Annotated in this window: 52 protein-coding genes (2 of these 52 running past the window's edge); 35 read left to right on the top strand and 17 right to left on the bottom strand. The window is 52.0% G+C overall.

Annotated elements, in window-relative coordinates; translation table 11 throughout:
• The 8 genes from NF683_RS05615 to NF683_RS05580 all read right to left on the bottom strand — a co-directional run.
• Window positions 1-41, bottom strand: partial view of an aldehyde dehydrogenase gene (locus NF683_RS05615; RefSeq protein WP_089040400.1) — the 5' portion only. It extends 1,462 nt beyond the left edge of the window; only the first 41 of its 1,503 coding nucleotides appear in the window; the start codon lies at window positions 39-41; the stop codon falls past the left edge of the window.
• Window positions 42-50: 9 nt separating this feature from the next.
• A complete protein-coding gene (locus NF683_RS05610; RefSeq protein WP_089040401.1) occupies window positions 51-1,307 on the bottom strand; it encodes a Zn-dependent hydrolase in 1,257 nt (418 codons plus the stop codon).
• Window positions 1,307-3,031: a thiamine pyrophosphate-binding protein gene (locus NF683_RS05605; protein ID WP_089040402.1), complete on the bottom strand. Its 1,725-nt coding sequence runs from the start codon at window positions 3,029-3,031 to the stop codon at window positions 1,307-1,309. Before NF683_RS05605 ends, NF683_RS05610 begins: the two co-directional genes overlap by 1 nt.
• A 25-nt stretch (window positions 3,032-3,056) precedes the next feature.
• The gene (locus tag NF683_RS05600; RefSeq protein ID WP_089040403.1) at window positions 3,057-3,779 is read right to left on the bottom strand and encodes an HpcH/HpaI aldolase/citrate lyase family protein; all 723 of its coding nucleotides are present in this window, start codon (window positions 3,777-3,779) and stop codon (window positions 3,057-3,059) included.
• A 5-nt stretch (window positions 3,780-3,784) separates the two neighbouring features.
• Complete coding sequence (locus NF683_RS05595; protein WP_089040404.1) at window positions 3,785-5,068, bottom strand: TRAP transporter large permease; 1,284 nt, start codon at window positions 5,066-5,068, stop codon at window positions 3,785-3,787.
• Entirely contained in the window at window positions 5,065-5,538 is a 474-nt protein-coding gene (locus tag NF683_RS05590) for a TRAP transporter small permease (RefSeq protein ID WP_232471408.1), read from the bottom strand. Before NF683_RS05590 ends, NF683_RS05595 begins: the two co-directional genes overlap by 4 nt.
• 1 nt (window position 5,539) lies before the next feature.
• Window positions 5,540-6,517, bottom strand: a complete 978-nt coding sequence (locus NF683_RS05585; protein WP_253921508.1) for a TRAP transporter substrate-binding protein — start codon at window positions 6,515-6,517, stop codon at window positions 5,540-5,542.
• Between the two features lie 386 nt (window positions 6,518-6,903).
• Window positions 6,904-7,806, bottom strand: a complete 903-nt coding sequence (locus tag NF683_RS05580) for a LysR substrate-binding domain-containing protein (RefSeq protein WP_253921507.1) — start codon at window positions 7,804-7,806, stop codon at window positions 6,904-6,906.
• A gap of 111 nt (window positions 7,807-7,917) precedes the next feature.
• On the opposite strand from NF683_RS05580, the gene pxpA reads away from it, so the two are divergent.
• The 14 genes from pxpA to NF683_RS05510 all read left to right on the top strand — a co-directional run bounded on the left by pxpA (window position 7,918) and on the right by NF683_RS05510 (window position 24,710).
• Window positions 7,918-8,676 carry a 5-oxoprolinase subunit PxpA gene (gene pxpA, locus NF683_RS05575; protein WP_253921506.1) on the top strand — a complete coding sequence of 253 codons (759 nt, stop codon included), beginning with the start codon at window positions 7,918-7,920 and terminating at the stop codon, window positions 8,674-8,676.
• A 78-nt stretch (window positions 8,677-8,754) separates the two neighbouring features.
• Complete coding sequence (locus tag NF683_RS05570; protein ID WP_120386141.1) at window positions 8,755-9,003, top strand: acetyl-CoA carboxylase; 249 nt, start codon at window positions 8,755-8,757, stop codon at window positions 9,001-9,003.
• Entirely contained in the window at window positions 9,000-10,400 is a 1,401-nt protein-coding gene (locus tag NF683_RS05565; protein WP_253921505.1) for an acetyl-CoA carboxylase biotin carboxylase subunit, read from the top strand. The genes NF683_RS05570 and NF683_RS05565 overlap by 4 nt, the downstream gene beginning before the upstream one ends.
• Window positions 10,393-11,289 (top strand): 5-oxoprolinase subunit B family protein, encoded by an 897-nt coding sequence (locus NF683_RS05560; RefSeq protein WP_253921504.1) that lies wholly within the window; start codon window positions 10,393-10,395, stop codon window positions 11,287-11,289. Before NF683_RS05565 ends, NF683_RS05560 begins: the two co-directional genes overlap by 8 nt.
• The gene (locus NF683_RS05555; protein ID WP_095603541.1) at window positions 11,279-12,250 is read left to right on the top strand and encodes a 5-oxoprolinase subunit C family protein; all 972 of its coding nucleotides are present in this window, start codon (window positions 11,279-11,281) and stop codon (window positions 12,248-12,250) included. Before NF683_RS05560 ends, NF683_RS05555 begins: the two co-directional genes overlap by 11 nt.
• 245 nt (window positions 12,251-12,495) lie before the next feature.
• The gene (locus NF683_RS05550) at window positions 12,496-13,845 is read left to right on the top strand and encodes a purine-cytosine permease family protein (protein WP_253921503.1); all 1,350 of its coding nucleotides are present in this window, start codon (window positions 12,496-12,498) and stop codon (window positions 13,843-13,845) included.
• Between the two features lie 262 nt (window positions 13,846-14,107).
• Complete coding sequence (locus tag NF683_RS05545) at window positions 14,108-16,153, top strand: hydantoinase/oxoprolinase family protein (protein ID WP_253921502.1); 2,046 nt, start codon at window positions 14,108-14,110, stop codon at window positions 16,151-16,153.
• Window positions 16,150-18,123, top strand: coding sequence for a hydantoinase B/oxoprolinase family protein (locus NF683_RS05540; RefSeq protein ID WP_253921501.1), 1,974 nt, complete (start codon window positions 16,150-16,152; stop codon window positions 18,121-18,123). Before NF683_RS05545 ends, NF683_RS05540 begins: the two co-directional genes overlap by 4 nt.
• Before the next feature lie 107 nt (window positions 18,124-18,230).
• Window positions 18,231-19,199 carry an AraC family transcriptional regulator gene (locus NF683_RS05535; protein ID WP_253921500.1) on the top strand — a complete coding sequence of 323 codons (969 nt, stop codon included), beginning with the start codon at window positions 18,231-18,233 and terminating at the stop codon, window positions 19,197-19,199.
• Between the two features lie 65 nt (window positions 19,200-19,264).
• Complete coding sequence (locus NF683_RS05530; RefSeq protein WP_253921499.1) at window positions 19,265-19,549, top strand: cupin domain-containing protein; 285 nt, start codon at window positions 19,265-19,267, stop codon at window positions 19,547-19,549.
• Window positions 19,550-20,044: 495 nt separating this feature from the next.
• On the top strand, window positions 20,045-21,034 hold the full coding sequence (locus NF683_RS05525; RefSeq protein ID WP_253921498.1) for a Bug family tripartite tricarboxylate transporter substrate binding protein: 990 nt from the start codon (window positions 20,045-20,047) through the stop codon (window positions 21,032-21,034).
• A gap of 104 nt (window positions 21,035-21,138) precedes the next feature.
• Window positions 21,139-21,639, top strand: a complete 501-nt coding sequence (locus tag NF683_RS05520) for a tripartite tricarboxylate transporter TctB family protein (RefSeq protein WP_089040407.1) — start codon at window positions 21,139-21,141, stop codon at window positions 21,637-21,639.
• A 31-nt stretch (window positions 21,640-21,670) separates the two neighbouring features.
• Window positions 21,671-23,179, top strand: a complete 1,509-nt coding sequence (locus NF683_RS05515; protein ID WP_089040408.1) for a tripartite tricarboxylate transporter permease — start codon at window positions 21,671-21,673, stop codon at window positions 23,177-23,179.
• Window positions 23,180-23,303: 124 nt separating this feature from the next.
• The gene (locus tag NF683_RS05510; RefSeq protein ID WP_253921497.1) at window positions 23,304-24,710 is read left to right on the top strand and encodes a hypothetical protein; all 1,407 of its coding nucleotides are present in this window, start codon (window positions 23,304-23,306) and stop codon (window positions 24,708-24,710) included.
• Between the two features lie 9 nt (window positions 24,711-24,719).
• On the opposite strand, the gene NF683_RS05505 is transcribed toward NF683_RS05510, so the two are convergent.
• The 3 genes from NF683_RS05505 to NF683_RS05495 form a co-directional block, all read right to left on the bottom strand.
• Entirely contained in the window at window positions 24,720-25,433 is a 714-nt protein-coding gene (locus tag NF683_RS05505) for an SDR family NAD(P)-dependent oxidoreductase (protein WP_125752555.1), read from the bottom strand.
• A gap of 104 nt (window positions 25,434-25,537) precedes the next feature.
• Complete coding sequence (locus tag NF683_RS05500; RefSeq protein ID WP_089040410.1) at window positions 25,538-26,689, bottom strand: acyl-CoA dehydrogenase family protein; 1,152 nt, start codon at window positions 26,687-26,689, stop codon at window positions 25,538-25,540.
• Window positions 26,690-26,735: 46 nt separating this feature from the next.
• On the bottom strand, window positions 26,736-27,557 hold the full coding sequence (locus NF683_RS05495) for an IclR family transcriptional regulator (RefSeq protein ID WP_253921496.1): 822 nt from the start codon (window positions 27,555-27,557) through the stop codon (window positions 26,736-26,738).
• Window positions 27,558-27,836: 279 nt separating this feature from the next.
• Here NF683_RS05495 and NF683_RS05490 point away from each other — a divergent pair, with 279 nt between their 5' ends.
• The 9 genes from NF683_RS05490 to NF683_RS05450 all read left to right on the top strand — a co-directional run bounded on the left by NF683_RS05490 (window position 27,837) and on the right by NF683_RS05450 (window position 37,066).
• Window positions 27,837-28,628 carry an enoyl-CoA hydratase gene (locus NF683_RS05490; protein ID WP_089040411.1) on the top strand — a complete coding sequence of 264 codons (792 nt, stop codon included), beginning with the start codon at window positions 27,837-27,839 and terminating at the stop codon, window positions 28,626-28,628.
• Window positions 28,628-30,157 carry a 3-hydroxyacyl-CoA dehydrogenase gene (locus NF683_RS05485; RefSeq protein WP_253921495.1) on the top strand — a complete coding sequence of 510 codons (1,530 nt, stop codon included), beginning with the start codon at window positions 28,628-28,630 and terminating at the stop codon, window positions 30,155-30,157. Before NF683_RS05490 ends, NF683_RS05485 begins: the two co-directional genes overlap by 1 nt.
• Before the next feature lie 40 nt (window positions 30,158-30,197).
• A complete protein-coding gene (locus NF683_RS05480) occupies window positions 30,198-31,421 on the top strand; it encodes a CaiB/BaiF CoA transferase family protein (protein WP_253921494.1) in 1,224 nt (407 codons plus the stop codon).
• A gap of 119 nt (window positions 31,422-31,540) precedes the next feature.
• Window positions 31,541-32,272, top strand: a complete 732-nt coding sequence (nfsA, locus tag NF683_RS05475; protein ID WP_089040414.1) for an oxygen-insensitive NADPH nitroreductase — start codon at window positions 31,541-31,543, stop codon at window positions 32,270-32,272.
• A 385-nt stretch (window positions 32,273-32,657) separates the two neighbouring features.
• Window positions 32,658-33,101 carry a type II 3-dehydroquinate dehydratase gene (gene aroQ, locus NF683_RS05470; protein ID WP_089040415.1) on the top strand — a complete coding sequence of 148 codons (444 nt, stop codon included), beginning with the start codon at window positions 32,658-32,660 and terminating at the stop codon, window positions 33,099-33,101.
• A gap of 331 nt (window positions 33,102-33,432) precedes the next feature.
• On the top strand, window positions 33,433-34,251 hold the full coding sequence (locus tag NF683_RS05465; RefSeq protein ID WP_089040416.1) for a CoA transferase subunit A: 819 nt from the start codon (window positions 33,433-33,435) through the stop codon (window positions 34,249-34,251).
• Window positions 34,251-35,024, top strand: coding sequence for a CoA-transferase subunit beta (locus NF683_RS05460; RefSeq protein WP_089040417.1), 774 nt, complete (start codon window positions 34,251-34,253; stop codon window positions 35,022-35,024). Before NF683_RS05465 ends, NF683_RS05460 begins: the two co-directional genes overlap by 1 nt.
• A 10-nt stretch (window positions 35,025-35,034) precedes the next feature.
• On the top strand, window positions 35,035-36,237 hold the full coding sequence (gene pcaF / locus NF683_RS05455; protein WP_253921493.1) for a 3-oxoadipyl-CoA thiolase: 1,203 nt from the start codon (window positions 35,035-35,037) through the stop codon (window positions 36,235-36,237).
• A gap of 10 nt (window positions 36,238-36,247) precedes the next feature.
• Window positions 36,248-37,066: an alpha/beta fold hydrolase gene (locus NF683_RS05450; RefSeq protein ID WP_253921492.1), complete on the top strand. Its 819-nt coding sequence runs from the start codon at window positions 36,248-36,250 to the stop codon at window positions 37,064-37,066.
• 215 nt (window positions 37,067-37,281) lie between these two features.
• Here the strand turns inward: NF683_RS05450 and catC are convergent, their stop codons facing one another.
• The 3 genes from catC to NF683_RS05435 are packed head-to-tail and all read right to left on the bottom strand — an operon-like array spanning window position 37,282 to window position 39,289.
• Window positions 37,282-37,572: a muconolactone Delta-isomerase gene (gene catC, locus NF683_RS05445; RefSeq protein ID WP_089040420.1), complete on the bottom strand. Its 291-nt coding sequence runs from the start codon at window positions 37,570-37,572 to the stop codon at window positions 37,282-37,284.
• Window positions 37,573-37,611: 39 nt separating this feature from the next.
• A complete protein-coding gene (locus tag NF683_RS05440) occupies window positions 37,612-37,908 on the bottom strand; it encodes a YciI family protein (RefSeq protein WP_089040421.1) in 297 nt (98 codons plus the stop codon).
• Window positions 37,909-37,954: 46 nt separating this feature from the next.
• Window positions 37,955-39,289, bottom strand: a complete 1,335-nt coding sequence (locus tag NF683_RS05435) for a short-chain fatty acid transporter (protein ID WP_089040422.1) — start codon at window positions 39,287-39,289, stop codon at window positions 37,955-37,957.
• Between the two features lie 169 nt (window positions 39,290-39,458).
• Here NF683_RS05435 and NF683_RS05430 point away from each other — a divergent pair, with 169 nt between their 5' ends.
• The 6 genes from NF683_RS05430 to NF683_RS05405 all read left to right on the top strand — a co-directional run bounded on the left by NF683_RS05430 (window position 39,459) and on the right by NF683_RS05405 (window position 48,129).
• Window positions 39,459-40,364, top strand: a complete 906-nt coding sequence (locus NF683_RS05430) for a 3-hydroxyacyl-CoA dehydrogenase NAD-binding domain-containing protein (RefSeq protein WP_253921491.1) — start codon at window positions 39,459-39,461, stop codon at window positions 40,362-40,364.
• Window positions 40,361-41,389, top strand: a complete 1,029-nt coding sequence (locus tag NF683_RS05425) for a cyclase family protein (protein ID WP_253921490.1) — start codon at window positions 40,361-40,363, stop codon at window positions 41,387-41,389. The genes NF683_RS05430 and NF683_RS05425 overlap by 4 nt, the downstream gene beginning before the upstream one ends.
• A gap of 116 nt (window positions 41,390-41,505) precedes the next feature.
• Window positions 41,506-43,272 (top strand): sensor histidine kinase, encoded by a 1,767-nt coding sequence (locus NF683_RS05420; protein ID WP_253921489.1) that lies wholly within the window; start codon window positions 41,506-41,508, stop codon window positions 43,270-43,272.
• A complete protein-coding gene (locus NF683_RS05415; protein ID WP_253921488.1) occupies window positions 43,269-44,651 on the top strand; it encodes a sigma-54-dependent transcriptional regulator in 1,383 nt (460 codons plus the stop codon). Before NF683_RS05420 ends, NF683_RS05415 begins: the two co-directional genes overlap by 4 nt.
• A 239-nt stretch (window positions 44,652-44,890) precedes the next feature.
• Window positions 44,891-45,916 (top strand): TAXI family TRAP transporter solute-binding subunit, encoded by a 1,026-nt coding sequence (locus NF683_RS05410; protein ID WP_089040427.1) that lies wholly within the window; start codon window positions 44,891-44,893, stop codon window positions 45,914-45,916.
• 80 nt (window positions 45,917-45,996) lie between these two features.
• Entirely contained in the window at window positions 45,997-48,129 is a 2,133-nt protein-coding gene (locus NF683_RS05405) for a TRAP transporter permease (RefSeq protein WP_089040428.1), read from the top strand.
• A gap of 91 nt (window positions 48,130-48,220) precedes the next feature.
• Here the strand turns inward: NF683_RS05405 and NF683_RS05400 are convergent, their stop codons facing one another.
• Window positions 48,221-49,147 carry a YihY/virulence factor BrkB family protein gene (locus NF683_RS05400; RefSeq protein WP_089040429.1) on the bottom strand — a complete coding sequence of 309 codons (927 nt, stop codon included), beginning with the start codon at window positions 49,145-49,147 and terminating at the stop codon, window positions 48,221-48,223.
• Between the two features lie 249 nt (window positions 49,148-49,396).
• On the opposite strand from NF683_RS05400, the gene NF683_RS05395 reads away from it, so the two are divergent.
• Genes NF683_RS05395 through NF683_RS05385 form a run of 3 tightly spaced genes read left to right on the top strand, consistent with a single transcriptional unit; the run spans window position 49,397 to window position 52,931 of the window.
• Window positions 49,397-50,194 (top strand): IclR family transcriptional regulator, encoded by a 798-nt coding sequence (locus NF683_RS05395; protein ID WP_232471410.1) that lies wholly within the window; start codon window positions 49,397-49,399, stop codon window positions 50,192-50,194.
• A gap of 6 nt (window positions 50,195-50,200) precedes the next feature.
• Window positions 50,201-51,490, top strand: coding sequence for an NAD(P)/FAD-dependent oxidoreductase (locus NF683_RS05390; protein WP_089040431.1), 1,290 nt, complete (start codon window positions 50,201-50,203; stop codon window positions 51,488-51,490).
• A 34-nt stretch (window positions 51,491-51,524) separates the two neighbouring features.
• The gene (locus tag NF683_RS05385) at window positions 51,525-52,931 is read left to right on the top strand and encodes a Na+/H+ antiporter NhaC family protein (protein WP_089040432.1); all 1,407 of its coding nucleotides are present in this window, start codon (window positions 51,525-51,527) and stop codon (window positions 52,929-52,931) included.
• A gap of 56 nt (window positions 52,932-52,987) precedes the next feature.
• Here the strand turns inward: NF683_RS05385 and NF683_RS05380 are convergent, their stop codons facing one another.
• Together NF683_RS05380 and hppD are read right to left on the bottom strand one after the other, a co-directional pair.
• Window positions 52,988-53,353, bottom strand: coding sequence for a Rieske (2Fe-2S) protein (locus NF683_RS05380; protein ID WP_089040433.1), 366 nt, complete (start codon window positions 53,351-53,353; stop codon window positions 52,988-52,990).
• 46 nt (window positions 53,354-53,399) lie between these two features.
• On the bottom strand, window positions 53,400-54,506 hold the full coding sequence (gene hppD, locus NF683_RS05375) for a 4-hydroxyphenylpyruvate dioxygenase (RefSeq protein ID WP_089040434.1): 1,107 nt from the start codon (window positions 54,504-54,506) through the stop codon (window positions 53,400-53,402).
• Between the two features lie 129 nt (window positions 54,507-54,635).
• Here hppD and NF683_RS05370 point away from each other — a divergent pair, with 129 nt between their 5' ends.
• The 3 genes from NF683_RS05370 to NF683_RS05360 all read left to right on the top strand — a co-directional run.
• Window positions 54,636-55,112: an Lrp/AsnC family transcriptional regulator gene (locus NF683_RS05370; RefSeq protein ID WP_193068597.1), complete on the top strand. Its 477-nt coding sequence runs from the start codon at window positions 54,636-54,638 to the stop codon at window positions 55,110-55,112.
• Between the two features lie 72 nt (window positions 55,113-55,184).
• The gene (locus NF683_RS05365; protein ID WP_089040436.1) at window positions 55,185-56,747 is read left to right on the top strand and encodes a sigma-54-dependent transcriptional regulator; all 1,563 of its coding nucleotides are present in this window, start codon (window positions 55,185-55,187) and stop codon (window positions 56,745-56,747) included.
• A 392-nt stretch (window positions 56,748-57,139) separates the two neighbouring features.
• On the top strand, window positions 57,140-57,671 hold the 5' portion of the coding sequence (locus NF683_RS05360) for a sodium-dependent transporter (protein ID WP_089040437.1). The gene runs 929 nt beyond the window's last position; only the first 532 of its 1,461 coding nucleotides appear in the window; the start codon lies at window positions 57,140-57,142; the stop codon falls past the right edge of the window.

Below are 57,671 nucleotides of genomic sequence, written 5' to 3'. Positions count from 1 at the left end.
CTGGCTAGCGTTTGCCAGTAAGCTTTATCGTGCATTGTCATATCCTTATTTTAAGATGCTGCGATACCGGCCTTGCGCAGCATGGTGTGCAACAGCACGTTGGCGCCAGCCTCAAGATCCTCCGGTGTAGCATTTTCGCTTTCGTTGTGACTGATACCATCTTCGCAGGGAACGAAAATCATAGCCGTAGGTGCAACACGACTTACGAAGACAGCATCGTGACCGGCCCCAGTCTCGATATCGCGGTAGGGTATGCCAAGTCCATCGCTGCTAGCGCGAATGAGATCTACTAGGTCGCTGTTAAATGGTGTCGGTGGCACCCGCTGAACGTCCTGCAGTTCTACGGTTACTTTTCCAGGCTCATGATGCTTTGAGCAGATATCTCGGAGAGCATGCTCCATCTGTTCAAGCGTCTCGTTCTCCAAATGGCGAATATCAACGCTGAAGGTTACTCGCCCAGGAATGACATTGCGTGAGTTTGGATAAAGGTCGAACTCCCCACAGGTGACGCGACCATGCGGCTGATGCGGATCGGCTAGCGCTAGGATATCGCCGATGAGCTCGGCGGCCCGTTTTAGCGCATCACGACGATAGGGCATGGGTGTCGGCCCAGCATGGGCTTCTTGACCGGTGACCACGACATCGAACCAGCGCAAGCCTAGAGAGCCAGTTACCGCGCCGACAGCTATTCCTTCCGCTTCAAGTACTGGACCTTGCTCGATATGGGATTCGATATAGGCACCGAAGGTTTTGCTACCCATAGGAATGTCACCGCGGTAACCGATACGTTCCAACGAATCAGCTACAGTGTCTCCATTGCGATCTTTGGCAGCTAGCGCGGTCTCAAGCGGGATTACGCCAGCATGCACCCCAGATCCCATCATGACTGGAACGAAGCGGCAGCCCTCTTCGTTAGTCCATATCACTACCTCAAGTGGTGCTTCAGTAGTAATAGAGAGATCATTGAGAACTCGCATAACTTCCAGCCCGGCTAGTACACCGTAACAGCCATCGAAACGGCCACCGGTGGGCTGGGTGTCGAGGTGACTTCCGGTGGCCACCGGGGGTAGGTCATTACGGCTTCCAGCACGACGAGCGAAGATATTGCCCATTTGATCGACATCTATGGTCAAGCCAGCGTCTCGAAACCAGCTAGACACAAGCTCACGACCAAGTCGATCCTCTTCCGTCAACGCCAACCGGCAATTGCCACCCTTCGGTGTGGCACCAATGTCAGCAAGGTTCATTAATGAGTGCCATAGGCGCTGTCCATCAATGCGGAGTGTCGAGAAAGTAGACTCAGTCATCAGAGCTCTCCTGTGTCATTACTATATTTTTGGCCTTCAAGAGCTGCAGCACGGATTGCGCTTAGACGCTCTCCTGGTGCAATACCATCAGCGTCATAACGCAGCTCAATCAAAGCGGGCAAGTGTTCTTGCTCAGTAAAGGCTAGGGCACGATTAAAGGCAGCTTCGAACGAAGCGTCGTCCTCGACGATCTCTCCATGTCCGCCATAGGCCTTGATCAGGGCGTCAAACTTAGGGTTGGTGAATGTCAGCGCAATCTCTCGGCCAGGAAAGTCATTCTCCTGATGGGCGCGGATGGTGCCCCACATGCCATTGTTGAAGACGAGTATGACGATACCCAGTTGGTACTGCAGGGCCACGCCGAGCTCCTGCAAATTCATCTGGAAGCAACCGTCACCGGCAAAACAGATGGCCGGCCGTTGAGGGTGCTCGAGCTTACTGCTGATGGCTGCGGGAAGGCCGTAACCCATTGCACCAACCGTGGGAGCTAACGAGCTGCCAAGTCCACCAAACTGGATATAGCGATGAGCATAAAGTGCGTAGTTGCCAGCGCCGACAGTGATACAGCCTTTCCCGTTCAGTAGTCGATCTACCGTTCGGGTGACTTTATCTAGGCTAAGCCGTCCAGGCGCCTCTAAAGGTATAAGAGTATCAAGATAGGCTCGTCGAGCAGTGGCCGTCGCCTGTTTCCATGCGGGTGTTACCTCAGGAGCTAGTTCTCCTAGGCTTGTCGAAAAACCAACCACGTCGGCATTAATAGCGAGGTCAGGACGATAAACATGCCCCAGTTCTTCTGGGTCGGGATAGATATGGACTAATGTCTGGCTTGGCACGGGCGATTCGATCCAGCTGTAGCCCTCTGTCGTAGGTTCGCCTAATCGTGCCCCCAGCGTAATAATCAGATCGCAAGACTTGAGCTGCTCACGCAAAGCTTGATGCATGCCGCTACCAACGTGACCAACGAAATTCTCATGGTGTTGGTTAAAACACTCTAGGCGTCGCCAAGCAACGCCAACGGGAAGAGCGTAGCGCTCGGCAAACGCAGCAATATCCATTTGAGCCTGTTCGGTCCATCCGCTACCACCCAGTAATAGGAATGGCTTTTCGGCCCGCTCTAGATGCTGTTGCAACTCGCGCAATTGCTGTTGGCTAGGGTAACTGTGTAGGCGCTGCCGAGGCTCCACATCAGCAACGCAGGCCTCGCCCCACAACGTATCTTCTGGCAAGGCCAAAACTACTGGGCCAGGGCGGCCACTGGTCGCGACAGAGTAGGCTCTGGCGATGAACTCAGGTATCCGTGCAGTGTCGTCAATCTGAGCTACCCATTTGGCCATTGGTCCGAACATGCGGCGATAGTCGATCTCCTGAAAGGCCTCGCGTTCGATGAAATCGTTGCCGACTTGTCCGATGAAAAGGATCATCGGCGTCGAGTCTTGATAAGCCGTATGGACGGCAATTGATGCATTGGTGGCGCCAGGACCACGGGTGACAAAACAGATTCCAGGCTCGTTGGTTAGCTTGCCATAGGCCTCGGCCATGTAGCCAGCACCGCTCTCTTGGCGGCAGACAATAGGCTCGATAGCATCACGATGCTCATTAAGTGCATCAATACAGGGCAGATAGCTTTCGCCGGGGACCAGAAAAACGCGCCGAGCACCATGCTGGCGTAATTGTTGAATCAGGATTTGGCCCCCGTTGCGTGTCGGGGTGACGGCGTTGCTCATGGGCAAGATCTCTTTGAACGAATGGTTAGGTAGACGGGGCAGATAACAGCCGATGTAAGGGCTTAATCTGACGAGAATCGACAACACAACGAGCTCGAAAGCCGCACTGATAAGACCAAGACTGGTCTGCTTCGAACCCTTGTTTTTCTGGCCACGGGCCGTCAATTGCCAGCATGCCGGCATCATCGCAAGCCCTAAGAAACAACTGTCGGAAGGGGGCTAGCGAGGCGCTACGCTCTTCTGGAGACAGCTTTAGGTCACGTGCTAAATCACCAGTGCCGAGCAGAGCGGCTAAAACGCGGGGGCTAGAGTGTAATAATTCGCTGATCCGCTTGACCCCCAAGCGACTCTCTATAGTCGGTATAATGACGGTGGTTTCTGGTGCTATACCCCAGTGTTTTTCTTCGCGACTAAGTGCTGACGAAAGTGCCGTCAGTTGTGTTACTTCCTCGACTTTGGGCAGGAAGACCGCCTCAGGAGAGGCTCCCATTAGCAGTTTCAGCTCTTCTCGACCTCCCTTATCTAAGGCATTGATTCGGACCATGGGAGATACGCCTCTTTGCCTACAGCTTTTGGCCATGCTGGCGAACGCTTGGCAGGCAGTATGGCGTGATGCTGCCGGGGTGAACTCCTCTAGATCAATAACGATGGCATCGGCCCCAGAATCCAACGCGTCGGCCAAACAATCGGTGTCATGCCCTGGTACGAAAAGCCAGCTTCGACAGCCTGTTAGTTTGCTATGAAGCATGAAAGTCACTCCATTAGGTTGGGTAAGAACAGCACGATGTCAGGCACGAATGTGATGAGCATTAGGACCGCAAGCATGGACATCAGCATTAGCGAAAGTGGGCGTAACGTTTCCATAACGCTGATACCCGAAATACGGCAGGCCGCCATTAGATCTATACCCAGAGGGGGAGTATTGGCGCCGATAGCGAGGTTGACGGTGAGCAGCACGCCGAAATGCACTGGATCAATACCGTACTGGGAAAGCAGAGGCATAACGATTGGCGTGATGATGATAATAATGGCAATGCTCTCCATGAAGGTTCCGAGCACCAGTAGTACCGCCGTCAGTAAAAGCAAAACGCTGTGCGTGCTATCAGTCCAGTTGCCAATTGTTCCAGCGATGGCTTGTGGTACCTGCTCATAAGTCAGCCCCCAGGCGAAGAGACCAGCAGCGCCGATAATTACTAAGATGGCGGCGCTCGTTTCTGCTGTGGCGATGACGCAGTTGAGAATGTCTCGTAGTGAGAGGCATCGATAGAGCACCACACCAAGTACAAGGGCATAGAGAATGGCCGAGGCGGCTGCTTCGGTCGGTGTAAATACGCCGAAGCGAATTCCACCAATGATTAGTACCGGCACCATGAGTGCAGGCAGTGCATCGATGACCGCTCGGCGGCGTTCCGCGGGGTCGGAAGACTTGACCCCGGCCCAGCCATGTTTCCGCGAAATATAAAGTGCTACACCTATTAATGAGAGGGTCAACAACAGGCCAGGAATTACGCCCCCCACGAAGAGCTTACCCACCGATGTATTAGACGTGGTGCCATAGACAATCATGACGATACTAGGAGGGATCACTGTTCCGAAGGAGCTTGCACACCCAACGAGTGCGCTGCTAAAACCCTTGTGGTAGCCATTCTTATGCATTGCAGGTAACAGCATGCTGCCGATCGCAATCACATCTGCTACTCCCGATCCCGACAAGGCGCCAAATAACATACAGGCCATGACCGCTACGACGGCTAAACCACCCCGAATATCACCGACTAGGGACATGCAGAGATGTACGATACGTTTGGTGAGGCCGGCGCTGTTCATCAGTTGCGCCGCCAGTATGAAAAGGGGAATCGCTAATAGAGTGAAACTGTCCATCCCACCAACGAACTGTTGCGCGGAAACCATCATCGGGGCTGCGCCGAACACAAGCAGATAAACAAGAGCGGCGAGGATTAGGCTGAAGGCAATCGGAATATTAATTAAAATAGCGAGACCAAAAACACCCAGCAAAGTAAGTGCACCGGCGGTCATAGTGAATCTCCTGAAGACAACACGTGCTGCACTTGCATTAGTGCCATTCCTACGCAGCCCACTGGTACCGAGAGATAAATGATTCCAACAGGCATTTTTAACGCTGTTGTGGTCATGCTCATGGTTAGTAGTGTTAGATCCCAACCAGCCTTCGCCAGTACCAACAGCATTATCAGGAGCACAATGTCTGTGGCCTTTCCGATGATTCGGCGGGCGCCGATAGAGCGCACAATTAGCGGCAGTAGTCCGGCATTAAGGTGAGAACGTTGATAGGTACAGGTAACTGAGCCCAATAGGGCTGTCCAAATCAGCACTAGTCGCGGCAACTCTTCCGCCCAATTAGGCGTTTGTCCCACAACCCAGCGCATAAAGACCGTATAGATAACCAGGGCCGCCAACGCGGCGGCTCCACAGGCGGCTACGGCCAAGCTTAGATGGGATACACGCATTACAAGTTTGGAAAAGGTCATATCATTCAGCCGTTCGGTACTGTCTGACGGTCTCCATCAATTCCTCACCGAACACATCGGAATACTCGTTCCATACTCCTTGAATCCGCTCGTTGAAGGCCGCCGTGTCGACTTCATTTATCTGCATACCTTCTGCAGCCAGCATTTCGAGCATGTTTTTATCATCCTCTTGGGTCATAGCACGCTGCTTATCGCGCCACTCGTCTGCTAGCGATTGGATAACTGCCTGATCATCCGCATTGATCTTGTTCCAAGTAAGGTCAGCAATTGTTAAGCAAGCAGGAGCCCAAACATGGCCCGTTAAAGAGATGTAATCTTGAACTTCGTAAAAAGAAGAGGAGTGAATAATGGAAAGGGGGTTTTCCTGAGCGTCGAAGACGCCTTGCTGTAATGCCGAGTAGAGTTCACCAAAGGAAAGTGGGGCGGGGTTTGCACCGAGTGCTTCAAAAGTATTTAGACGCATCCTGTCAGGAGTGACCCTGATTTTTAGACCTTCTAGATCGTTCGGAGACTCAACTGGCCCGCGGTTGTTAGTAACGTGACGGAAACCATTCTCCCACCAACTGAGAATTTTAATATTCTTATTTTCCGCTAGTTCTTCGAGGATACTGCCTAGTTCACCATCATAAGCTGCGTAGGCTGCTTCTCGGTTCTCCCAAGAGTAAGGCAGCTCAACGATTCCAAACTTGGGTTCTAAGGATTGAAAGGATCCGCACCCAATAACTCCGGCATCCATACTGCCAATTTGCATGCCCTCTACCATTCGGGTTTCATTGCCAAGCTGGCCGCTAGGAAAAACCTGAAAATTTACACGCTGATCGGTAGCTTCTCGTACGTCATGAGCAAAACCTTCCGCAGAGACATGCCAGTTATGAGTTGGTGCCAAGACATGACCAAGCTTGATATCCAATGCTTGAACATTGCTGCAAAAAGCACTTATTCCGATAAGGCTGAAGAGCGCAAGAGGGGTTGGTTTCATTGTGATACCTGTTGTCATTAATTTTGGTGTTTTAAAATCAATCGCACAGGTAATAGACTCGTCGGATAAAAACGCTGTAGCAATTTTATAATTCTTATTTTTAATATTTACGTGTTTTATATGACGATTTTCATGATTTTTTATTGAGGGTGCTGGTTGGTGACAAAGGTGAGGGGTTTTTCTAATGTTTCATAGAGAGATAGTTTTTAGGGTTCTAGTATAAAAAATTATTTCTGGTTAATGGTTTTATTTAAATAATTGGTAGTTATTAAAATGCCTATTGATTTGCTTTGTATTTTTTGTGGCTTTTGATAGTGTACGTTTGAAAAAATATACTCTCGTACCTTATAGCAGTTAGTTGAGCCGTATAGGGGCTCTCAATACTTTTATATTGAAAACCCTTGGGCTAAGTCGCAAAAAGCTTTGGCAGCTGGGCTAAGTGGACGGTTACGAGGCCATGACAGACCAAGCTCCATAGGTGGAATGGGATTGCTTAACTCAATATGTTCGATGCGTTTACCATCCAGTGACCATGGGCGATAGACCATGTCCGAAAGAATGGTTACTCCGGTTCCATTAGCCACCATGCTGCGGACCGCCTCTACTGAAGAAGTGCGAAATAAAATATTGGGCGTGATGCCCTCGGGTTTCCAGTATTTCAGAGCTGTTTGATCGGCTTCGTCTACGGTCAGCATGATATAGGGGTAATGAGCAATGTCCTTTAGGGTGATGCTTTCTCGCTTTAGCAGCTCATGCTGTCCATTAACCCATAGTCGACGCCTAGATTGTGTGAGTGTCATTTTTTCCAACCATTGATGGTGCTCAATGTTTGAAGTCAGCACGATGGCCAGATCGAATTCGCCTGAGGCTAGGCCCTGTTCAATGTCAGGGCGAGACACTTCATGTAATTCAACTTTAACCCAGGGGTAGCGGCGCTGAAATTGCGCCAGCAATGGAGGCATAAAATAGCCAGCTACCGTATATGTCATAGCCAGTCTCAATGTGCCTTTCAGGGTCGGCCGAGTATCTGTTAGGCCTTCAAAAGCATCATCAAGTGCCTGAAATGCATAATTAACTCGCTGTAAAAAACGCGTGCCTTCTCTCGTTAATGTCATACCGCGACTAGTCCGTCTGAATAGCGCTACGCCTATTTGCTCTTCAATCTCTTTAACCCCTGTAGTGATCGAAGACTGAGACACATTCAGGTCAACTGCCGCCTGAGTCACACGCCCACTTTTTGCTACTGCCATGAAGTAACGTAGTTTTCGTAGTGACAGATCACGTGCCATAACGGGCCACCTTGAGCGTTCGTTTTTTTTGATATCACTCTACAAAAATTAATATTACCAATGTCTCTTCGTAACTGTCATTAATAAACGTAGTAACCAAGGAGAGACCCAATGACAAAAACGATTGATTTGAATGCTGATATGGGCGAAAGCTTTGGTGCTTGGTCGATTGGTGACGGTGTGGATGCCGACATCATGCCTTTGATCAGTTCTGCCAATATTGCTGCAGGATTTCATGCCGGTGACCCGACGACGATGCAGCATACTCTGCGTTTGGCATCGCAGTATGGCGTTGGTGTGGGGGTTCACCCGGGGTTTGATGACTTGGTAGGTTTTGGCCGTCGAGCAATTGCTGCACCTGCTGTAGAGCTGGTTAACGATGCCATATATCAGTTAGGCGCACTGCGTGAGCTAGCTTGCCTTGAAGGCATCAAGATGCACCATTTTAAATTGCATGGCGCCCTGTTCATGCATGCAGCTAAAGATGCCGATTTTGCAGAGCAGTTGTGTTCGGCCCTAGCCAAAGTAGCACCTGAACTGCCGATATATTGTTTGGCAGGCTCTGCTTTTGATAAGGCAGCCAAGGCACTTGGCTTACCCAGAGTTAATGAGTTCTACGCTGATCGTGATTATAACGATGAGGGCAGTATTGTTTTTGTCCGCAAGGTGCAACGCCTTGATCCAGAAAAAGTAGCGCAGAAAGTGTTGCGTGCCTGTGAGCAAGGCAGGGTGGAGTCTGTAAGCGGCAAGATAGTACCGGTTACTTTCCAATCCGTATGTATCCATAGCGATACTCCAGGTGCGCTAGCACTGGTTAAGGCCGTACGTAACACATTGGATAAAGCAGGTATCAAGGTTGCTGCTCCCTGAAGCTATGCGGTTTGTAGGTAATGCTTAGAGATGGCATTGCTGTAGATAGCAACAACTCTAATTTACAGGAGAAAGATAATGACAACACAACAGATCCAAGCTCCCTTTCCTGGTGTTTTTTACCGTAAATCTGCTCCAGATGACCCCGTTTATGTTGAAGAAGGCCAAATGGTTCAAGTTGGCGATGTGATAGGTTTAATTGAAGTAATGAAACAATTCGTTGAACTTAAGGCTGAAATATCCGGCACATTGGCAAGCTTTAGTGCCGAGAATGAAGCTGTTCTGGAAGCTGGTGACGTAATAGCCACGCTGGAGGTTAGAGAATGATACGCCGCCTCCTAATCGTTAATCGTGGTGAAATAGCTCTGAGAATCGTACGGGCAGCGCGGGAGCTCGGTCTAACTAGCATTGTTGCTCATAGCGAGGTGGATGCGGATACGTTAGCTGTCCAGCAGGCTGATGAAGCGATTTGCATAGGACCACCCCAGGCAGCGAAGAGCTATCTTAATATTCCTAATGTCATGGAAGCTGCTCGGAAATGCCAAGCGGATGCTATTCATCCTGGCTATGGCTTTCTTTCCGAAAGCGCCAGCTTCGCCCGTACAGTAAAAGAGTCAGGCCTGATTTTTATTGGTCCAGATGCCGATATTATCGCTCGTATGGGGGATAAGGCCGTGGCTCGCCAGACCGCGACTAAAGCAGGTGTGCCTGTGGTACCAGGCTCTCCACACGCTGTAGAAGGGCTTGAAGAAGCACTAGAAGTTGCCAAGACCGTAGGCTACCCGCTGTTGATAAAGGCCGCAGCTGGTGGGGGTGGTCGTGGTATTCGTGTAGCCGAAAATAGTGACATGCTGGCCAAACAGTTACCTCAAGCACAGGCCGAAGCCCAAGCGGCGTTTGGCGATGGGCGTGTTTATTTAGAGCGTTTTATTGAGCGCGCTAGGCATATAGAGGTACAGGTGCTGGGTGATGGTAAGCGTGCGGTGCATTTTTTTGAGCGTGAGTGCTCGCTTCAACGCCGTCGCCAGAAGGTGTTTGAAGAAGCTCCTTCACCAGCCATTGATGCAGAAACACGCCAGCGTCTGTGCGAGTCCGCTGTGGCGCTGGCTGAGCACGTTGGCTATCTAGGAGCAGGCACACTGGAGTATCTATTCGATGACAAGACCGGTGAGTTCTTCTTTATTGAAATGAATACACGGATTCAGGTTGAGCATCCAGTGACAGAAATGGTTACTGGCTTCGACCTAGTCAGGGCAATGATCAAATTAGCCGCAGGCCAGCCTCTCGAGATTGTTCAGAGTGACATCACTTTGAACGGCTGGGCAGTAGAGATGAGGATTAATGCCGAAGATCCTGATCGTGATTTTTTCCCTTCACTAGGCACGGTAGAAAAGCTTGTGTGGCCTACTGGGCCTGGCGTGCGCATCGATAGCGGTCTGTATGAAGGCTATAAGATGCCGCCTTTTTATGACTCGCTGGTCGCCAAACTGATCGTGTGGGATGAGAATCGTGAGCTTGCGTTAACCCGAGCTGGACGTGCGCTGGATGAGTTTCAGTTGCAAGGCTTTACAACTACCGCTGGTCTACACCGTCGCCTGATTGAAGACTCTGCTGTTAAGGCGGGCGCATATGATACTGCATTTCTAGAACACTGGCTTACTGAGCCCACTTCGAGTGTTATCAATTCAAACAAAGCCAATTCAAAGGAGGTCATCAATGAGTAATGAGATGACTGCCACAACCCGCTATAGCCAGGCGGGCGACGAATTTTTGTTCGTTGAGTTAAGTGAAGAAATGACTTTGGAGGCGTTCTTCCGTTCCATTTCGATTACCCAGCGTCTCCGTGATATTGCTCTGGCTGGAATTATTGAAATTTGTCCCGCTAACGCATCCTATCAGGTGCGCTATAACCCAGATGAAATATCCGCCAATGAGCTTCAGCATAGATTGGTAGCTTTAGAGCAAGAGGTGGCCAGCCAGGAGTCGCGTACCCTGGAAACCCGTGTGATTGAAGTGCCTGTACTTTATAACGATCCTTGGACCCATGAAACTTTGTTGCGTTTTCGTGAGCACCATCAAGACCCGTCTGCTACCGATCTGGAATACGCAGCGCGTATTAATGGATACGACACGGTAGATGCACTTATTGACGCGCATAGTGCAACGCCCTGGTTTGTTTCCATGGTGGGCTTTGTCGCGGGATTACCGTTCATGTATCAAATGGTGCCACGTGAGCGTCAGATTCAAGTGCCGAAATATCTACGTCCTCGAACAGATACACCGAAACAAACAGTAGGTATTGGTGGTTGTTTTAGCGTGATTTATTCCGTACGTGGGGCGGGTGGCTATCAGATGTTTGGTGTAACACCGATGCCTATTTATGACCCTACGGGCGAGCAACCGCATATCGATGGCTCTATGATTTACTTCCGCCCTGGCGACATCGTTAAGCATCGTGCCGTTAACCGAGATGAATATGACGCTCTGTTGATAGCTGCTGAAAAAAGAGAGTTCAAACCAAGAATTTCTCCGTTCACCTTTGATCTGGACGCCTTTAATCAAGATCCGGATGGCTATGCACGTCATGTTAAGGAGGTATTGTATGAGCATTGAAGTCATCAAGCCGGGCCTAGCATCGTCGATTCAAGATAAAGGCAGGGAGGGTTATTATCACCTGGGAATTCCTCCTTCTGGCGGTATGGATCAGCGGTCATTAATAGCGGCAAACCTTTTGCTGGGAAATCATGAAGGCGCTGCTGTCATTGAATGCGCGCTAATGGGGCCAGAGTTGCGTTTTGACGAGACACGCAAAGTGGCAGCCTGTGGTGCTGAGATGATTCCTCGCGTTAATGGGGAGGCTCAACCACTAAACGAAGTGTTTGAGGTGCCAGCCGGGGCGACGCTTAGCTTTGATTTCGTCAAAGCAGGTGCGCGGCTTTATCTTGCTATCGAGGGTGGAATTGAGGTGCCTGAGCGGTTGGGTAGCCGCAGTACCTATGCGCTTGGTTCGCTGGGTGGAATGCAGGGACGGACTTTGCAGGCCGGTGATATCTTGGCACTGATGCCATTATGTGGGCAGGCAACACTTGGGCGTCGCTTGCCTGCATCATTAATACCTGAGTTTTCTAAGCAATATAAGTTGCGAGTAGTGCCGGGCCTTTACGCGCACCGTCTGATACCTGCGAGTGAAGCACGATTTTATGCAGAAGACTGGACGGTAGCATCTGAAGCTGATCGAATTGGTTACCGAATGAAAGGAGGTACCCCACTTTCTTTTATTGAGCGTGAGCCACCCTTTGGTGCGGGCGATGATCCTTCCAATATTGTCGATGCCTGTTATCCGATTGGTTCTATTCAGATACCTAGTGGCAGTGAGCCTATTATTTTGCACCGAGATGCCGTATCGGGTGGTGGCTACGCCATGATCGGCACCGTGATTAGTGCCGATATGGACACTGTAGGACAAATTCAACCTCATCAGAAAGTACGCTTCTTAAAAGTCACGCTTGAAGAGGCGTTAGCAGCGCGAGCCCACTATCAAAAAGCTTTGGATCAATTGAGACAGATGCCTTAACGACGGCGATTTGTTCCCAGAGAAGCCTGCGGTGCACGTCAGGTTAATTGACAGTACACCGCAGGCCAAACACTTATCGGTTGTAGAAGCTATTGTTTAGGTGCATCAGCGCTTTCTCACGGGACAATAAAAACTACCCCCATAATAGCGGTTCACTACTCAATAACATTTCTCTTTAAATTACAGAGAAGTTGTTGCTGAACTGTTGTTTCTAAAATAAACGAAACAATATAAAGGAAAGTGAAATGAGTAATAAAAATCAAAATAATTCATCTGATCTCGACTTCTCAGAACGGCCGGTTCCACTCGAAGGTAGGATGCCTAAATTAAATTTAATGATGGCTTGGTGGGCAGTTTGTAGCGCCATTTTTTATATGGTGGTGGCAGCGGCCATGGCCCGTAGTTATGGCACTACTAACGCACTGATCGGTATTGTGCTGACGGTGATTGCCTATGGCGTTATTAATGGTGTAATCAGTCGCTACTCAATGAAAACAGGGTTAACAGTTGCTTTGTTTTCAAAAATTTTATTTGGCCATTTTGGTGCTGTAGTTGCAACTTTAATATTCTTTGCAACAGCTCTCTATTACGCCGTTTTTGAAGGTTACGTTATGGCCCTGGTGCTCTCTGAATGGAGCGGCACTCTTCCCATGGCTGTAGCTACTGCAATCGTGGTGTTTTTTGGGGTTGCATTGATATTTGGAAGTGTGCAGCACTGGCTCGATAAGTTTAATGGTGTGCTATTGCCGGTCTATGTAGTAGGAATGTTGATTGCGGTTGGCATGGCGATCGCTGAGTTTGGTTATCCCACTGGTTGGCTGACGCGTGTACCAGACAGTGGCGCCCCAAGCTTGGGGTGGTTACATACCTTTGCCTACTATATGGGTGTCTGGGTATTAATGATGTTTACCTTTGACTATGCGCGGTTTGGACGTACTGAAGACTCCGGCTTTCACACTCATATCACTTTTGGTATTCCTTTCTACGCTATGACCTTCCTATTTAGTGGGGTGGTAGGCATTTTATTAGACTCTATGATACCTACGGACGGTCTTTCCGAAGCATCAATCGTACTAGGGTTACTGGAGTTGATGGGATTTGGTGGTTTGTTGCTGGTTTGGGTGACACAGAGTCGTATCAATACGGCCAACTTCTATCTTGCAACCGTCAATTTTGAATCCTTTATCCGCAAAGTAACAGGCATTCAGATGTCAAAAGTGGCTGCTGGGTGCGCTATTGGTGTCATTGCTTATGTATTGATGATGGCAGATGTATTTTCGTACATCCTCCAGGCGTTGGCATATCAAGGGGTCTTTGTGGTTGCTTGGGTGGGCGTCGCATTAGCGCATATCTTATCCAAAACCTATCAGGATCGTTTCAATGGTCATGTCGAATTAGATAACGCCTATATACCTGCCTTTAATCCTTGTGGTTTGCTGGCCTGGTGTGGCGCCACATTGACGGGCATTGTGATAATGAATATTCCTGCTATCGCTGGCTTCTCTGCTCCAGCCACTTTTGCTTTTGCCTATGTTGCTTATAGTCTTGGTCTAAAGTTTGCAAGAGAAGAGTGGTATGTTGCTAGTCTTAAATAGTAGCACCAAATTAATAAGTAATTATTTTATAGTTTGAATAGAGCTTTGCGTGGGCAGTTGAGAGCAAGTTGCTAACTTTTAGAGCAGCTCTGTCCACGTTTTTTTAAGACTTTTTTTAATGGCTTGTTAATACGTTTTTTTACTGGTTATTAATGAGGGTTCTTGATTTTAGGTGGTGTTTTTGTTGGCATGAAAATATAAATATATATTTTCTTCTTTCCTCAAGCGAAAAACATGAGTAAAACAATTATAAGGAGTCGATATGCCTGATATAAGAGTTGCCGTTGACGCAGGTGGAACTTTCACTGACGTGTGTATTTATAACTCGTCCACTCAAGAGTTCCGTGTCACTAAAGTACCCTCTACGCCAAATAATCCCATGCAGGCAGTGATCAATGGGGTTAGGCGAGGTGAAATCGAACTGGCTGATGTAGACCTGTTCTTTCATGGAACGACTGTCGCTACGAATGCATTGATTACACGACGCTTCCCAAAGGCATCTTTGGTGACGACCAAAGGCTTCCGTGATGTTATCGAAATCCGCGATGGTACTAAAGATAACCTCTGGGATGCTTATGCGGATGTAAGTGGCCCCTATATTCGGCGGCGTGATCGCTTTGAGGTCACTGAGCGCGTTGATTATGCCGGTGAAATTGTCACCCCGCTGAATGAGCAGGAGGCGAGAGAGCTGGCACGTAAACTTAAGCGACGAGGCACCACAACGATCGCTGTATGTTTTATGAACTCCTATGCCAATGCACATAATGAGCAGCGCATGCGTCAGATTCTCGAAGAAGAGATTCCCGGCGCCAATGTATCCACGTCTTCAGAGATACTGCCCGAAATTTTTGAGCATGATCGCTTTAATACTGCAGTAGCCAATACGGTACTAGGGCCGCTGGTATCCGATTATGTTAAGCAGTTGGATGATGAGTTGACCGCTGGTGGCTACGTCAATGATTTACTGCTTTTACACTCTGGTGGCGGATCGATGACACCAGCGATGGCCAAACATTTTCCTGTACGCCTGGCAGCATCTGGCATTGCAGCCGGTGCCATTGCAGCTAAGCATATCGCTGAACAGTGTGGCTACCAAAATGCAGTCGGCTTGGATATGGGCGGGACATCAACAGATATTTCCCTAATCCATGATGGTGAACTGCGGGTAACCAAACAGTGGGGTGTGGAGTACGGTCACCCAATTGTATTTCCTAGCATCGAGGTGTTGACCATTGGTGCTGGTGGCGGCTCGCTAGCCCATATCGATATTGCTGGTGCTTTACGCAATGGGCCCCAATCAGCTGGCGCGGATCCAGGTCCAGCTTGCTACGAGCGTGGTGGCATGGAGCCTACTAATACTGATGCCAACATAGCATTAAATCGCCTGGGTACTAGCTTGGCCGGTGGAGCACTAGAGCTTAACCGAGATAAAGCTATTGACGCGATCAAAGATAAAATCGGCCAACCGCTAGCGCTAGAAACAGCCGAGGCTGCCCAAGCTATCCTAAAGGTAGCGAATGCCAACATGGCGGATGCTGTTCGCTTAGTTTCCATTCGCCGTGGTCTCGATCCGCGTGATTTTGCCCTGATTGCTTTTGGAGGAGCAGGTGCATTGCATGGCGCTGAAGTTGCCAGAGAGCTTGGTATCCCTGCAGTGATCATACCGCCCAATCCGGGGGTTACATCAGCCATGGGCTGCTTGCTAGTGGATATCCAGCATGATCTGTCGATGATGTATACCGCATCCGCTGATAGCGCTGATACTAATGATCTTGAGCATCAGTTCTGTGACCTGGAGAAGGAGGCAGCCGATCGCCTGCGCCATGAAAACGTTGCGGATGAAGATGTCGTGCTTCAGCGAGGGATTTCAATGCGCTACCAGGGGCAATGGCGTTCACTGCAAGTGCCGATGAATAACAGCGCCCACTCACTAAAAGATGCGATGGAAACCTTTCATCAGGAGCATGAACGCCAGTTCTCATTCCGCCAGGATACACAGCCGGTCGAAATCTATCAGTTGCATCTTCGTGCTATTGGTAAAACTCCTAAGCCGTCGTTCACACCCTTTGAAAAGATTGTCGGTGCAACGGTAGAACCGCATGCCCAAAGGGATGTGTTCTTTGATGGCCAGTGGCACGCCACCCCCATTTATCAACGTGAAACACTTCCACCCGGTTTTGAACTGGCAGGCCCAGCGATTATTGATCAGTTGGATTCTACAACTGTCGTTCCCCCTAACACGACGGCGTTAATTGATGAGTGGAAAAACATCCGGATTCAGATCATCGAAACAGGAGAGCGCGCATGAACATGCCCAACAAAATTAACGTAGGCACCCTAGATCCGGTTACGTTTGAAGTGCTGAAAAATGCGTTTGCTACAAGCGTTGATCTCATGAGTGAGCAGATCCTGCGTACCTGTTATTCGTTTGTGATTTATTCCCGTGATTTTTCTTCTGCGCTGTGTGACGCCAAAGGTAATACCGTTATGCAGGGCAGTGGTGATATCGCCGTGCACGTGGGCACTCTTCACTTTCAATGTAAAGCAGTATTAGAAGAGTTTGCCGATGATATTAAGCCTGGTGACGTATTTGCCATTAATGACCCCTACCGTGGAGGTACTCATCTTAATGATGTTAGCTTCATCCGGCCGATTTTCGTCGCTGATGAGATTATCGGTTTCGCCCAAAATAAAGGGCATTGGGCGGATATTGGAGGCAATGTTCCTGGATCTTTTGATGTCAATGCTAGTACTCACTTTAGTGAAGGGCTGCGGATTACTCCGATACGGGTCTGGCGTCAAGGAACCTTCTTACATGATGTTGCTCAGTTGCTGGTTTCCAATACGCGGGCTCCGAGTCAGGCACTGGGCGACTTGCATGCGCAAGCGGAGGCTACTGCCGTGTGCGAACGAGAAATCCTGCGCCTAGTTGAGAAATATTCCAAAGAAACAGTTATCGAAGCCATGCAGGAGACACAGGACTACGTCGAACGTATCGTATTGAAAAGCTTGGCAGACATGCCTAAGGGCGAATGGGAAACAGTAGATTATATTGATGTCGATCCTGCACAGGGAGAAGGCATGGTTCCTATTTGTATTAAGCTGAAACTAGATGGTAACGGCATCCACTATGACCTATCGGGCTCGGCACCAGCCGTCTCCACCTTTCTAAATTCTGGTTATGGCACAACCCACTCAGCCATTTACGCGGGCACTAAGACATTCTTTCCAGATGTACCGCTAAACTCAGGCTTTTATCGTGCTGTGACAGCAAACATTGGTGAAGAGGGTAGTGTGGTTAATGCAGGCTGGCCGCATGCAGTGACTGGCTTTTGCTCGGGCCCCTACGAAAAAATCATGAATGGTGTCTTCGAATTATGGAGCGGTATCATGCCGGAACGGGCCATGGCCTGTGCCTTCAATTTAGAGTATTTGTTGATTGGCGGTAATGATGGACGAACAGAGTCAACTAACTACTTTATGTGGTATGACTGGATGGCGGGAGGCTGGGGAGGCCGCCAAACGAAGGATGGGTCTTCGGCAACATCCCCTGTTTTTGGTACAGGTCTCGCTGTGCAGCCTGTAGAAGGTCAGGAACGTCTTAACCCAGTGTTGACGATGTGTCATGAAATCAGCATGGACTCAGGTGGCCCAGGGCGTTTTCGTGGTGGATGTGGGGTGCAGAAAGGAGGAGTGCTTACCAAAGTCGACAAGACAGTAATGAGCTATTGCTGTGACCGTGGTCGCTCGGTAACTTGGGGGCTTAATGGCGGCCTACCTTCCGTTCCACACGGCGTGTGGATTAATAAAGGCACTCCAGATGAAAAATATCTGGGCGCAACATTCTCCAATGTGCCAGTGCATTCAGGCGATACGTTTACACGACCCTCTGCAGGTGGTGGAGGCTTTGGGGACCCGCTAAAACGTTTGCCGGAAGAGGTACTTGAAGACGTTATTGATGGCTACGTCTCAGTGGCTCGGGCTGAGCTAGATTATGGGGTTGTGATTACCGTAAACGATGCAGATATTGATGATTATGCGATAGATACTGAAGGCACTTCTAAAGTGCGGGATATGATTCGTAAAGAGCGCCATCAATGGTTGCAGTCACCGCCTGAACAAGTGGCTCGCCAATACCGTGATGGTGATTTAGATGTACTGGATGTGATTCGTCGTTATGGGGTGGTGCTTGATTGGGGAACTGGCGAATTGCTTGAAAAATCAACCCAGCAATACCGTGAGTCACTGCGCAGGCGTTCATCGGACCATTGGGCATGATCCAGGGTATTTTCATCGCCATTAACAAAAGCCATTGAGGCCAACGACTCGTAGCCCCGCCGCAAATTTTGGTGGGGCTCTAACGACTCGATGATGAGGCGAATAAAATGAATAATGCCAGCATCGATAAAAGCCATTCTAGTGCCATGTTACTGTCCAGCTCGCAGGAACGCTGGACCAAGTTGGTTTCACAAACGTATTTCCCACTGACTCTAAATTACGGGAACCCGGAAGCACGCTTTCAAGGATCTTTGAAAGTATGGAAGGCGGAAGGCAGTGATTTTTCACTATCGAGACTGTGTTCTTACCAAGCAGAGTACTCACGCTGCCAGTCGCAAATAGCACAAGATGACCACGCTTCTTTTCTGGTCACAATTCCACTGCGTACCCATGTTTTTTTCACTCAACACGGCCGTAGCCTGAATTGCCCGCCAGGTCATTTTATTGTTGAACAGGGTGATGCCCCTTACCGCTTTGGCTATGAATTACCGAATGATATGTGGGTGTTCAAAGTCCCTAGTCAATCGATGACACACAGAATTCGCAGGCCAGAACGATATTCGCAGCACTGTTTTTCAGCAGAAAAAGGCATTGGCTGTGCTTTTGTAGAATTCTTGATGATCTGCTCTCAAAGGGTCGATGAATGCAGTATCAATGACCAGAACCGCTTGTTTGAGCAGGCGTTAAATATGCTAACACTCGTCTTAGAGCAGGATGAGCGTGTTCTTAATAGTGATCAGTCGCACCTCAAAACCGCACATCTTATGCGTATCGAGCGCTATATTTCTGCCAACCTTGGTGACCCTGATTTGACACCTGCTCGTATCGCCCACTACAGCGGCATTTCATTACGTTATCTGCACAAACTATTTTCCGGTTCAGGCTATACCGTACGTGAATGGGTAAAGGTGCAGCGCCTTGAAGCAGCACATCGAGATCTGGAAACTACGCCCACTGGTATTAATATCGGTGAGATTGCTTATCGCTGGGGGTTTTCCGATCAGGCTCAATTCTGCCGAGCCTTTAAACAGCATTATGGCTACTCGGCCAGTGAGCTTCGGTTCCAGATAGTTTAGGTATTCTAAGAGCTCCCCCCCCCCCCTTCCAAAAAATTAAACTTAAATTAGTGCGAGGCAATGTTATGACCAGACCACAAGCAAGCAGTCATCAGCAAATAGATAACGATCAGGTAATTGTCACCCGTTGGGACTTCCCTCCTGGAGCAGAAACCGGCTGGCATCGTCACGATCATGATTATGTGATTGTGCCAATTCACGACGGCAAGATGCTACTCGAAACGCCAGAAGGTAACCGTGAAGTGATGCTACAAGCAGGTGTATGCTACAACCGTGTAGAAGGCACCGAACATAATGTCATCAATATTGGCGAGAACGCTTTTTCTTTTGTTGAAGTTGAGCTGAAGTAACGCAGGCAGCCTCAAGTAAGCTAAAGGCTTGAGGCGTTTTCCTTCGCTTTTAGGCTTATCAAACGCGTTGTTCCCCTCTTGAAAGGAAAACCGTGTCCCTCGGGGTTAATGCATTGCGAACTTGCTGCCCCAGACCCGCACTGGCTGAGACGCCGTAGGGAGAAGCGTTTCTGCGAAAAAAGATCATGGGTTTCTTGGGAGACGTAAAGCGGAATGACCATTAAGGAGCTATGCCGTCAGAATGGTTGTCCGTAAGCCAGTTACTATTGCTATCGATAAGGCTTGAAAAGCCCTATTTAGCTCCCTCCATGAGATAGACCTCATTCCATCAGTCTCGCCATTTTTGAGCAGCGAGTCACATTTTGGGCATGGTATAAACTAAAGTCGGGGTTTCTGGTATGAGTTCGATAGCAGTAATCTATGGGAATAAAATGCGAATAGTTGTTCGCTTTGCGAACTTAAAATATAAGTACTCTAACCCATGAAGAGTCCACTATGAAAAAAATTCTAAACGCTCTTTGCACTGCTACCTGCGGTGGTGCCGTCGCACTATCTCTCTCTGTGTCCACTGCTCAAGCACAGGATTGGCCCACTGATGATGTACGCTTGGTGGTTCCCTATGCGCCTGGTGGCACTACTGATGTGTTATCGCGTCGTGTGGCCGACTTGCTACAGGAAGAACTCGATACCAATGTGGTGGTAGAAAACCGCCCAGGGGCTGGCTCTACTGTTGCTACTGGCCGTTTGGCTCGCGGTGGTCGTGATATCGATCACACCATATTAATGGCGTCACCTGGGCATACCATTGGCGCTGCTATTTATCCTGGTCTCACCTACGATCCGGTCGAGGACTTCGTATTCATTCAGAATATGATTGATATTCCTAACGTGATGGTGGTACCGGCTGACAGCCCATACAACAGCGTGCTTGAGTTTGTTGAGGCAGCGAAAGAACAGAATATGACCTTTAGTCACAGTGGTGTGGGTAGTTCTATCCACATGTCTGGTGAGCTGTTTAAGACGCTGACTGAAACCAATATGACTGCAGTACCTTTTGCTGGCAGTGGTGCAGCCCTACCAGCCTTACTGGGAGGTGATGTCGATGTCTCTTTCGAGAACATGCCGACGGTGTTCTCGCATATTCAATCCGGCGATTTGAGAGCGCTGGCGGTTACTTCAGCTGAGCGTTCTGAATTCCTACCAGATGTGCCAACCCTCAAGGAAATTGGTGAGTATAACCTCGACCAGTTTGTCACTACCGCTTGGTTTGGCCTGATTGCCCATCACTCTTTCCCCGAAGAAGCGACAGTTGCCATGCAAAAAGCGTTGCAAGATGTGATGGAGCGCGAGGAGTTCACTAGCTTTGTCGAGCAGCTGGGTGCAGAGAAAGGCACTATCGCTGGTGATGAGTTCAAAGCCTTCATCGCTGATGAAGTTGCTCGCTGGGACGAAGTGGCGACTGAAGCCGGTATTCGTCAAGAGTAAGTGATTGGCTAGTACCTAGCATGGCGAGGCGAGGGTTACGACCCTCGCCTCAATTGGTTTCCTTGTAGAGCTTTTTTACGTCTTTACGTCGAGAGAGTACCCCGATGACGAAGTTTCAATCTACCGGTGGCACGCTGATCAAGGATCCGTGGGATGTAGTCGCCGGGGTTATGCTGCTGGGCTTCTCCCTGCTGCTGCTTTTCTATCTGGTTCCCAATTACATTGGTCAACCTCCCATCATGCAGAATCCGATGATGTCGCCGCGCTGGTTGCCGAACATTGTGGGCTGGTTGCTGCTGGTGTTCTCGGTACTGATGATTATTCAAGGTGTGCTAATTGCTGACGATGCCGAAGATAGCGGGCGTCGTTTTGAGCGTGGTCCGTTATTGCGCTTTGCGCTGATGGCATTATCTCTGGTTGTCTACGCTGGCCTGTTTGAGATGTTAGGCGCGGTAATCAGTGGCATCCTCGCCACCTTGATACTTTTTATCGCCCACCCGGTGCGTACTTGGTGGGTTTACGGTCTAGCTATCGTTTTCCCAACGGGCGTGACGCTACTGTTTACGGGGATTATGAACGTACCGCTGCCGATGTGGCCGTTCTGAGCTCACTGCCACCTTTAAGGTCTGGTGATTTATGGAAAACATTACAGAAGTACTACAGCTGTTTCTGGCCACAGAGAACTTTGTGGCAATAGCTGTAGGGGTGGTGGTTGGCGTTACTGTCGGCTCTATCCCGGGTCTTACTGCCACGATGGCGGTGGCCTTGGCACTACCGTTTACTTTTTCTATGGAGCCGGTCGCGGCCATACTGTTATTGGTGGGTATTTATAAGGGTGGTATGTATGGCGGCTCAATCACCGCTATTTTGATTCGTACGCCGGGTTCGCCAGCTTCAGCCTGTACGTTACTAGATGGCTATCCGATGGCGCAGCAAGGAGAAGCGAAAAAAGCGCTTAAGATGGCGCTCTATTCGTCGGTGATTGCGGATTTCATTTCTAATATTGCATTGATCTTTTTTGCTGCTTATTTAGCCAAGATTGCACTTAACTTCGGTGCACCAGAGTTCTTTTGGCTGATCTGTTTTTCTTTGACTATTATCATCTCGCTTGCCAGTGGCTCAATGATCAAAGGGTTGATTGCGGCTCTTTTGGGTATCCTGCTTTCATTGGTAGGGCTCGATTCAGTGTTTGGTTCGCAGCGTTTGACCTTTGGCAACTACAACTTGATGGACAGTATCTCGTTCATTCCGCTATTGATCGGTCTGTTTGCGATACCTGAAATTATCGAATTTTATCGCAAAAAGGTGATACCTCACCTCCGTGCCAAGGCGAGTGGTGCTGGTGTGTCTTTCAGCGAGCTCAAGGGCAGCCTCAAAAGCATCGTTCGAGGTAGTTTGATCGGTGTCATTATCGGCGCTATCCCAGGCACTGGGGCAACTGCAGCGGCTTTCATCTCGTACAGTGATGCCAAGCGTCGTTCACCCCACCCAGAGCGTTTTGGAAAGGGAGAAGTAGAAGGGGTCGCTGCTTCCGAAGCAGGTAACAACGGTGTCGCTGGAGCCACGCTGATCCCACTGCTGTCATTAGGAATTCCCGGTGATGTGATCACCGCTATTATCCTGGGAGCCTTCATGGTCCATGGGTTGACCCCGGGCCCACTGCTGTTTCAGGAAAACCTGCCGCTCATCTATGCACTTTTCCTCGGTATCATGCTCAGTTCCGTGATCTTGTTATTTGTGGGGAATGCAGCAATCCGTTACTTCTCCCTGATCGCAGATATTCCTAAATCGATTCTTTTTCCGATTGTGTTGATGTTCTGCGTATATGGGGCTTATGCGGTCAATAATGATACTTTCGATGTGTGGTTGATGTTGGCTTTTGGGGTTCTGGGTTATGTGTTTAATCGTACCGGTATCCCGGCTGCCCCCTTCCTAATAGGCTTCATTTTAGGGCCTATGTTCGAGGATAACCTGCGTCGCTCGCTGTTAATCGGTTCCAACGATCTGTCGATTTTCGTACGTGGTCCGATCACCTGGTTCTTCATCGCTCTAACCTTAGGCTCCATATTGCTGGCCCTTTATCGTTTTATTACCTCGCGGCAAAAAGCGAAACAGAGTGCGAGTGAGCCTGGGGCGGGGGCGTGATGCTGTCGACCTTACGCTAAGTGGTGTTTTGCCTTAAGCCCGCGAAGTGGGCTTAAGGCGCAAGGAAATCGAGCCGGCCACCGTAGGGTGCCGGCTTTTTTTTACTAGTGAGGTGGAGCCAACCATGAGTTCCAGCATAAAGATGCCAGTTGCAAACGTATGGTCTAGCCGTTTGCTAGCGGGTGTGGCAGTGCTAACTGTGGTGCATTTATTGAGTGGTGCAACGTGGGCCGCAAGCGTGGCTCAACTACTACTGGCAGGTTTTCTAGTGCTAGGTTGGACCCGTTTTAGCTCGATGGCTCGTATGCTTGCGTTGGCCTGTGTTGCAGTGTCATTTTTTGCACTGTGGCGACTTCCTTCTCCTTGGATAGTGCTTTATGAGGCGGCTAATGGCTTTGTCTTTCTGGCAGCGTTCATGGCGGCACTTGCAGTGCTGCGCTTGCCAGCTTATCGGTCGAGACTCATTCGTCGCTGTGGACAGAGCCTACTGTTGCAGCCTCCCACATGGCGTTATCCGATGCTCTCGTTGGGGTCTACCTTATTCGGTATCGTGCTCAACTTTGGCGTGTTGAACTTGTTCATGTCGATGATCGATAAGGCTAATACGCTCGGTTCGGCACAGGGGCGAGTGTGGCTGCAGGAGGTGCGTCGCCGACGCATGCTCTTGGCAACCTTGCGCGGCTTTACCTTGGCTCCTCTGGTTTCCCCGTTAGGTATCGGTGTTGCGGTGGTTTTGGGTAACCTGGAACCGCTGACCTGGGGTCAGCTCTTTCCTTATGTGCTGGCATCGGCAGTCGCGCTATTTCTGCTGGGGTGGGCTTGTGATCAGATTGCTGGTCCTCGTCCGAGCGCCAGCGCAGCAGGGAACGAGAGGCCTTCATTGATACCGCTAGTAGCTTTTAGCCTGCTGCTGTTGGCTCTAGTCCTGCTTGTTTTTGCACTTGCCACCATGCTATCGCTGCGATTGCCTCAGGCTGTCGTGATCGGTGTGCCTCTGGGAGCCTGGGTATGGTTGGCTTGGCAGTGCCGTGATATTGGGTATGCTGGCGTGTGGTCAGCCACTGCTTTGCTCTCCCGCCGTCTGCCTGATGTGCTGGGTGGGATTGGTAATGAGGTCGTCGCGCTGGGTTCAGGTGCTTATCTTGGATATCTCAGCGTGGCGCTGCTTAATCCGGCCCAGCTGGATGGGGTGGCATCACTCCTTATCGCTGCTGGCAATTGGTTGCCAGCACTCGCGCTCTTACTGATCGTGGTGCTTGCCCAGATAGGCGTCAATCCCATTATCAGCGTGACCTTCTTAACCAGCATGGTCGCCCAGGTAGGGCTAGAGGGGGTGTCATTGCCGTTGTTGGCGGCGGCGATGCTGGTAGGGTGGTCATTGACGATGGTGTCGTCGCCGTTCACGGCGGCAATGATGATTATGTCGCGCTTCACCGGTATAACGGCGGGCCAAATTGGCCTGCGCTGGAACGGAGCATTTCTGGCGGCCTCGTTGATGATGGCCGCCGTACTTTTTCGATTAGCAAGCTGAGTTATTGCTTCACCCTACCGTGACACCACCGCAAACGAATAATGTTTGTCCCGTGATGAAACTGCTGCGTGGGTCGCAGAAGAAACTAACTGCTTGAGCAACATCATCAGGTTGCCCCATACGCTGGACAGGGATGTTCTCAATGATACGGCGCGCACGCTCTGAGTCGGGTGGGTTGTTCTCCCAGAACGCTGTCGTGGCAATAGGTCCTGGTGCCACACAGTTAACCGTAATGCCATCAGCGGCTAGTTCTAGGGCCCAGGTGCGGGCCATCGACTGTAATGCTCCTTTCGTCGCGCTATAAAGGGTGCGGGCCTCTTTGCCGAGCACCACGCGGCTGGCATTCATAACAATACGTCCCTGGCCATGCTGCCGCATATAGGGAAGAAGAGACTGGGTACATACCAACGCGGAGCGCACGTTGAGGTGCATCAAAGAATCGAAGTCCTCAATACGGGTATCGTCGAGAAGCGCAGGACGCACTATGCCAACATTATTGACAAGACACGTCACCGGGTGGGCGTCAGCGATTTTTTCGAGCACTTGGCGGGTCGCATCAATATCACTCAGGTCGACTAGGTGTGCATCGGCCTTTAATGATTCTGCCTCTGGCGCCTCAATGTCGAGGACAATGGTGCGATAGCCATCTTGTTGCAAGCGCAACGCAATGGCTTGGCCGATGTTGCGGGCGCCGCCGGTGACGATAGCAAAGGGTTGTGGCATGGGTTACATCCTTCTAGTTAAAGGCGCGTAGGGCAGAATAGCGGACGAGGGGGATGAATGACCTGACGGCAACGGGGAGGCCTACGGTCATCAGCAAACACCCGCTATTGAGCGTCGCGAATCATGTTGCGCGAGATGATTACCTGTTGGATTTGGGTGGTGCCTTCATAGAGCCTGAATAGGCGTACATCGCGATAGAACCGCTCAACGGCGTATTCGCTTATATAGCCAGCGCCGCCATGAATTTGCACACCGCGGTCGGCGACCCTGCTGCACATTTCGGTAGCGAACATCTTTGCGCAGGAGGCCTCGGTGCTAACGTTCTGGCCCTCATCACGCTTGCGTGCAGCATCTAGAACCATGCAGCGAGCGGCATAAATCTCGGCCTTGGAGTCGGCCAGCATGCCCTGGATAAGCTGGAATTCGGCAATAGGCTTGCCAAATTGTTGGCGTTCCATTGCAAAGCGTAGGGAGTCATCTAGAACACGCTCAGCGGCCCCTACGGCAATGGCGGCAATATGCAGGCGTCCCTTATCCAAAACTTTCATGGCGGTCTTAAATCCGACGCCTTCTTGTTCGCCAATCAGTGCGCTGACCGGTACGCGTACATTATCGAAGATTACATCAGCGGTGTGGGCGCCTTTTTGGCCCATCTTCTTATCGCGTTTACCAATGGTAATGCCGGGGGTGTCGGCTTCAACGATAAAGGCGCTAATGCTCTTGGCGCCTTTGATCTCCAGATTAGTGCGTGCCATTACGGTAAAAATACCGGCATGCGGGGCGTTGGTGATGTAGCGTTTGGTACCGTTAATCAAGTAGTCGTCGCCATCTTTTATAGCGGTAGTGCGCAGCGAGGCGGCGTCAGAACCGGAGTCGGGCTCCGTTAGGCAGAATGCACTCAGAATCTCGCCGCTGGCCAATCGGGGCAAGTAGTTAGCTTTCTGCTCGTGGGTGCCGTCTAGCAGGATGCCGATTGAACCGATGCCGTTGTTAGTACCGATGAAGGAGCGGAAGGCGGGAGATGTCCTACCCAGCTCGAAAGCAATATTGACTTCTTCCTCCATGGTCACACCAAGACCACCATATTCTTCGGGAATAGTGAGCCCAAAGAGACCCATATCACGCATCTGTGAGGCAATGTCATCGGGGATTTCATCGCTTTCAGCTATTTCTTCCTCACGCGGAATTAACGCTTCTTTAACAAAGCTACGTATGGAGTCGAGCAGGAGCTGCATGGTTTCCTGGTCACGAATCATGTGTGCCTCTTAATGTAAGGTAAGTAGATCGTTGGAGTCGTGGGTTTTACGAGATCTGGGTCTTTATATCGTTGACCAACTGGACTAATTGGGGCCCGATAGACTCTTCCAGCTTTTCCCGTGATATCTGGAACTCAGGGCCACCACAGTTGAACGACAGAATTCCCAACTGCGGGTGATGGAGGGGCACCGCAACGGCATTCACTTTTCGTTGCCATTCTCCAATCGACAAACAGTAGCCATAATCGGTGTAGTCTCGAAAAGCACGTTCTAGTGCTTTGCGAATAACAGGCCAGTCGCCGGGATAAGACTCCCGCAGGTGGTCCATTAGCGTGTCTGCCTCTTGTGGAGGTAGAGCAGCCAAATAGGCACGTCCCGCCGAGCTTTGGTGAAGGGGAAGACGCGTACCAGTTTGGCGACGGATGGTGGAACGTAGAGAACTCTGAACCACATCTAGATAAACCATGTCTAGGCGATCTCGGGCAGACATGGCCACTGTCGCACCGACTTCGTCGGCGAGATTTACCATCAAAGGTTGGGCAATCGCACGAATCGGCAGGTTGGATAGCATGGAATAGCCAAAGGCCATAACGCCCACATCCAATTGATACTTCCCTCGTGATAGAGGGCGCAGATAGCCCAGCCGGGCGAGAGTATGCGTGAGCCGACTAACAGTGGGGCGTGGTAGCCCCGACTTCCTAGCCAGATCGAGGTTGCTTAGGGCACTCTCGCTTGGAGTGAAGCAGCGTAGTAGTTCAAGCCCTCTCGCCAACGCAGTTACAAACTGCCGGTCCTTCTCCTGCTCGCCCGCCGCATTCATCGGGTCTATTACGATCTGAAAATCGCCCTGATTGTCTGTTGTCTTCACCGATTTCTGCCTCGTTCGAGGTTTTTGGACAGATTGATTTTGCAGCTTGCTGTCGATAAATGTCAATCATGCAGTCTTAATGTCCGCAAAGCGGACATTTTTATGTTGCAATATAGAGCGTTTTAGAAATTACGTATTGAATATAAATATTTGATAAATATGTATTTTTATTATGGTTGTTTTTCGACAGATTGACAGTTATTCCAAAAGCTGTGTAAGTTTTATCTCTTATCAAAACATTTGTCCGTAATGCGGACATTATTGGTGGCGAAATTTTGCATGATAAACAAACAGAGCTCTTCCGAGGTCTATCTTGCCTCGCTTGATGATGGGGTGGCGGTGGTTCGTATTGATCGGCCGCATGCCAAGAATGCTCTCAATGGAACGGTGAGGTGCCAGTTAGCCGAGCTTTTTTCGTCTCTAACTCGGCAGGATGAGGTGAGAGTCATTGTACTGACCGGGGGCGAGCAGGTGTTTGTTGCAGGTGCTGATGTAAAGGAGTTTGCTGAAGCCTCTCCGACCGAAATGCATCTACGCCACAATGAGCGTTTCTGGGAGCCGGTGGCACGCTGTCCTAAGCCAGTGATCGCCGCAGTTAATGGGTTTGCTCTGGGAGGTGGCTGTGAGCTTGCCATGCACTGCGACATCATCATCGCGGGGGAGTCGGCACGGTTTGGGCAGCCAGAGGTCAAGCTGGGTCTAATGCCTGGCGCAGGTGGGACACAACGGCTAGTACGAGCAGTGGGGAAATTTCAGGCCATGCGCATGCTGATGACCGGCTGCATGGTATCAGCGGCAGAGGCGTTGGCCATGGGACTGGTTAGCGAAGTGGTGAGTGATGATCGGACACTGGAACGCGCCACAGTACTGGCACAAGAAATCGCGCATTTGCCTGCTCTAGCGCTAGAGCACATCAAAGAAACGGTGCTCATGGGGGCTGATCTGCCCTTAGAGAGCGCTTTGGTTCTCGAACGTAAAGCTTTTCAGCTGCTTTTTGACACTGTGGATCAGAAAGAGGGGGCTGCTGCCTTTATCGAGAAGCGCAAACCGAGCTACCGAGGAGAACCCTAATGGCGAGAAAAGTGAACCGGCTGGGGATTGTCGGCACAGGAGTGATGGGGGCTGGAATAGCCCAGATCGCTGCGCAGGCAGGGCTGGAGGTCGTGCTGTTTGATAGCCGCGATGGGGCAGCCCGTGCTGCACGTGATGGTTTGCAAGGAACGTTCGATAAATTGGTTAGCAAGGGCAAAGTATCGCGGGAGTCTGCTGGAGCCGCTTTGTCGCTTCTTACCATCGCCGAATCGATGAAGTCTTTTGCGGATTGCGATGTGGTTATTGAGGCAATCATCGAGGATCTGGGAATCAAGCAACGCTTATTTGGCGACCTCGAAGCGATCGTTTCGCGAGATTGTATCCTCGCTACCAATACCTCTTCACTGTCGGTCACCGCTATTGCTGCGGAGCTAACTTATCCTGGTCGGATGGCTGGTTTCCACTTCTTCAATCCTGTTCCGCTGATGAAGGTCGTCGAGGTGATCGGGGGAGTCAATACCGATGAAGCTGTCGTTAATACACTGCTGGAGCTGGCAAGCCAACTTGGACATGCAGGTGTGCGTGCCCAGGACTCCCCTGGCTTTATTGTCAATCATGCTGGACGTGCCTACAGCACGGAAGGCCTGAAGATTTTAGAAGAGCAGGTGGCGCCGGTTGACGATATCGACCGGATTCTTCGCGAGGAGGCTGGTTTCCGAATGGGGCCACTCGAACTTTTTGATTTGACTGGCCTCGATGTTTCGCATCCTGCAATGGAGTCGATTTTCACGCAGTTCTATCACGACCCGCGTTATAGGCCTTCTTATATATCCCGGCAAATGCTGAAAGGGAATCGCCTGGGCCGCAAGACGGGGGTGGGCTTTTATCGCTATGAAGGTGGACAAAAAGTCGCCGCGCTGGCGCCACAGCCAGTGCCTACGATCAGTGATTTCCCGCCGTTCTGGGTGGGATGCGAGGACATCGACCTACGTGAGCAGGTCGTGTCACTGCTGGTGTCGCTTGGCGGGCGAGTGGAAAGGACAGATTCACCATCGGAAGAAGCGCTCTGCTTACTACTCCCCTTTGGTGATGATGCGGTGAGTGCGAGTGCGTATTTCGGTGTCGACCCTGAACGCACACTCTGCCTCGACGCATTTATGGGGCTGGAGCGGCATCGCACACTGATGATGACACCCGTCACGCTACAGCAGATGTGCGACGCTGCTCACGCATTATTGGCCTCTGATGGAACCGCAGTGACCGTGATTCGTGACAGCGTGGGGTTTGTCTCTCAACGTGTGCTGGCCGCAGTGGTTAATCTAGCCTGTGATATTGCTCAGCGTGGGATTGCCACGCCTACCGATATCGATAATGCCGTTAGATTGGGACTTAATTATCCCTATGGACCGTTGGCATGGGGAGATGCGTTAGGCCCGAAGAGGTTGCTTGCCATTCTTGAGCGCATCAATGCCTTAACGGGGGATCCACGCTATAGGCCAAGCCCGTGGCTGCGGCGTCGCGCAACGCTTGGCGTATCACTGTTACATGAAGCACCGAGTGTTCGGTGATGTTGAGGTTGATTATGTTAGTTGAAACGAGGTGGGTGTCATGGGAGCACTGACGGGAATTCGTGTGCTTGACCTAAGCCGAGTACTGGCTGGCCCCTGGTGCAGCCAAGTATTGGCCGATCTTGGCGCGGATGTCATCAAGGTAGAGCGCGTAGGGCGAGGCGATGACACGCGTGCTTGGGGCCCGCCATACATGAAAGATACTCAGGGTAACGAGACTCCGGAAACCTCGTATTACCAATCCTCCAATCGCAATAAGCGCTCGGTGGCTGTCGATATTACCACCGAAAAAGGGCAGGAAGTTGTTCGTGCATTGGCGGCTGAGAGCGACGTGCTGGTCGAGAACTTCAAAGCGGGCTCCCTAAAGAAGTATGGGTTGGATTATGAATCACTCTCCAATCTCAATCCGAGGTTAATCTACTGCTCCATTACGGGGTTTGGCCAGACAGGGCCTCGCGCGCAGGAACCTGGCTATGATTTCATTATCCAGGGGATGGGTGGGCTCATGAGCATCACCGGGGAGCGTGATGGCGTTCAGGGGGGCGGCGCGCAAAAAGTGGGGGTGGCTGTCACCGATGTGATGACAGGGCTTTACTCGGTTATTGCCATTCAGGCTGCGCTACTGGCACGTGAAAAATCTGGTCGCGGCCAGCATTGCGACATGGCGCTGCTGGATGTGCAGGTGGCGGCATTAGGCAACCAGAGCCAGAACTATTTAAGCACAGGCGTTTCACCTGGGCGCTATGGTAATGCGCATGCCAACATTGTGCCTTACAACTCCTTTCGTGCCAGTGATAAGGACTTCATTATTGCTTGTGGCAACGATTCTCAGTTTGCCGCGCTGTCCAGCGCAATTGGGTTGCCAGAGCTTTCTGCTGATCCTCGGTTTTCAAAAAATGAAAGTCGGGTCAGAAACAGAGATGCGATCACCCAGATTCTCTCAGAACATTTTAAACGCGATACAGCGGAAGCGTGGGTAAAAAAAATCAGCAACGCCAGGGTACCGGTCGGGCTAATTAACGACATTGCCGACGCACTAGCAGAGCCCCAGGTGGATGCCCGTGGCATGCTGGTCAATATCCCCCATTCTCTGAATCCTGACTTCAAGATGGTGGGTAGCCCAATTCACCTTTCCGACACGCCCGTAGAGTACCGAAGACCAGCACCACTGCTGGGACAAGATACTAACGATGTACTCGCCGAGTATCTTGGTCTTTCGCCAGAGCAGTTATCGCAGTTGAAAAATGACAGCGTACTAGGATAACCCATGCCTCCAAGTCGCCGACGACGGCTTGGTGGGTGATCTTTGCGAGGTTCTGCCAGGGCTCAAGGGTAAGCTGTAATGTTAAACACCAATTAAATATTATTAGATGGGCGTGCATAATGAACGACACGATTAAGTTATTGAAATCTCATCGCTCAATTAGAAAGTTTGAAGAGCGGGAAATTTCGCCGGAGTTATTGATAGAGCTGATTCGTACAGGGCAAGCAGCAGCAACCTCCAGCCATATACAGGCATATAGCATAATACATGTCACCGATAAGCATTTACGTGACCAGTTAGTCGAGCTGACAGGCGGGCAAAAATACGTAGCGAGCAGCAGTGACTTTCTGGTTTTTTGCGCCGATATGAAGCGTCCACTTGAAGCGGCGAGAAGTACAGGGGAAAACGTCGTGAGTGGTATGACCGAGCAGCTTTTGGTTGCTACGGTAGACGTTTCACTGGTAGCACAAAACATCGCGATTGCGGCGGAGTCAGAAGGGCTAGGAATTTGCTACATAGGAGGTATACGCAATAATCCACAAGCCGTGAGCGAACTGCTAAGTTTGCCACACCATGTATATCCTGTATTTGGTATGTGTATTGGTTATCCTGCACAAGATCCGGATATTAAGCCGCGGTTACCCGTTGAAGCTATCGTCAAAAAGAACAGATACAGTGATGATTCAGAGCATGTGAATGCTTTTAATCTCACCATGCATCACTATTACCAGACCCGCAAAGGGGGAAATAAAGTTTCAGACTGGTCTCAGAGTTTAGCCCCACTTTTTAATCAAAAGCTGCGTTCGCATATGCAAGAATTTCTTATTGATAAAGGCTTTGAAATGAAGTGAGGAATAGTTTTCAGATCTAATAGACAGTCTATCGCCACTCTTTTGTGTGGCTGGCTGTTTGATACACGCTTATATCCAGCTGTTTATGGCGAGCCGTCTAGTTGAGCGTTTGACACAGGCGGCTTGCTTGGCTGGTTTAACGGATGATCGCCGTTACGAAGCCGCGGTCATCAGGTTTTAGCATCTCATTTTAGCCTTTTTCCTCCATCAGTGCCCCCTCGCTGAAATAACCTTACTAGCACATAGCCAATATAGTATGTTGTTCAAATAGCGACCAATTGAACGATTTTTAGACATTATAAAGACAGATTAAGCACTCAACGACACGTTATTATAGGCATAACGACTTCCGACGGTGACGTAATGCCACGAAAGGAGACAAGCAGTGGGACAACCAAAAGTAACGGTCCTTCACGGACCTAATTTAAATCTTTTAGGCGTTCGCCAACCAGACGTTTACGGCTATGAGACGCTAGACGATGTTAATAACGCTTTGGCTGAAACAGCTGAGAGACAGGGCTGGGATATCAGCTGTTTTCAAAGCAATCACGAGGGCGAATTGATTGACGCCATTCATGCGGCGCGTCTCGATGGCACGCTGGCTATCATCATAAACCCGGCCGCTTATACCCATACGTCTGTCGCTATCCTGGATGCGCTCAATGCCTTTGAAGGTAGGGTCATTGAGGTGCATATCTCAAATGTCCATAAACGCGAAAGCTTCCGTCATCACTCCTATGTCTCGCAGCGGGCAGATGGGGTCATTGCGGGGCTTGGGACGGAGGGTTACCAGGCCGCTTTAAACGCCATTATAAAATCCTGCGTTTAAACGGTACGCGAAGCCGTACGAGGGCAAAAAGCAGTGCAAAGACCATAAAGATATCTCCTTCATGAAAAGCTGCGTAACGCTTGTGACCCGACGCTATACCTTGGTAGTAGCTTATGCCAAGTAGCGCGTGCATCTGCCTGGCTTAAGAATGAATAATTATCTGAAATAATAGGGTTTTTACCGAAATTAATGAGAGGGGAGGCTTAGCCTCCCCTTTTGTATGCGTGCTTGGTGGGGTTTGACGAGTGAATATGACGGGAGTAAATTGTTCGCACTACAAATCAAAGTTCGTTATTCGAACTTGTCGAGAGTCACTGCCAGGAGGAGACCTATGGCTGAGTTCTTGAGCTTGCATGACGCGGTAGCGCGCTACGTCGAAGATGGCGCCACCGTTGCCATGGAAGGCTTTACCCACCTGATTCCGTTTGCCGCGGGCCACGAAGTGATCCGTCAGAAAAAGCGCGACCTGACGCTGATCCGTATGACCCCCGATATCATCTACGACCAAATGATTGGCGCGGGCTGTGCTAAAAAGGTGATCTTCTCCTGGGGTGGTAATCCCGGCGTGGGCTCGCTGCATCGACTGCGCGATGCGGTTGAGAAAGGCTGGCCGCGCAAAATTGAGATTCTTGAACACAGTCATGCCGCGATGGCCTGCGCCTTTGAGGCCGGGGCTGCTGGCCTGCCAATGGCTGTGCTGCGTGGCTATGTCGGTAGTGAGCTGCCGAGCGTGAATGATCAAATCAAATTTATTGAGTGCCCGTTTACCGGTGAACGCCTAGCGGCGGTTCCTTCTGTGCGGCCGGATGTGTCGATCATTCACGCCCAGCGGGCGGATCGACAAGGTAATGTGCTGGTGGAAGGTATTGTTGGCGTACAGAAAGAGGCGGTGTTGGCTGCTAAGCACAGCATTGTCACCGTGGAAGAGATTGTCGATGACCTGAACGCTCATCCCAATGCTTGTGTGATTCCTGGCTGGGCGATTAGTGCTGTTGCCGTGGCAGAAAAGGGCGCGCTGCCTTCGTATACCCATGGCTACTACGGTCGCAGCAACCGCTTCTATAAAGAGTGGGATGCCATTGCTCGTGACCGCGATACCTTTACGCAATGGATCGACAAGAATATCTACGGTGCAGAGGAGCAAGCCTAATGAGTCAGGAATACACCTCTTCTGAAATGATGACTGTGACCGCTGCCCGTGCGTTAGAAAATGGCATGACCTGCTTTGTGGGTATTGGTCTACCTTCTGAAGCCGCCAACCTGGCACGCCTAACCCATGCGCCTGAGGTCGTGCTGATTTATGAGTCCGGCACCCTGCAAACCAAGCCTGAGATTCTGCCGCTCTCTATTGGTGACGGTGAGCTGTGCGAATCAGCGTTGACCACGGTGGCCGTGCCAGAGATGTTCCGTTACTGGTTACAAGGTGGCAAAGTGAACGTGGGCTTTTTAGGCACTGCGCAAATCGACCGCTTTGCCAACCTTAACACCACGTTGATCGGTGATTACAAAGCGCCCAAGGTTCGTTTGCCGGGCGGCGGCGGTGCGCCGGAAATCGCCACCAACGCTGGTGAAGTGTTTATTACCTTGAAGCACTCAAAGCGCGCGTTTGTGAAAGATGTCGACTTCGTCACCACGCTAGGCTTTGGCCGTGATGGCAAAGGACGCGATAACGTTCCCAATATTGGCAAGGGTCCCACGCGGGTCATTACCGACCTATGCGTGATGAAGCCCGACCCGGACACCAAAGAGCTGGTCGTCGTCTCGCTACACCCCGGCGTCACCCGTGAAGACGTGATTGACGCAACCGGTTGGGATATTCGCTTTGCCGAACAGCTGGAGAGCACGCCGGAACCGAACCCCAACGAGCTTGAAATATTGCGCGAACTGAAAGCACGCACCGAGCGTGCCCACGCGGGTGAATAAGGAGCTTTGTATGAGTGATGTCTATTTATGCCACCCGCGCCGCACTGCCGTTGGCCGCTTCGCTGGTACCTTGGCCAGCGTGCGCCCCGATGATTTCGCCGCGACGATTTTTAAAGCCGTACTGGCGGAAGTGCCGGATCTTGACCCTGCTGCCATTGACGAAGTGTTTATGGGCTGCGCCAACCAGGCCGGTGAAGACAACCGCAACGTGGCACGTATGTCGTCGCTGCTGGCGGGCATCCCGACCTCGGTACCCGGCACAACCATGAACCGCCTGTGTGGTTCGGGCATGGACGCGGTCGGTACCGCGTTTCGCGCGATTAAAGCGGGCGAAATGGAGCTGGCACTGGCAGGCGGCGTGGAGTCCATGTCGCGAGCGCCCTACGTGATGGGCAAGGCTGAAGGCGCTTTTGCGCGCGGGCAAAAGATCGAAGATACCACCATCGGCTGGCGCTTTATCAACCCGCTGATGAAGAAAGCCTACGGCGTTGATTCGATGCCAGAAACGGCGGAAAACGTTGCCGAGCAGTTCACTATCTCTCGGGAAGATCAGGATGCCTTTGCCCTGCGCTCTCAGCAGAAAGCCGCTGCCGCCCAAAAAGCGGGGCGCTTTGCCCAAGAGATCACCGCCATCGAGATTCCCCGCCGCAAGCAGGCGCCGCTAATCTTTGATCAGGATGAGCACCTGCGGGAAACCTCCCTGGAAAAACTGGCAGGGTTGCCTACGCCGTTCCGTGAAGGCGGTAGCGTGACCGCAGGCAATGCGTCGGGCGTTAACGACGGTGCGGCGGCGATGCTGGTGGCCAGTGACGCGGCGGTTAAACAGCATGGTCTGACACCGATGGCGAAAATTATTGGCATGGCCACGGCCGGCGTTGAGCCGCGCATCATGGGATATGGTCCGGTACCTGCTGTGCAAAAACTGCTTAAACGCACTGGTGTCACCATGGATGATATCGATGTGTTTGAGTTCAACGAAGCGTTCGCTGCCCAGGCACTGGCCTGCATGCGTGACTTGGGCCTTAAAGACGACGATCCACGCGTCAACCCTAACGGCGGCGCGATTGCCCTGGGTCACCCGCTGGGTATGTCCGGTGCGCGCCTGTTAATGACCGCTGCTCATGAGCTGCAAAACAGCGGCAAGCGCTATGCATTGTGCACCATGTGTGTAGGCGTGGGTCAGGGTATTGCCACGCTGATTGAACGCGTTTAACGGAGGTAGCATGGCCTTTCATACTATCAATGGCCGCAGCGTCGCTTACCGATTGCTCGGCTCGGATGTGAATCCACTTATCGTGCTAGCGCATCCACTGGGCATGAGCCAAGCCGTGTGGGACGACATCATTCCCGCGCTGCTACCCCGCTACCGGATGCTGACCTGGGATCTTCCCGGCCACGGTGCTAGTCAGGCAGCCAGCGGTGCACAAATCACTCCCGCTGATTTAGCCGCTGAGGCTCTAGCATTGGCAGAGCTGGCGGCTGCTGAGCGCTTTCACTTTGCCGGTACGTCCATTGGCGGTGTCGTCGGCCAGCAGTTGATTGCTGAGCATAGCGACCGGCTGCGCTCCGCTACGCTGACCAATACTGGCGCAGTGATCGGCAATCCTGATCTCTGGAACACCCGCGCAGGGCGGGTGCGCCAGGAAGGCCTGGCAGCGATGTCTGAAGAAATCGTGCCGCGCTGGTTTGCACCACAGGCCTTTGAGGCAAGTCCGGCGCTGAAAGCAGGATGGTGCGTACAAATGGGCCGTGGCGACGATGAGTCCTACGCCCAGCTATGCGAAATGCTTGGTCGTAATACGTTCTCTGGAAAGCTTTCTGGTAAGAACGCCCCTCATAAGGTCAGGGTACAGCTGTTTGGCGGCAGTGAAGATATGGCCACGCCGCCCGCAACGTTGGAAGCCTTGGCAGCGGAGCTAGATGGCGCACCTTTGGAGATATTTGACGGTGTGGGGCATGTGCCGTCGGTAGAGGCTCCGGTGCTGTTCGCGCAGAAGCTTATTGCTGTGCTTTCCGCCGATTTAGGTGACGGTGTGGCGTAAGCCTCCGGACTGGAGGGTCGCAAACAGGTATAGGCAGAGAGAAGTATTTCTATAACCGCATAACCGTCATGCCCACTAAGCGCTAGAGACACACTACGATACTCTAGCGTTTGGTGGGCATGACGTTAGCGTTTCTATAGATTCGACGATATGCCGCGCTCGTTAGCTATTAAGAGCCTGTAAGAAAACGCGGCGGAGTCGATAGAGCAGAGCTGTTATGCGTCACCTTCGTGTATAGATGAAGGATGACCGCATAATGGCTTCACATGGATATCCATATAGGGAAACAGCGGCAAACCGCTAATAAGATCGTGGAGTTCAGCATTGTCACTGACGTCGAAGATGCTGACGTTGGCGTAGCTGCCAGCGATCCGCCATAGGTGGCGCCATTTGCCTTGCCGTTGTAGCTCCTGAGAGTAGGCTTTCTCCTTTGCTTTGATGTCAGCCACTTGCTCGGCGGGCATATCCGCCGGCAGTTTTACGACCATTTCTACATGAAACAGCATTGCACTTCTCCATGGGTAGTTTTGCTACAGGTATTCGCGCTACAGAGTGTTTTTTCGATTTAAATAGGCTTGTCGCCAGCGCACGATTTTAACCTCGGCGAATAGCCCAGCTTGGTGGAATGGGTCAGACTCGATGAAGTGCTCGGCCTCCTCGCGGCTATCCAAGTCGACTAGGTAGATACCGCCAGACGCCGTTTTGCCATCATCGGAAAGCTTGGCGCCACAGGCCAGCAAGGTCACTACGTTGGCATCCAGATACTCCAAGTGGGCTTGGCGTACCTCCAGGCGTAGGGCCTGACGGTCGGGCTTGTCGAAGGTTTCGATCAAAAAAGGCATGGGGCAGTCCCGTAAGTCAAGAGTCGTTAAGCGTAGATAAGAGCCGTTAGGCGCCGAGGTAGCCCCAAATCAGCATCGCGCTGGCGTAGATGACCCCGAGGTAGATTAGGATCAGCACCATGTAGCCCATCACATCACGTAACTTCAAGCCGGAGATGGCTAACACCGGCAGGATCCAGAATGGCTGCACCATGTTGCTCCATTGGTCACCAATTTGGACGGCAAGCGCCGTGGCTGCCTGGGAAGCACCAAGTTCTGTGGCGGCTTGAACCATAACAGGACCTTGGACAGCCCATTGGCCGCCACCGGATGGTGCCAGCAGGTTGATGATGGCGCCGCTGATAAATGACCAGATAGGCAAGGTTTGCGCACTGGATATATCAACGAAGGTATTGGCGAACGAAACCACCAGCCCTGACCCCACGAGAATTCCCATGATCCCGGCGTAGAAAGGGTACTGCACGATAATGCCAGAGACGATACGAATCCCATCCGCCAAGGCGGCTAGGTAGTTGGCAGGCGAGGCAAATAGCAATATACCCAAAAACAGGAAGGCGAAATTGATGGTATTAAGGTTCAGCGAACCGCCATCGAATGCATACAGTGCAATATACAGCATGCCTAGCGCGCCGATGCCAATGCCCACCACTTTGCTGCGATTCAAGCGTTCGGCGATGGTGGTTTTTGTGTCGTTGGGCAGCGGGGCTGCGGAGGGCTTGGCTACCGTGGCTGGATCGATTTCGACGATATCTTCGGCTTGCTTGGGATGCAGCCAGGCATTGAAGAAAGGAAGAGTGAGCAGAATAAGGGCGCTGGTGATCAAAAGAATGGGCGAGAAAATTGTTTCGCTCAGTGGGATTAATCCAATCGTATCCTGAAGAAAGTGCCCTTCGGTGGCGATCAGTAGCGGCACGCTGCCAGACAGACCGATACCATAAAGAGCAAAGCCAGAATACGCCGCAGCGATCACTAGTGGGTAATGTAAGCCTTTCACGTTAAGCGCCAACTTCTGGGCGACTATACCGCCGATGACCAAGCCGAAACCCCAGTTTAGCCAGCTACCGATACCTCCCACTAGAGTGGCAACAACAATCGCGACGAAGGGCGTTGTGACGCGTGCTGCGACGCGGTTGAGTATGCCGTCAACCAAGGGCGTTTTGGCCAGGATATAGCCCGCTAGGAGGATGACCGTCATTTGCATGCTGAAGGCCAGTAAGTCCCAGAAACCATCGCCCCAATAACGCACTGCATTCAAAGGGCTGGTGCCCTGCATTAACACTGCCAGGAGCATTGTGAGCATGGTTAGGAGGATCGCGATGACGAGAGGATCGGGCATGTAGCGGTTAACGAGCCGGGTGAAGAAATTTGCCAGCGCATTCATAGGAAGCCCTCTTATTGTCGGCGTGCCTGTCATTGTCTACTATGTACGCATAGCGCACATAAGTTCGTTTTTCGTGAGTGATCTTTGACTCACGACTAGTTTTATTCAATGCGACATTTGTCTAGGTTCACGTGAATGATCTCCGAGCCAGACGAAGGAGGAAGGACTGATGCAGGACGATTCATTGCAAGCTGCTGTGGTAGGTGCGGGAACCATGGGCACCACGCTGGCCAAGTTAATGGCGACGCATGGTGTCAAGGTCACTGTGGTTGATACCAACCCGAAGGTATTGGAAGCCAGTCGCTTGAATGTGGGGGAGAGTGCCGAGATCATTCGCTTTACCCCAGATTTGGAGGTGGCGAAGAGTGCCGATTTTGTCATTGAGAGCGTGACAGAAGACGTCGCGATTAAGCGAAAGGTCGTGGCGCAAATCGAGTCTGAAGTGGCCGATACTTGTATCATCGTGACCAATACATCGGGTATTCCGATTGATGACATCGGAAGTGCCATGCGTGTGTCGCAACGGTTCCTGGGGACGCACTTCTTTAATCCGGCGGATATCATACCTGCCGTGGAAGTGGTGCCAGGCAGCCATACCGAGGCGGCAGTAGTGGAAAAGGTGTGCGGTTGGCTAAAGCGTTGGGGGAAACGCCCTGCGGTACTGAATACCTGTGTACCTGGTTTCGTCGCTAACCGGATCCAGCATGCGGTGATGCGTGAATGCCTCTCCCTGTTGGAAAAAGGGGTAGTGGAGGCCGAAGCGCTGGATGATATCGTGCAGTACTCTATTGGTGTGCGTATGGCGTTGAACGGCCCCTTATGTCAGCGCGACCTTAACGGGTTGGACACCCACCTGAATATCGCCCATTACCTCTATGCGGATCTCGAAGCACGTCAGCAACCTGCCGCTCTACTTGAAGAGTACGTTGCCCAAGGTCGCCTAGGTGCCAAGGCTGGGCAAGGTTTCTACCAGTGGAGTGATGAGACGCGGACCCAGCACCAGGCCCGGGAGCGGGAAAACCTGCAGCGTATCATTGAAATCGCTACCCAACATGCCGGTGGAGACAAGTCATGAATCAGCCACGCTGGAAGAAACGTCCTGAAGGTAGCAACTGGGGCGAGTTTGGCCCTGAAGATCAACTGGGGCGAGTCAACCTGATCGGCACCGAGCAGGTGCTCAAAGGTGTGAAGGAAGTCCACGAAGGGGTGACATTCTGCTTGTCGCTACCTCTGGATATCCCCGGCGGAAAGGTGTTGAACCCCCGTCGTTCGCCTCCGAAGCTAACCCCGACAGCTCTGGGTGATGACCAGTACATCAACTTTCCCCTGGCGACTCATAGCCCCGCGCTGCATGACGTTATTAGTGATGACCAGGTTCAGCTATCGTTGCAGTACTCCACGCAGTGGGACTCCCTGGCTCACGTGGGCGCTCTGTTCGATGGCGATGGTGATGGCACGCCAGAACGCCGCTACTACAACGGCTACCTGGCCGAGCAGGATGTGCTCGATCTGAGCGGAGAATCGGCCCAGTGGCACGACTCCTATGCTAGACGCCTGGGAATCGAGACACTGGCGACACATGGCATGCAAGGCCGAGCCGTATTGGTCGATTTGGTGAGAGTTTTCGGTGCGGGAAGAACGCTGGTAGGGCACCTGGAGTTGATGGAAGCGCTGAAACAACTGAACGTGGTGGTGGAGCGTGGCGATATGCTGGTATTGCGCACTGGGTTCGCCGAGGCGTTGTTGGATATGCAGGGTACGCCACAGCCAGAGGTGCTGAAAAACACCGGGGCAGTGCTTGATGGCAGTGATTCAGCCTTGCTGGAGTGGATCACTGACAGCGGCATTGCGGCGATCTGTGCGGATAATTATGCGGTGGAAAACTTAGACCGTGAGTTGGCGTCGAGCTGTTGCTCTAAACTTCCATTGCACCATCATTGCCTGTTCAAACTCGGATTGCCGCTGGCGGAGTTATGGTATCTGAAAGATTTAGCAGAATGGTTGCATAGCCGCCAGCGCAACCGGTTCTTGCTGACGGCGCCACCACTTCGGCTGCCAGGCGCCATTGGCTCGCCGGTGACTCCAGTGGCAACCGTATAGTGATGAGTTTGCCGCTACGCTGAAGGGCGTTAGAGATACCTTCGACAATGGGAGTGCTTACGCCTGGGTGATAAGCTCTTAGGTCTGATCAATTCGACCGTTGAGGCAAACTCACAGTGAGCAGAAAGACTTGGCTGTATGCGCTGGTTCTGGCCTCTTTAATCGTGCTGAGCCTTTTGGGGTTATGGTGGTTATGGCATTGGCAATACAGCCACGCCGAAGCGGATGCCCAGCGTCACGCGAATACGCGTCTAGCGCTCTACACCAGCAGCCTGCAAGGCGCGCTTGAGCGCTTTACCTACCTGCCTGACTTACTGGCCCAGCAGCCTTTAGTCCAGGCTGCTCTGCGCGAACCTAGTGATCTATTGCTGTCTCCTGTTAATCAGCACTTGGCAGAGGTCGCTGAGCGTTCGGGCGCTGACGCCATTTTTCTGATGAATGCGCAAGGCGTCACCCTGGCCAGCAGCAATTATGCACTCGAGCAAAGTTTCGTTGGCCACGATTATCACTTCCGCCCCTATTTTTACGATGCCATGCAGAGCGGTAGCGGTGAATTTTTTGCGATCGGTGACACAACCGGACAGCCGGGTTATTTCACCTCTTATGTCGTCACTCTTGGCGACGACACTGTCTCTGCGGGTGTCCTGGTGGTTAAGGTCTCACTGGAAGCGCTTCAAGAGGATTGGCGTCGAGCACAAGAGAACGTCATTTTGTCGGACGCTAATGGCGTTGTGATACTTTCTAGCCGTGAGCAGTGGCGGTTTCAGCACATTGATGGGCTTTCTGATGATGCATTGGCGCAGATTAATGCCCAACGTCAATTTCTCGATAAATCGCTTTCCCCTCTCGGCCAGCGGCTACATGACGATACGCTGGTAATAGGCAACCAAGCACAAGGAGGAGGCGAGCGTTTTCTGGTCGCTTCCCTGCCGCTTGCTACACTGGGTTGGTCGATGCATTATCTCAGCCCGGTGCGGCCACTTTATATCAGTGCTCGCAACGTACTTCTGGCGGGCTTAGTCACGCTGTCCGCTCTTTTGTTGTTTGGCTTGTGGTTGCGTGAACGCCAAAAACGCCAACATATGCGCGATGCTCAGGCGAAAATCATCCAGCAAACCAATATTCGCTTGGAAGAGCGTGTCCAGGAACGCACCCAGGCCTTAGAGGATGCGCAAGCTGAACTGGTCCAAGCGGGTAAATTGGCCGCCTTGGGGACCATGGCGGCAGGCATTGCCCATGAGCTTAATCAACCCCTTTCAGGCATCCGCACTTATGCTGCCAACGGTGAGCGGTTGTTGGCGCTCGGCCGTCAGGAAATGGCAGGCGACAACTTCCAACGTATTCAGGTATTGAGCAAACGCCTCGCTCGGTTAATCGAGCAGCTAAAGTTGTTTGCTCGCAAGGGCGAGAGCCGCGAGAGCGTGGATCTTCCGGCCAGCCTGAACTTCGTACTAGAACTACTGGAGGAGCGTTTCCAGCAGCAAAAAGTGCGTTTGGAGCGTGACGGTGATTGGCCGCAGTCACTCTGGGTACGCGGCGATGACGTTCGCCTTGAGCAGTTGCTTACCAACCTGCTGCGTAATGCGCTGGATGCGTTGAACGACATAGCCAATGGGGTCATTCGTCTTCACGTTGAGATCACTGCGGAGCAAGTGCAGTTGACGATCCATGACAATGGCCCAGGCTTGCCCCAAGAAGTGATCGAGCAGATGTTCGACCCATTCTTTACGACTAAACCGGTTGGGGAAGGCTTAGGGCTGGGGCTGTTTATTAGCTACGGCATTGCTCAGGATCTTGGCGGTAAACTCAGCGCTGGTAATCACCCCGCTGGGGGCGCTTGGTTTTGTCTGACATTACCGCATGGTGAGGAGACACCTTCATGACGCACGCATCTTCTAGCACCTTAGCTCGACTATCGGCTGCTTCTCTGCCCGTCTGGCTAGTGGACGATGAAGCCGATGTCCGTGACTCTCTTAGCCAATGGTTGGAGGTGTCGGGATTAGAGGTTCGCACGTTTTCACGCGCCGGTAAGGCGCTGAATGCACTTCAAAACGGCCAGCCGTGCGGTGTCGTCGTCAGTGATATCAAGATGCCCGAGATGGATGGCTTGGCCTTGTTTGCCGCCGTGCAAGCACTCGATACTCCGCCCCCGGTGATTCTGATCACAGGCCACGGCGATGTCCCCATGGCGGTTGCGGCGATTCAGCAGGGAGCCTGGGACTTTGTGCAAAAGCCCTTCGACCCTGAACGCCTTGAAGAGTGTGTACGACGAGCACTAGAACATCGTGCCCTGGCGCTGGAAAACCTACAGTTACAGCAGGCGTTACGGCATAACTATTTAAGCACGCGCCTGCTCGGCGACTCTGCGCTGATGCAAGTACTACGGCGCCAAGTGGAAAACTTAGCTGCTAGCCGCGCCAACGTGGTTATCAATGGTGAAACTGGCAGCGGCAAGGAAGTCGTGGCTCGCGCCTTGCATGACTTTGGCAGCGGTAGCCAAGGCGCTTTTGTGGCGTTGAACTGTGGCGCCATGAACAGTGAATTAATTGAATCAGAGCTGTTCGGGCATGAAAAAGGCGCCTTTACCGGGGCGGGAGAGCGGCGTATAGGCCTGCTGGAAACCGCCAGCCACGGCACCCTCTTTTTGGATGAAATAGAGTCACTGCCACTGTCTGCCCAGGTTAAGCTGTTGCGCGCACTGCAGGAAGGTGAAATTACCCGGCTAGGCAGCAACCAAGTTATCCACCTCCATCTTCGGGTCGTAGCGGCCAGTAAAGAGAACTTGCTGGAAATGGTCTCGCAAGGAGATTTTCGCGAGGATCTTTATTATCGTCTGGCGATTGCTGAGCTGGCGATTCCTCCCTTGCGTGAGCGCCGCGAAGATATTCCCTTACTGTTTCGTCACTTTTGCCATCAAGCCGCTGATGTTCACGAAAGGCCGCTGCGCGAACCCACCACAGAACTACTGACCGCCCTCGGCAATCATCGGTGGCCTGGAAACCTCCGCGAGCTGCGCAATATTGCCACGCGCTTTATTCTTGGGCTGGATCTGCCCTGGCAAAGCTCGCCTATGCCGCCACATCAAGCGTCTGCACTCTCTGTGCGTATGGAAGTATTTGAGGCTACCGTCTTGAAAGAAGCGCTACAGCGCCATAATGGCAATATTCAAGCGGTACTCGATGAACTCGACCTGCCTCGCCGTACACTCAATCAGAAAATGCAGCGTCACCAGTTACGCCGCGAAGACTTTCTCGCGACCTAAACGATTGATTCAAGAGTTAATGCGCTAGGGCTGATTCATCGGCCATTTTTTGCCGATGAGGGCAAAAACCATCGGCGAAAAATGGCCGATGGTCGTTCAGGCGCCTTCGCCTTTTGTCGTAGAGGTGAAATCATAATTTATTGATTTTTATGGCTTTGTTTAAAGTTGGCTAGCTTCTCGCTCTATTGGGGAAGGAGTAGTGATTACTCCAACAATTCCAATAAGCTGGGAGCAACACCATGCTGAAACGCCAATTTCTTAAAACCGCTCTTTGTCTCGCTACTGCCGCTGCATTCGGCGTCAGTGCCTCCGCTGTTACCGCCCAGGAACCTACCGAGGGCGGACAATACATCATGGGCACTGCCACCACCGGTGGCACGTTCTATCCAGTAGGCGTCGCGCTTTCTACACTGATACGTGTCAAGCTCGAGCCTACCCACGGCATCTCCGTTTCCGCCATCAGCTCGGCGGGTTCTGCGGAAAACTTGCGCCTGATGGATGACGACCAGGCTCAATTCGGCATTCTGCAAGCGCTCTACGGCGCCTGGGCATGGTCCGGTGAGGGGCCAGTGCCCAAAGCCTATGACAACGTACGCTCAGTTTCTATGCTGTGGCAGAACGTCGAACACTTTGTGATGCGTGACGCACTGGTCGATACTGGCACCATTGATGACTTGACCCAGCTCTACGGGCGCGGTTTCTCCATTGGGGCGCGTAATTCCGGTACCGAAGGTTCTGGTCGGCAAATTCTTGCCGGTCTGGGCATTGATCCGGAGCAGATGGATATTGCCTACCTGGGCTACAGTGCCAGCGCTGATTCCATGCAGAACGGCAATATAGACGGCATGAACATACCGGCAGGCGTTCCGGCCTCTGCCGTGACCAGCGCCTATGCCAATATGGGCGATGACATTACCACGCTGAACGTGACCGCTGAGCAACTTGAGCGAATTAACAGCCAGTACCCAGTGTGGAGCGCTTTCGAAATTCCCGCCGACACTTACCCTGGTCAGGACTCCCCGATCAATACCATTTCCCAGCCCAATATTTTGGTGGTTAACGCCGATGTGCCTGAAGAACATGTGTATCAGATCACCAAAGCCATGTTCGAGAACCTACCGTTTCTAAACAACATTCACCCGGCAACGCGTGATATGGCTCTGGAGAAAGCGCTCGACGGTCTGCCGATACCACTGCATGCCGGTGCCGCGCGCTATTTCCGTGAACAAGGCATTGAAATTCCCGAGCATCTTCTCGAAGGCTGAAGGCCTATCGCCCTGCATCTGCCTGGCATAAGCCGGGCGGATGGCCTCCCTATGCCTGACTTCGTTTCATGAGGTACACCATGAGTCATTCGACACCTGATACGGTGCGCGATGAATCCGCAAGCAGCGCTTCAGAGCGCCTTGAACATCCCTGGCTTGGGCGGATTCTGAGCTTGCTCGCCATCGTCGTTGCTTTCTCACATATCTATTTCAATACCCTGGGCACTGTCTCAGAGATTTGGGTTAGTGCATTACACTTCGGTATGTTCGGCCTGTTGTGCGCGCTTTCCGTGCCGATGTTCAAAGCGCGCTCGGCTAGCGGTCAGCGCCTATTACTCGCCGTTGATGTGTGTCTTGGTCTAGCCGCCCTAGGCTGTGCGTTCTATTTAATCGGCTTTGAGGATGCGCTTTATGCCCGTGGGGTACGCTTTTCCCTGGCTGACTGGATCGTGTCGATTACCGCTTTGGCGTTGGTATTAGAATTTGCCCGCCGGACTACCGGCTGGTTTATCCCGCTGCTATGTATCATTGCGCTGACGTACGTTGCTTGGTGGGGGCGCTATGTAGGCGGGGTGTTCAATTTCCCCGGGCTGAACTGGGAAACTGTTCTGTTTCGCAGCTTCCTCGGCGGTGACGGCATGCTGGGCTCGATTGCCCGGATTTCCTGGTCTTACGTTTTTATGTTCATTCTCTTTGGTGCCTTCCTGGTTCGTTCGGGCGCTGGAGAGTTCATCATTGAGCTGGCACGTTGTGCCGCGGGTCGTTTTGTTGGTGGCCCGGGGTTTGTAGCGGTATTCGCTTCAGGGCTTATGGGGTCAGTGTCTGGCTCCAGCGTAGCCAATACGGTCTCTACCGGTGTGATCACTATTCCCTTAATGCGTAAGGCAGGCTTTCCACCACGTTTTGCGGCTGGCGTTGAAGCCGCGGCTTCAACCGGGGGCCAGCTTATGCCTCCCGTTATGGGGGCGGGGGCTTTTATCATGGCCTCTTACACCCAGGTTTCATATCTCACTATCATTGGTGTCGCTGCGCTTCCTGCACTGCTGTACTTCCTCTCGGTGGCCATGTTCGTGCGCATCGAAGCCAAGCGTAGCGGTACTCATCAGGTAGAAACGGAACAAGCTCCAAAACTGATTGATGTATTGAAGGGCGGTTGGCACTACCTGCTGCCACTCGTGGTGCTGGTCGTCGCCCTTATCAATGGCTTCACCCCCACCTATGCTGCCGGTATCGCTATCGTGTCGGTGGTCGTTGCTTCCTGGTTATCACGTTCACCCATGAAGCTTCAGGCAATTATCGACGCTTTGGTACTGGGCACCCGCAACATGGTTTCCACCGCCATTTTACTGCTGACGGTTGGCTTGATCGTCAATGTGGTGTCGACGACCGGCATTGGTAACATCTTCTCGTTGATGATCTCAGACTGGGCGGGCGGCAGCCTGTTAATCACCATCGTGTTGATCGCGCTGGCCTCTCTTATTCTGGGGATGGGGTTGCCGGTGACGGCCGCTTATATCGTATTGGGCACGCTATCGGCACCTGCGTTGTATGGTCTGATGGCACACAGTCAGCTGTTAGAACTGATTATGGCCGGTGATTTGCCCGAGCAGGCACGGGCGATCTTTATGCTTGCCGCGCCAGATGCTTTGGAAGCGCTGAATGCCCCGATGGACGCCGCCAGTGCTCAACAACTACTGGCCTTGGTACCGGACGATTTCCGTTCACAGCTCTACGAGCAGGCGCTTTCGTCGCACACAATATCGATGCTGCTGGTGGCGGCGCACATGGTGATTTTCTGGCTATCTCAGGACTCCAATGTGACTCCGCCGGTATGCCTTACCGCCTTCGCTGCGGCGGCGATTGCCAAAACGCCACCTATGCGTACTGGTTTTACCGCTTGGAAAATCGCCAAGGGCCTCTACATCATTCCCTTGCTGTTTGTGTGGTCGCCAATGATCACCGGGACGCCGACTGAAATGTTGGTGGTGTTTGCCTTCGCGTTGTTCGGTATTTACGCCATTATCGCAGGGCTGGAAGGCTATCTGGAAAGCGAGTTGCCCTGGTGGCTGCGCCTAGCCATGTTCCCCATTGGTGCTTTAATGCTGTGGCCCCATGGAAACTTGCTGCTGGACTTCGTGGGCTTGGCGCTGTTTTTAATAACGCTGGTGTGGAGTGCCAGACGTGACCGCCAGATGGCACATACAATGGCCTGACACTAGGCGAGCATAAAGGGGGCAGCCCTCTTATCAATAGCGCTCAAATAAATGCCGCCATCAAAAGATGGCGGCATTTCAATGTAATGTCTTAATCAACGTGGGTGATGGGTTGTCGGTCGGGGTCAATATGCCAAGGCAGGCCGAGGCGTGTGTTGCGCTCTAGCTCAGCAATGACCTGTGCGCCCAGTAATAAAATGATGGCACCGACTTCCAGGCTGATCAGCACAATGATCAGCGTTGCTAGGGACCCGTAAACGGCGTTGACGAACGAGAGGTGAGTGAAATAGTAGACCAGTAGCAGCCGCACGCCTTCCCACAGCAGTGCCGCGACAAAGCCGCCGATGATTGCTCGGCGTAACGCGATACGCACTACCGGCAGCACCTTGTAGATAGCGCTAAACAATAAGAAAACCCCAGCAAAACTGAATAAGTTCAGGACTGGTTCGGAAAACCCTGCAAACGGCAGTTGCCGCTCAAAGAGCGCCATCATCAGCGTATTGAGCGAGCTGGCCAGGGTGACGACCAGTGTTAAGGCCAGCAGCCCCGCCCCTAGCACTAACATGAAAGCGTACGGCAGCATCACCGATACCCACACACTACGCTTGATGTGGGGGCTTTCTGGCGCATGGAAGATAATCGCCAAGGCATCTTCTAGCATGCGAAAGGCAAAAGAGCTGAAGAGCAGCAGAATGGGTAAGCTAAGAATGCCGATGACGCCGCGAGACTCCAGCAGACTGCGCACGGCGTCCATCAACACTTCGGCATGGGCCGGTGCTAGGTGGCGCGCTTGTACAGCAAGAACGCTGAGTAAATGCTGTTGATCCACCACTTTGGTCAACAGTACAACCAATACTGCAAATAGCGGCACGATGGAGAGCAAAATATTGTAGCCCACCCCACCGGCAAGCAGGATGCCGCGATTCTTCAGGAAGTGACACACGACACGCCAGGCAAAATGAGCCAGCCGTGGCAGCAGTAGAAGTAAGGCATTGAGTGCTGTTTGGTTGCGCCCCATCGTTTGCCATCCTCCTTGTGTGCCAACACTATGCTTTGGCGGTGTGACTGTTCAGCGACAACAAGCGTCAGTGGATAGACTGACGCACAGACCGGCAAAATGATAGCCAATGATTGGCGTTGCCCGGCGGAACCCATTGCCCCACACCCGCTTTATCGCGTGAAAATGGTTGTGTCTCATTTAGTGAGATGAACTCGTGAATTTGTCTTGCTATGTTCTAGCTCACCTAGACAGATAACGATAAACATAATGCCGGTAAATGAAAACATCACCTCATCAGGCCCCACCACGCTCGTTCACGCCATGCAGATACTGCAAGTTACCGCGCGTGGTGGCCACCGCGGTGCGAGTGTCGACGATTATCTGAATGAGTTGAGCTTCAGCCGTCCTACGCTCTATCGGTTGTTAAAAGGTCTCAAGCAGCAAGGGTTTTTACGCTCTTCTCCCATTCGTGGGCGTTACCTACTGGGTTATGAGTTGCTGGTGCTTGGTGCTCAGGCGGGCAATGGCGCTGGATTGCGAGACTTGGCTCGACCGAGGTTGCTGGCGTTGGCACAACGCTGGGGAGACAGTTTCTATCTGTTCGCCCGCGATGGTATCTACGCGGTCTGCCTGGAAGTACAGAACGGTGCTTATCCGGTGGGCAGTTTCGTTAGGGCGACGGGAGGGCGCTTGCCGCTCGGTGTCGGCCAAGCGTCGATTGCCTTGCTCGCGTATCTCGGTGCAGATGAACGAGGCGAGATTCTCGACCACAACGCGACACGACTGCGGGATGATTACGCGATCGCTACCGCCGATGTCGAAGCCGAAATTAACCATCTACTAACACATGGCTACGCCCGTGGCGTTGAAGGCTCTCTACTCCCGGAATACTGCGGCTTAGCCATTCCCATCCTCGACCATAGTGGCCACCCCTTGGGGGCCATGAGTTGCTCAATGCTCAAGTCTCGCATGACGACGGCCCATAAGTTGGAGGTACTCCAAGGCATGCAAGACGAAGTCGCCGCTATGGTTAACCAGGCCCACGGCCTGCTGTATCTGGATTAAATCGTCATGTCACAACCCACGCATCCATCCCATCAGCGCCTGTGCGGCTGGAACGCCTGGCTTCCAGAGCGCCAGCCGAGCCCCGCCTTGCGTGGCCAAACTGAGGCGGATGTCGTCATCATCGGGGCAGGTTACACCGGCTTCGCGGCAGCTACGGCCTGGCAGCAGGCGCGGCCTGAAGACCGCATCAAAATTCTTGAAGCCGACCAAGTGGGTGAAGGTAGCCCAGGACGTAACTCTGGTTTCATGCTGGAAATCGCTTTAGCCAATGATGCTCGCCCCGAAGAACTTGAGCGCATGGAGAAACTGAACGCGTTAAGTCGACAAACCATGGCGCTACTGCGCGAGCGGGTCGAACGGCTGGGAATTGACTGCCAACTTGAACGTAGCGGCACTTATCGCGCTGCCCGCAGCGCGATAGGCCAGCGCGCCTTGGCCCAGTATGAAGCTTTTCTTAACGCTGCAGGCCTTTCTTACCAGACCTTGAGCGCTAGCCAACTGGCTGAGCGGATTGGTACGCGCTACTACACTCAGGGTATTTATTCACCGGACTGTTATCTGGTGCAGCCTGCAGCATTGATTGTTGGTTTAGCGGATTCATTGGAAGCCGGAATCGAACTGCATGAGCACTCACCCGCGACTCAAATCAAGCCTGATGGCAAAAAGTGGCGTGTCACTACACCCGAAGGTGAAGTAACGGCTGGACAGGTAATCCTGGCCAATAACGCGTTTTCTAGAGCCTTGGGTGCAGACCCCTCGCGGCTAACCGCTATTTATACCTATGCCGCTATTACCGAGCCGTTGCCGGAGCTGGAACGACAGCGCATTGCTGCGACGACCTGGGGGCTGCTACCCGCACATCGCTTGGGTTGTACGCTGCGCACCACCGCCGATGGGCGCTTGATGATTCGTTCGCGTTACAGCTATGAACGCGAAGCCGATAACGCCCGTATTGAGGCTGAACTGAAAGCGAGCCTTGAGGCGCGCTATCCCGAACTCACCCCTGTGCGCTTTGATAAGGTCTGGGGAGGGACCACCGGGCTGACCTATAACGGTGCGCCACTCTGGGGGGAAATCCAGCCCGGTTTGTATGTGTCAGCGGGGTGCAATGGCGGCGGTATCGTCAAGGGTACCTTCCTTGGCGATGCTTTGGCGCGCCATGCCATGGGCCAGCCGGTCGAAAATATAGCGTCGTTATTCGGCAAGGCTAGCTGGATGCCGCCCGATCCCGTGCGTCGGTTGGGTTTCTACCTGACCAGTGAAATGGAGCGCCGTAAGGCAAAGCAAGAAACTTGATCCCCACTCACCATTATAAAAAAGAGAGATGACAATGGATCCTCAAGATCATATTGGGCTGCTGTCCATCATGCCGGCGGCGTTGGCTATTGTGCTGGCATTTATTACCCGCAACACCGTTTTCTCGCTGGCAGTCGCCTGTTTCGTTGGGGTGATTACCCTGGGCAATGGCTTGATGGGCTTTCCCACGCTATTAAAGGAAACCCTCGGCACCACCAGCTTCTCCTGGATACTGCTGTTGGAGCTTTTCATCGGCACAGTGATCGCGTTCTTCCAACGCACAGGGGCGATTCAGAACTTTACCGCTTGGGTGGAACGCCGTGCTTTATCGCGAGTGCGGGTTCAGTTGATCGCCTGGGTGATGGGCATGTTCGTTTTCTTCAGCGACTATTTCAGCCCCTTGTTTGTTGGTAGCACCATGCGTGGCCTGACGGATCGCTATCGGGTGTCGCGGGAAAAGCTGGCGTATATAGCGGACTCCACTTCCGCCCCGGTGAGTGTGATGGTTCCGATCACTGGCTGGGCAGTGTTTATTTCTGGCTTACTGATTGGCATGGGACCCATTGAAAATGCTGCTCAGGCGATGGGCGTGTTTCTACATGCGGTTCCCTTTAACCTCTATGCATGGCTCTCGGTGCTGGTCGTGGGGCTGGTCATTGTCGGTGTTATTCCATTGTTTGGACCGATGCGCGAAGCCGAGCGTCGCGCTCAAGAAGAGGGCAAAGTACTGCGTGATGGGGCAGAGCCGCTGGTGGGCGAGGAGCTGACAGAGATTCCGCCTTATGACGGTGCGCGTACCAACCTATTCTGGAATTTTTTCGCCCCGGTACTGGTGGTGATCAGCGTTGCTGTAGGCACCTTTATCGTGATGGACTCGGCTAAGACCATGGAAGCATTTCTGGCGGCTTCTGTGTTTCTCGGTATCGTTATGCGCCTTCAGGGCATTCCCTTCAACGACATTATGAAAACCTCAATGGCCGGGATGAAAGGAGTAATGCCAGCCATTATTATCCTGGCGTTAGCCTATTCGCTGAATCAGCTTTCCAAAGACATGGGCACAGCGAGCTATATCGTTGAAGCCACCGGTGGATGGCTGACGCCGGCATTACTGCCAGCGATGACATTTCTTATCGCTGCCGTTATCGCCTTTTCGACCGGCACCTCTTGGGGCACCTTCGCGATCATGATGCCGCTGGCCGTGCCGCTCGCGTTCAACTTTAGCGGCGATATGCTGACACCGCTGGTATATGCCACGGTGGCAGCCGTAGCGGGTGGCGGTGTGTTCGGGGACCACTGTTCGCCGTTGTCGGATACCTCAGTGCTTGCCTCAACAGGGGCTGCTTCTGACCATATCGACCATATCAAGACGCAAATTCCCTTTGCGCTTGCCGTTGCGACACTCTCCTTGGCTGCTTACCTTTTGCTCGGTCTCACGCTATAAGCGATAAGCCCTGCGGTAGGCCGCCTGAGGCCATTATCGCAGGGCTTAATCTAGCATCAGCCAATGCAAACATTGCCTTGCGGGTCTTCAAACACCGGTATTGCGTCAAGGTTATCAAAAGCACCTGCTAAGCAGTTGCCTGTTTTAATATCGAATGCTGCGCCATGGGCGCTGCATAGTAAACGGCTTCTATCTGACGAAATAATACTGTCCGACCGGTAATTTAATGGTAAGTATTGGTGGGGGCAGGCATTAACGTAGCAATAAATGACACCCTCTATGCGCGTTAAAATGATAGGGAAAGGTGTGTCGTTACTAATAACTTCTATGCAGTGTGCATTGCCTTCTTCTATAAGATTAGAAGGGCAAATAATTGCCCCCTCTTGGGGGGCATTTGCATAGTTACGCCAAGCGTCTTGCACAGTGTTTCCTTTTCGTCAGCGCTAATCTTGTTATTTAGCGTTTTTGCTATTCTGCAGTACTCTGCAACACGCCTCGGTTAATTTGATCCTCTTCGATGGATTCGAACAGTGCTTTAAAATTGCCTTCTCCAAAACCATCATCGCCCTTACGTTGGATAAACTCGAAGAAGATTGGGCCAATCACCGTTTTTGAGAAAATTTGTAGCAAAATTCGGGTTTCGCCACCGCCCACAACGCCTTCGCCATCAATCAAAATGCCGCGATTACGAAGTTTATCGAGAGGCTCCTGGTGATCTTTTACGCGCTCAAGCGATTTTTCATAATAGATGTTCGGTGGGCCAGGCATAAACTCAAGCCCCGCGTCAGCGATTAAGTCAGTGCCGGTATAAATATCGTTTGTTGCAATGGCGATATGCTGAATACCTTCGCCGTTATACTCGCGCAAGTACTCTTCAATTTGGCTGTGATCGTCGGCACTCTCGTTAATCGGAATACGGATTTTGCCGTCGGGAGAGGTTAATGCGCGGCTAGTAAGACCGGTGACTTTACCGGTGATATCGAAGTAGCGTATTTCACGGAAGTTAAAGGTGTCGTGATAAAACTTATACCACGTGTCCATATTGCCGCGAATAACGTTATGAGTGAGGTGGTCAAGATAGTAAAAGCCAAACCCTTTAGGCTTAGGGTTTACCTCATCTAACCATTCAAACTCATTTGAATAGCAGCTGCCTTTTTCGCCATACGTATCAATAAAGTAAAGCAGCGAGCCGCCAATACCAACAACTGCAGGCGCATCGATGGATTTATTGCCAGTGAACTCCTCAGCCCCTAACTCAACGGCACGTTTTAGGGCGTGCTGAGCATCAACAACGCGCCAAGCCATGGCCGGTGCACAGGGGCCGTGTGCCTCAATAAACGCTGACGCATGGGAGTTAGGCTCGCTGTTAAGCAGATAGTTAATATCACCCTGACGATAAACGGTGATTGACTTGTCACGGTGCTTTGCAACGGGGACGAAGCCCATTTGCCGAAACAGGCTGTCTAACTTTTCCGGCTCAGGATGGGCAAATTCAACAAATTCAAACCCATCGGTGCCCGCTGGGTTTGCATCGCTTATGGTTACTTTTGGCGCGTCATGAGGAAAAGGTCCCATCGCTGTCTCTCCTATTATTGTCTTGTAAGTGAACAAGCTCAGTATAGGGAAGAGGCGGTGCAATTAGGTTGCAAACTAACCTAAGATATCGCCAAATAGCGCACAGCTTGTGCGCAACTGGAGTGTTCTATGCACGGGATTTCTTTGGATCGATATGATCTTGCAATTTTATCAGTGTTGCAGAAGAACTCAGCCCTCACCAATTCAGAGTTGGGAGAACGTGTCAGCTTGTCTCCCTCTCAGTGCTCCCGGCGTAAAGCGCGGCTAGAAGCCGAAGGGGTGATTAAGGGATATTCGGCGAGGCTTGATGCCTCCAGCCTGGGGTTTGGCTTGCGTGCGATCACTCGCGTTAATCTCAAAGCGCATGGTGAGAGCATGGATGATGATTTTGTAACGTTACTGACGAAGCACGCCATGGTGCGTGAGGCTTATTCTGTGTCGGGGGATGCGGACTATGTACTGCACGTGATCGCCAAGGACCTCACCGAGTTTTCAGACTTTATTCACCACCATTTATTACCTCATCCTAATGTCACCCAGGTTCGCTCTGAAATCATACTGCGGAGTATGAAAGAGGAGCAGGGGCTGCCGGTGAGTGGTGGCTAGGCGATGTCCGAAATCACTGATTTTTCAGGCAAAGCCTAAGTAACTACGTTAGTTTTGTGCGGTGAGGGTTCTATGCGTCTTAAATTTTATTGTCAGAATCGAATCGGCATTCTTCGCGATATAGTGGCCCAGTTTGCTGACTACCGCATAAATGTCGCGCGGGGCGAAGTCGGCGGCGAGCAGGGCAATACCATCTATTTGCATGTCCCTAAGTTGCTTAATGCTCAGTTGAGTACGCTTAAGCCGGCACTGGAAGCTATCCCAGGCGTTTTTGGCGTCAAACGCGCGAGCTTGATGCCCAGCGAGCGTCGTCATTTGGAGTTGGATGCATTGCTGTCTTCGCTGTCTGACCCCGTTATGTCGATAGATATGCAGGGTCGCATTGTAGCGGCCAACCGTATCGCCGTTCAGGTATTGGGGGTGCGCGTTCAAGAAGTGCCAGGGCTATCGCTGGACCGTTACCTTGACGAAGTCGACCTTCCCGAGGTGATTCGCCGCAACAACTCACGTATTAATGGGCTGCGGATCAAACTGAAAGACGACACCTATCTCGCTGATATTGCGCCACTGCACACCGAAGACACCAAGGTGGACTCATTAGCCGGGGCGGTGGTGACATTGCATCGTGCCGACCGTATCGGGGCACGTATTTATCAAGTGCAGCGCCAGGAACTGCGTGGCTTTGAGGCTATCTTTCAGTCGAGTTCGCGATTGGCCGCCGTGATCAATGAGGCGCGGCGCATGGCGCCCTTGGATGCCCCGTTGCTGATTGTAGGGGAAACGGGGACTGGGAAAGAACTGGTCGCCAGAGCCTGCCATTTGGCAAGCCATCGCGGGCAAGCGCCGTTTGTGGTGCTCAACTGTGCTGGGCTGCCAGAATCAATGGCCGAGACAGAGCTTTTCGGTTACGCGCCCGGTGCTTTTGAAGGCGCTCGGCCAGAAGGCAAGCTTGGCCTTCTGGAGCTTAACGAAGGCGGCACCGTGTTTCTCGATGAAGTTGGTGAAATGAGCCCACGGCTGCAGACAAAGCTGTTGCGTTTTCTTCAAGATGGCGGCTTCCGGCGAGTGGGGAGCGACGAGGAAACCTTCCTGGATGTCCGAGTGATCTGTGCCACTCAACAGAACCTGCCGCAGCTGTGTAGTGACGGGCTGTTTCGGCTGGATCTTTATCACCGGCTTAATGTGCTGTTGCTACAGGTCCCTCCCTTACGTGAATGTTTGGACGGCATCGAGGAGTTGGCGAGCTATGTGCTTGATCGTGCGGCGCGCCAGATAGGCTGCCCTTTGCCCGAGCTTTCACCTGCTGCGTTGGAAAAAATCACCCGCTACGACTGGCCAGGCAACGTGCGTCAGTTGGAAAATGTGTTGTTCCAGGCGGTGTCGCTATGTGAAGAGAAAGCCATTCAGCCGGTGCATTTGCGTCTTCCTCACAGTGAAGTATCGCCTGAGCTTGCTGGTATTCCATTAGAGGGAAGCTTGAGCGACATGCTAGGCGAGGTGGAAAAGAATATCTTGAGTACGCTGTATCAGCAGTACCCCTCCAGCCGCCAGTTAGGCAAGCGGCTGGGTGTTTCCCACACAACCATTGCCAATAAACTCAAGCGTTACGGTATTGGTGCTCAAGACGGCACTTGAAAGCGTACTTGGAACAGCACCTGAAGCCGTATTCAAGACTCTACTTAAGCAAAATCTTAAAAAAGTCCGTGTAGCAAGCAAATTAACTGTCACGATTTATTTACAGTTTGTCAGGAAAATACAACAGCGAGACACCACGCTTCGGCATTTTTTTATGAGTGTAACGATTTCTTTACAGTTTTATGCCGCTTCTACGGGTAACGCCTCGCCGAATGCGATTTAACCCCATTCCTGCCCTATGGCTATCTCCATAGACTCTTTATAGATTGCTCTTTATGACTGATTGACCGCAGTTGGTTGGCTTTTATAGGCAGTTAATCGCTCTTAAGTAGCTGTTCTAGCTGCTCATAATAAATAGCCTAAAAAACAATATAAATTTATAAGGTTTCCCAATGACAACGACAAATACGCCCCCCAAAACATTGTGGCTGGGCCGCTGGGGGTTTGTGCTAGCAGCCACTGGCTCTGCAGTGGGTCTGGGTAATATCTGGAAATTTCCCTACATTACTGGCGAATTCGGAGGTGGCGCTTTTGTGCTGGTCTACTTGGCCTGCATATTGGCGGTAGGTGTGCCTATCATGATGGCTGAAATCAGCTTCGGGCGTCGTGGGAGGGGCAGCCCGATTGATGCTATCCGTCGAGTGGTGCATGAGTCGGGGCGCGGCAGTTTCTGGTCGATCTTCGGCTGGATGGCCATGCTGTGTGGATTCATGATTCTGTCGTTCTACGTGGTCGTCGCTGGCTGGTCATTTTCCTATCTGTGGAAACTGCTGAGCGGCGGACTGGCTGGTAATAGTGTCGATGATATGGCAGCAATTTTTGCCGCTAATAATGCCAACCCTTTCACGTTAGGCGCCTGGAGCACGCTAGTGACGGTGCTAACCATGTTCATCGTCGGCAAAGGCGTACAAGCAGGTATTGAAA

This window comes from Halomonas sp. MS1 (genome assembly GCF_024182575.1).
In the GTDB taxonomy this organism is placed as follows: domain Bacteria; phylum Pseudomonadota; class Gammaproteobacteria; order Pseudomonadales; family Halomonadaceae; genus Vreelandella.
Note: the sequence above shows the minus strand (reverse complement) of the source record. Positions and strands in the feature narration are given on the sequence as shown.

Coding starts and splice junctions, on each gene's coding strand:
- NF683_RS05520 (WP_089040407.1), top strand. CDS start 21,139: ATGACGAAGTTTCAATCTACCGGTGGCACGCTGATCAAGGATCCGTGG.
- NF683_RS05585 (WP_253921508.1), bottom strand. CDS start 6,517: ATGAAACCAACCCCTCTTGCGCTCTTCAGCCTTATCGGAATAAGTGCT.
- NF683_RS05460 (WP_089040417.1), top strand. CDS start 34,251: ATGAGTCAGGAATACACCTCTTCTGAAATGATGACTGTGACCGCTGCC.
- NF683_RS05600 (WP_089040403.1), bottom strand. CDS start 3,779: ATGCTTCATAGCAAACTAACAGGCTGTCGAAGCTGGCTTTTCGTACCA.
- NF683_RS05540 (WP_253921501.1), top strand. CDS start 16,150: ATGAACATGCCCAACAAAATTAACGTAGGCACCCTAGATCCGGTTACG.
- NF683_RS05415 (WP_253921488.1), top strand. CDS start 43,269: ATGACGCACGCATCTTCTAGCACCTTAGCTCGACTATCGGCTGCTTCT.
- NF683_RS05390 (WP_089040431.1), top strand. CDS start 50,201: ATGTCACAACCCACGCATCCATCCCATCAGCGCCTGTGCGGCTGGAAC.
- NF683_RS05590 (WP_232471408.1), bottom strand. CDS start 5,538: ATGACCTTTTCCAAACTTGTAATGCGTGTATCCCATCTAAGCTTGGCC.
- NF683_RS05400 (WP_089040429.1), bottom strand. CDS start 49,147: ATGGGGCGCAACCAAACAGCACTCAATGCCTTACTTCTACTGCTGCCA.
- NF683_RS05480 (WP_253921494.1), top strand. CDS start 30,198: ATGGGAGCACTGACGGGAATTCGTGTGCTTGACCTAAGCCGAGTACTG.
- NF683_RS05535 (WP_253921500.1), top strand. CDS start 18,231: ATGAATAATGCCAGCATCGATAAAAGCCATTCTAGTGCCATGTTACTG.
- catC (WP_089040420.1), bottom strand. CDS start 37,572: ATGCTGTTTCATGTAGAAATGGTCGTAAAACTGCCGGCGGATATGCCC.
- pcaF (WP_253921493.1), top strand. CDS start 35,035: ATGAGTGATGTCTATTTATGCCACCCGCGCCGCACTGCCGTTGGCCGC.
- NF683_RS05610 (WP_089040401.1), bottom strand. CDS start 1,307: ATGACTGAGTCTACTTTCTCGACACTCCGCATTGATGGACAGCGCCTA.
- NF683_RS05565 (WP_253921505.1), top strand. CDS start 9,000: ATGATACGCCGCCTCCTAATCGTTAATCGTGGTGAAATAGCTCTGAGA.
- NF683_RS05500 (WP_089040410.1), bottom strand. CDS start 26,689: ATGATTCGTGACCAGGAAACCATGCAGCTCCTGCTCGACTCCATACGT.
- pxpA (WP_253921506.1), top strand. CDS start 7,918: ATGACAAAAACGATTGATTTGAATGCTGATATGGGCGAAAGCTTTGGT.
- NF683_RS05395 (WP_232471410.1), top strand. CDS start 49,397: ATGCCGGTAAATGAAAACATCACCTCATCAGGCCCCACCACGCTCGTT.
- NF683_RS05405 (WP_089040428.1), top strand. CDS start 45,997: ATGAGTCATTCGACACCTGATACGGTGCGCGATGAATCCGCAAGCAGC.
- NF683_RS05435 (WP_089040422.1), bottom strand. CDS start 39,289: ATGAATGCGCTGGCAAATTTCTTCACCCGGCTCGTTAACCGCTACATG.
- NF683_RS05465 (WP_089040416.1), top strand. CDS start 33,433: ATGGCTGAGTTCTTGAGCTTGCATGACGCGGTAGCGCGCTACGTCGAA.
- NF683_RS05425 (WP_253921490.1), top strand. CDS start 40,361: ATGAATCAGCCACGCTGGAAGAAACGTCCTGAAGGTAGCAACTGGGGC.
- NF683_RS05605 (WP_089040402.1), bottom strand. CDS start 3,031: ATGAGCAACGCCGTCACCCCGACACGCAACGGGGGCCAAATCCTGATT.
- NF683_RS05505 (WP_125752555.1), bottom strand. CDS start 25,433: ATGCCACAACCCTTTGCTATCGTCACCGGCGGCGCCCGCAACATCGGC.
- NF683_RS05530 (WP_253921499.1), top strand. CDS start 19,265: ATGACCAGACCACAAGCAAGCAGTCATCAGCAAATAGATAACGATCAG.
- NF683_RS05515 (WP_089040408.1), top strand. CDS start 21,671: ATGGAAAACATTACAGAAGTACTACAGCTGTTTCTGGCCACAGAGAAC.
- NF683_RS05555 (WP_095603541.1), top strand. CDS start 11,279: ATGAGCATTGAAGTCATCAAGCCGGGCCTAGCATCGTCGATTCAAGAT.
- NF683_RS05560 (WP_253921504.1), top strand. CDS start 10,393: ATGAGTAATGAGATGACTGCCACAACCCGCTATAGCCAGGCGGGCGAC.
- NF683_RS05450 (WP_253921492.1), top strand. CDS start 36,248: ATGGCCTTTCATACTATCAATGGCCGCAGCGTCGCTTACCGATTGCTC.
- NF683_RS05525 (WP_253921498.1), top strand. CDS start 20,045: ATGAAAAAAATTCTAAACGCTCTTTGCACTGCTACCTGCGGTGGTGCC.
- NF683_RS05545 (WP_253921502.1), top strand. CDS start 14,108: ATGCCTGATATAAGAGTTGCCGTTGACGCAGGTGGAACTTTCACTGAC.
- NF683_RS05410 (WP_089040427.1), top strand. CDS start 44,891: ATGCTGAAACGCCAATTTCTTAAAACCGCTCTTTGTCTCGCTACTGCC.
- NF683_RS05580 (WP_253921507.1), bottom strand. CDS start 7,806: ATGGCACGTGATCTGTCACTACGAAAACTACGTTACTTCATGGCAGTA.
- nfsA (WP_089040414.1), top strand. CDS start 31,541: ATGAACGACACGATTAAGTTATTGAAATCTCATCGCTCAATTAGAAAG.
- NF683_RS05430 (WP_253921491.1), top strand. CDS start 39,459: ATGCAGGACGATTCATTGCAAGCTGCTGTGGTAGGTGCGGGAACCATG.
- NF683_RS05485 (WP_253921495.1), top strand. CDS start 28,628: ATGGCGAGAAAAGTGAACCGGCTGGGGATTGTCGGCACAGGAGTGATG.
- NF683_RS05365 (WP_089040436.1), top strand. CDS start 55,185: ATGCGTCTTAAATTTTATTGTCAGAATCGAATCGGCATTCTTCGCGAT.
- NF683_RS05595 (WP_089040404.1), bottom strand. CDS start 5,068: ATGACCGCCGGTGCACTTACTTTGCTGGGTGTTTTTGGTCTCGCTATT.
- NF683_RS05550 (WP_253921503.1), top strand. CDS start 12,496: ATGAGTAATAAAAATCAAAATAATTCATCTGATCTCGACTTCTCAGAA.
- NF683_RS05370 (WP_193068597.1), top strand. CDS start 54,636: ATGCACGGGATTTCTTTGGATCGATATGATCTTGCAATTTTATCAGTG.
- NF683_RS05510 (WP_253921497.1), top strand. CDS start 23,304: ATGAGTTCCAGCATAAAGATGCCAGTTGCAAACGTATGGTCTAGCCGT.
- hppD (WP_089040434.1), bottom strand. CDS start 54,506: ATGGGACCTTTTCCTCATGACGCGCCAAAAGTAACCATAAGCGATGCA.
- NF683_RS05385 (WP_089040432.1), top strand. CDS start 51,525: ATGGATCCTCAAGATCATATTGGGCTGCTGTCCATCATGCCGGCGGCG.
- NF683_RS05570 (WP_120386141.1), top strand. CDS start 8,755: ATGACAACACAACAGATCCAAGCTCCCTTTCCTGGTGTTTTTTACCGT.
- NF683_RS05490 (WP_089040411.1), top strand. CDS start 27,837: ATGATAAACAAACAGAGCTCTTCCGAGGTCTATCTTGCCTCGCTTGAT.
- NF683_RS05440 (WP_089040421.1), bottom strand. CDS start 37,908: ATGCCTTTTTTGATCGAAACCTTCGACAAGCCCGACCGTCAGGCCCTA.